45 protein-coding genes and 1 pseudogene (1 of these 46 cut by a window edge) are annotated in these 57,671 nt (G+C 41.4%); 38 read left to right on the top strand and 8 right to left on the bottom strand.

Features of this window, described 5'->3' with window-relative positions; translation table 11 throughout:
- Positions 1-300 precede the first annotated feature (300 nt).
- The 6 genes and pseudogenes from rsxC to I7804_RS14370 all read left to right on the top strand — a co-directional run bounded on the left by rsxC (position 301) and on the right by I7804_RS14370 (position 5,473).
- Positions 301-1,620: pseudogene (rsxC, locus tag I7804_RS14395) on the top strand (electron transport complex subunit RsxC).
- Positions 1,621-1,632: 12 nt separating this feature from the next.
- Entirely contained in the window at positions 1,633-2,583 is a 951-nt protein-coding gene (locus I7804_RS14390; protein ID WP_022757191.1) for an RnfABCDGE type electron transport complex subunit D, read from the top strand.
- Entirely contained in the window at positions 2,580-3,248 is a 669-nt protein-coding gene (locus tag I7804_RS14385) for an FMN-binding protein (RefSeq protein WP_022757192.1), read from the top strand. The genes I7804_RS14390 and I7804_RS14385 overlap by 4 nt, the downstream gene beginning before the upstream one ends.
- Position 3,249: 1 nt before the next feature.
- The gene (gene rsxE / locus I7804_RS14380; protein ID WP_022757193.1) at positions 3,250-4,074 is read left to right on the top strand and encodes an electron transport complex subunit RsxE; all 825 of its coding nucleotides are present in this window, start codon (positions 3,250-3,252) and stop codon (positions 4,072-4,074) included.
- On the top strand, positions 4,071-4,655 hold the full coding sequence (locus tag I7804_RS14375) for an electron transport complex protein RnfA (protein ID WP_022752613.1): 585 nt from the start codon (positions 4,071-4,073) through the stop codon (positions 4,653-4,655). Before rsxE ends, I7804_RS14375 begins: the two co-directional genes overlap by 4 nt.
- A gap of 20 nt (positions 4,656-4,675) precedes the next feature.
- A complete protein-coding gene (locus I7804_RS14370; protein WP_027216206.1) occupies positions 4,676-5,473 on the top strand; it encodes an RnfABCDGE type electron transport complex subunit B in 798 nt (265 codons plus the stop codon).
- Between the two features lie 175 nt (positions 5,474-5,648).
- On the opposite strand, the gene I7804_RS14365 is transcribed toward I7804_RS14370, so the two are convergent.
- The 4 genes from I7804_RS14365 to I7804_RS19140 form a co-directional block, all read right to left on the bottom strand.
- Positions 5,649-6,764, bottom strand: a complete 1,116-nt coding sequence (locus tag I7804_RS14365; RefSeq protein ID WP_248403973.1) for an HD domain-containing protein — start codon at positions 6,762-6,764, stop codon at positions 5,649-5,651.
- A 100-nt stretch (positions 6,765-6,864) separates the two neighbouring features.
- Positions 6,865-7,926, bottom strand: a complete 1,062-nt coding sequence (locus tag I7804_RS14360) for an FAD:protein FMN transferase (protein WP_248403972.1) — start codon at positions 7,924-7,926, stop codon at positions 6,865-6,867.
- Position 7,927: 1 nt separating this feature from the next.
- The gene (locus I7804_RS19145) at positions 7,928-8,365 is read right to left on the bottom strand and encodes a hypothetical protein (protein WP_331477817.1); all 438 of its coding nucleotides are present in this window, start codon (positions 8,363-8,365) and stop codon (positions 7,928-7,930) included.
- Positions 8,366-8,409: 44 nt separating this feature from the next.
- Positions 8,410-8,757 carry a hypothetical protein gene (locus tag I7804_RS19140; protein WP_331477816.1) on the bottom strand — a complete coding sequence of 116 codons (348 nt, stop codon included), beginning with the start codon at positions 8,755-8,757 and terminating at the stop codon, positions 8,410-8,412.
- A 329-nt stretch (positions 8,758-9,086) separates the two neighbouring features.
- Here I7804_RS19140 and thrC point away from each other — a divergent pair, with 329 nt between their 5' ends.
- A complete protein-coding gene (gene thrC, locus I7804_RS14350; protein ID WP_248403971.1) occupies positions 9,087-10,574 on the top strand; it encodes a threonine synthase in 1,488 nt (495 codons plus the stop codon).
- A gap of 255 nt (positions 10,575-10,829) precedes the next feature.
- Here the strand turns inward: thrC and I7804_RS14345 are convergent, their stop codons facing one another.
- Complete coding sequence (locus I7804_RS14345; RefSeq protein WP_022752607.1) at positions 10,830-12,203, bottom strand: citrate/2-methylcitrate synthase; 1,374 nt, start codon at positions 12,201-12,203, stop codon at positions 10,830-10,832.
- 541 nt (positions 12,204-12,744) lie between these two features.
- Here I7804_RS14345 and deoC point away from each other — a divergent pair.
- From deoC to I7804_RS14325, 4 genes are all read left to right on the top strand, one after another.
- On the top strand, positions 12,745-13,404 hold the full coding sequence (gene deoC, locus I7804_RS14340; RefSeq protein ID WP_022752606.1) for a deoxyribose-phosphate aldolase: 660 nt from the start codon (positions 12,745-12,747) through the stop codon (positions 13,402-13,404).
- 85 nt (positions 13,405-13,489) lie between these two features.
- On the top strand, positions 13,490-15,307 hold the full coding sequence (locus tag I7804_RS14335; RefSeq protein ID WP_248403970.1) for an aminopeptidase P family protein: 1,818 nt from the start codon (positions 13,490-13,492) through the stop codon (positions 15,305-15,307).
- Between the two features lie 187 nt (positions 15,308-15,494).
- A complete protein-coding gene (locus I7804_RS14330; RefSeq protein WP_248403969.1) occupies positions 15,495-17,255 on the top strand; it encodes a zinc-ribbon domain-containing protein in 1,761 nt (586 codons plus the stop codon).
- Positions 17,256-17,783: 528 nt separating this feature from the next.
- Positions 17,784-19,460, top strand: coding sequence for a DUF5722 domain-containing protein (locus I7804_RS14325; protein ID WP_248403968.1), 1,677 nt, complete (start codon positions 17,784-17,786; stop codon positions 19,458-19,460).
- Positions 19,461-19,649: 189 nt separating this feature from the next.
- Here I7804_RS14325 and I7804_RS14320 read toward each other — a convergent pair whose 3' ends face one another.
- Positions 19,650-21,464, bottom strand: coding sequence for a carboxylesterase/lipase family protein (locus I7804_RS14320; protein WP_248403967.1), 1,815 nt, complete (start codon positions 21,462-21,464; stop codon positions 19,650-19,652).
- Positions 21,465-21,616: 152 nt separating this feature from the next.
- Positions 21,617-21,901 (bottom strand): HU family DNA-binding protein, encoded by a 285-nt coding sequence (locus I7804_RS14315; protein WP_022752599.1) that lies wholly within the window; start codon positions 21,899-21,901, stop codon positions 21,617-21,619.
- 366 nt (positions 21,902-22,267) lie between these two features.
- Between I7804_RS14315 and I7804_RS14310 the strand changes: the two genes are divergently transcribed.
- From I7804_RS14310 to I7804_RS14300, 3 genes are all read left to right on the top strand, one after another.
- A complete protein-coding gene (locus tag I7804_RS14310) occupies positions 22,268-23,197 on the top strand; it encodes a hypothetical protein (protein ID WP_248403966.1) in 930 nt (309 codons plus the stop codon).
- Positions 23,198-23,412: 215 nt separating this feature from the next.
- Entirely contained in the window at positions 23,413-24,453 is a 1,041-nt protein-coding gene (locus tag I7804_RS14305; RefSeq protein WP_248403965.1) for an SPL family radical SAM protein, read from the top strand.
- Positions 24,454-24,539: 86 nt separating this feature from the next.
- Entirely contained in the window at positions 24,540-25,367 is an 828-nt protein-coding gene (locus I7804_RS14300; RefSeq protein ID WP_282570423.1) for an SDR family NAD(P)-dependent oxidoreductase, read from the top strand.
- Positions 25,368-25,970: 603 nt separating this feature from the next.
- Here I7804_RS14300 and I7804_RS14295 read toward each other — a convergent pair.
- The gene (locus I7804_RS14295) at positions 25,971-27,131 is read right to left on the bottom strand and encodes a DUF3048 domain-containing protein (RefSeq protein WP_022752593.1); all 1,161 of its coding nucleotides are present in this window, start codon (positions 27,129-27,131) and stop codon (positions 25,971-25,973) included.
- Between the two features lie 292 nt (positions 27,132-27,423).
- Here I7804_RS14295 and I7804_RS14290 point away from each other — a divergent pair, with 292 nt between their 5' ends.
- The 24 genes from I7804_RS14290 to carB form a co-directional block, all read left to right on the top strand.
- Complete coding sequence (locus I7804_RS14290) at positions 27,424-28,122, top strand: YggS family pyridoxal phosphate-dependent enzyme (protein WP_022752592.1); 699 nt, start codon at positions 27,424-27,426, stop codon at positions 28,120-28,122.
- A 105-nt stretch (positions 28,123-28,227) separates the two neighbouring features.
- Positions 28,228-31,158 carry a right-handed parallel beta-helix repeat-containing protein gene (locus I7804_RS14285; protein WP_331477815.1) on the top strand — a complete coding sequence of 977 codons (2,931 nt, stop codon included), beginning with the start codon at positions 28,228-28,230 and terminating at the stop codon, positions 31,156-31,158.
- A gap of 32 nt (positions 31,159-31,190) precedes the next feature.
- A complete protein-coding gene (locus I7804_RS14280; protein ID WP_022752591.1) occupies positions 31,191-31,826 on the top strand; it encodes a histidine phosphatase family protein in 636 nt (211 codons plus the stop codon).
- 80 nt (positions 31,827-31,906) lie between these two features.
- Positions 31,907-33,274, top strand: a complete 1,368-nt coding sequence (locus I7804_RS14275) for a hypothetical protein (protein WP_022752590.1) — start codon at positions 31,907-31,909, stop codon at positions 33,272-33,274.
- Entirely contained in the window at positions 33,274-33,945 is a 672-nt protein-coding gene (locus I7804_RS14270) for a DUF6320 domain-containing protein (protein WP_022752589.1), read from the top strand. The genes I7804_RS14275 and I7804_RS14270 overlap by 1 nt, the downstream gene beginning before the upstream one ends.
- 140 nt (positions 33,946-34,085) lie before the next feature.
- On the top strand, positions 34,086-34,445 hold the full coding sequence (locus I7804_RS14265) for a hypothetical protein (protein WP_248403964.1): 360 nt from the start codon (positions 34,086-34,088) through the stop codon (positions 34,443-34,445).
- A 17-nt stretch (positions 34,446-34,462) separates the two neighbouring features.
- Positions 34,463-35,287: a pectinacetylesterase family protein gene (locus I7804_RS14260; protein ID WP_248403963.1), complete on the top strand. Its 825-nt coding sequence runs from the start codon at positions 34,463-34,465 to the stop codon at positions 35,285-35,287.
- A gap of 108 nt (positions 35,288-35,395) precedes the next feature.
- A complete protein-coding gene (gene truA, locus I7804_RS14255) occupies positions 35,396-36,235 on the top strand; it encodes a tRNA pseudouridine(38-40) synthase TruA (protein ID WP_248403962.1) in 840 nt (279 codons plus the stop codon).
- A gap of 472 nt (positions 36,236-36,707) precedes the next feature.
- Complete coding sequence (gene rho, locus I7804_RS14250) at positions 36,708-38,363, top strand: transcription termination factor Rho (protein ID WP_248403961.1); 1,656 nt, start codon at positions 36,708-36,710, stop codon at positions 38,361-38,363.
- 229 nt (positions 38,364-38,592) lie between these two features.
- Complete coding sequence (locus tag I7804_RS14245; protein WP_092040961.1) at positions 38,593-39,150, top strand: DUF3793 family protein; 558 nt, start codon at positions 38,593-38,595, stop codon at positions 39,148-39,150.
- A gap of 89 nt (positions 39,151-39,239) precedes the next feature.
- Positions 39,240-39,662, top strand: a complete 423-nt coding sequence (locus tag I7804_RS14240) for a flavodoxin (protein ID WP_092040958.1) — start codon at positions 39,240-39,242, stop codon at positions 39,660-39,662.
- A gap of 783 nt (positions 39,663-40,445) precedes the next feature.
- Positions 40,446-41,891, top strand: a complete 1,446-nt coding sequence (gene glgA, locus I7804_RS14235) for a glycogen synthase GlgA (protein ID WP_022752583.1) — start codon at positions 40,446-40,448, stop codon at positions 41,889-41,891.
- A 413-nt stretch (positions 41,892-42,304) separates the two neighbouring features.
- Positions 42,305-43,963 (top strand): putative polysaccharide biosynthesis protein, encoded by a 1,659-nt coding sequence (locus I7804_RS14230; protein WP_248403960.1) that lies wholly within the window; start codon positions 42,305-42,307, stop codon positions 43,961-43,963.
- A gap of 298 nt (positions 43,964-44,261) precedes the next feature.
- A complete protein-coding gene (trpS, locus tag I7804_RS14225; RefSeq protein ID WP_022752580.1) occupies positions 44,262-45,290 on the top strand; it encodes a tryptophan--tRNA ligase in 1,029 nt (342 codons plus the stop codon).
- Between the two features lie 200 nt (positions 45,291-45,490).
- Positions 45,491-47,257, top strand: a complete 1,767-nt coding sequence (locus I7804_RS14220; RefSeq protein ID WP_248403959.1) for an Rqc2 family fibronectin-binding protein — start codon at positions 45,491-45,493, stop codon at positions 47,255-47,257.
- A 154-nt stretch (positions 47,258-47,411) separates the two neighbouring features.
- A complete protein-coding gene (locus I7804_RS14215; RefSeq protein ID WP_022752578.1) occupies positions 47,412-48,299 on the top strand; it encodes a YicC/YloC family endoribonuclease in 888 nt (295 codons plus the stop codon).
- Between the two features lie 73 nt (positions 48,300-48,372).
- On the top strand, positions 48,373-48,633 hold the full coding sequence (locus I7804_RS14210; RefSeq protein ID WP_022752577.1) for a DUF370 domain-containing protein: 261 nt from the start codon (positions 48,373-48,375) through the stop codon (positions 48,631-48,633).
- On the top strand, positions 48,623-49,246 hold the full coding sequence (gene gmk / locus I7804_RS14205) for a guanylate kinase (protein ID WP_027216220.1): 624 nt from the start codon (positions 48,623-48,625) through the stop codon (positions 49,244-49,246). Before I7804_RS14210 ends, gmk begins: the two co-directional genes overlap by 11 nt.
- Before the next feature lie 147 nt (positions 49,247-49,393).
- Positions 49,394-49,741: a DNA-directed RNA polymerase subunit omega gene (gene rpoZ, locus I7804_RS14200; protein WP_248403958.1), complete on the top strand. Its 348-nt coding sequence runs from the start codon at positions 49,394-49,396 to the stop codon at positions 49,739-49,741.
- A 25-nt stretch (positions 49,742-49,766) separates the two neighbouring features.
- A complete protein-coding gene (gene rimO / locus I7804_RS14195) occupies positions 49,767-51,125 on the top strand; it encodes a 30S ribosomal protein S12 methylthiotransferase RimO (RefSeq protein WP_022752574.1) in 1,359 nt (452 codons plus the stop codon).
- Positions 51,126-51,219: 94 nt separating this feature from the next.
- The gene (gene pgsA, locus I7804_RS14190) at positions 51,220-51,774 is read left to right on the top strand and encodes a CDP-diacylglycerol--glycerol-3-phosphate 3-phosphatidyltransferase (protein WP_022752573.1); all 555 of its coding nucleotides are present in this window, start codon (positions 51,220-51,222) and stop codon (positions 51,772-51,774) included.
- Positions 51,775-51,950: 176 nt separating this feature from the next.
- A complete protein-coding gene (locus I7804_RS14185) occupies positions 51,951-52,418 on the top strand; it encodes a CinA family protein (RefSeq protein ID WP_022758466.1) in 468 nt (155 codons plus the stop codon).
- A gap of 170 nt (positions 52,419-52,588) precedes the next feature.
- On the top strand, positions 52,589-54,787 hold the full coding sequence (locus I7804_RS14180) for a DEAD/DEAH box helicase (protein WP_248403957.1): 2,199 nt from the start codon (positions 52,589-52,591) through the stop codon (positions 54,785-54,787).
- A 200-nt stretch (positions 54,788-54,987) separates the two neighbouring features.
- Positions 54,988-57,671: the 5' portion of a carbamoyl-phosphate synthase large subunit gene (gene carB, locus I7804_RS14175; RefSeq protein ID WP_248403956.1), read on the top strand. Its footprint extends 541 nt past the window's final position; 2,684 of the gene's 3,225 nt are visible here — the first part of the coding sequence; it begins with the start codon at positions 54,988-54,990; its stop codon lies beyond the right edge, outside the window.

Genomic DNA, 57,671 nt, shown 5'->3' with positions numbered 1-57,671 from the left:
GCATTAGCAGTTGCTAACAATTCTTCTAAAATGTTTTTAAATATATATACAAACGATATAAAAAATGCCGATTATTCATCAAAATATAGATTGTAGTATATGGAATTTTTATAATTTAAGTCGTAAAATATTATTGTGATATTGGGAGTAAATACAATTATGTAAACCTTATCTAAATGGGAGACATTAAAGACTTCAAATATTATCACAGGTCTTGGAATGGTCTTAGTGCGAGGTTTACTATTTGTATATTTTCCGTATCATAGGCACTGATAAAATCATCAGAAAGAAGGGTAGGAAATGGCGCGACTAACGTTCGTAGGGGGAGTCCATCCATATGAAGGCAAAGAGCTGACTATGGACAAACCCATCAAAAGTGTTCTGCCTAAGGGTGATCTTGTATATCCGTTATCATAGCATATCGGAGCACCTGCATCCCCAATAGTGGCAGTAGGTGACCATGTTCTGACCGGGCAAAAAATTGCTGAGGCTTCAGGTTTTGTATCTGCTCCAATCTATGCGACAGTATCCGGAACCGTTAAGGCGATTGAGCCTAGAAGACTTGCGACCGGCGGAATGTGCAACAGTATCATCGTTGAGAACGATGGACTCTATGAAGAAGTTGAATGGCCTGAAGTAAAACCGTGGGAGGAGATGACCAGCGAAGAGATAGTAGCTGCTGTCAGAGAGGCCGGGGTTGTCGGAATGGGCGGTGCGGGATTCCCAACCGCTGTCAAATTATCCCCTAAAGAACCCGATAAAATCGAATACGTAATAGCTAACTGCTCAGAGTGTGAGCCTTATCTTACCTCAGATTATCGTCGTATGATCGAAGAACCTGAGCTTATTATTGGTGGTCTTAAGATTGCTGTATCTCTTTTCCCTAATGCAAGAGGTATCCTTGCGGTTGAAGATAATAAGCCTGAGGCTATCAAGAAGCTCCGTGAGCTTACTAAAGATGAACCCAAGATTGAGGTTAAGCAGCTCCAGACCAAGTATCCTCAGGGCGCTGAGCGTATGCTGATATATGCATGTACAGGCAGAAGTATCAACTCATCTATGCTTCCTGCAGATGCGGGATGTATCGTTGATAATACTGATACACTCTGTGCTATATATCGAGCTGTAACAGAAGGAAGACCTCTGATGGAGAGGATCGTAACCATTACAGGTGATGCGATCAAGGATCCTTGTAACTATAAAGTCAGGATCGGTACAAGCTATCAGGAACTTTTGGATGATGCAGGTGGATTCTATAAGACACCTCAGAAGATCATCTCAGGCGGACCTATGATGGGCTTTGCTGTATGGGATACCGAAGTTCCTACAACCAAGACTGCATCAGCTCTTACATGTCTTACAGAAGATGCTGTTTCTGCTATGGAGCCTACAGCATGCATTAACTGTGCTCGCTGTGTAGAGGCTTGTCCTGAACAGCTTATTCCCAAGAATCTTGCTGATGCTGTAGAGCATGGACAGACAGAGAGATTCCTTAAGGAATACGGCATGGAATGCTGCGAATGTGGATGCTGCTCATTTATCTGTCCGGCACATCGTCACTTGACACAGCTTATCAAAGGCATGCGTAAAATACAGCTTGCTAATCGCAAGAAGAAATAAGGGGAGGACAATATGAGCGAATTTAGAAATGTGTCGTCCAATCCGCATGTCAGGAGTGGCTCTACGACCACCAATATTATGCTTTGGGTGATCATAGGACTATGTATTCCGGCTGCGTTTGGCGTATTTAACTTTGGCCTGTATGCACTTGTTCTCATATTATTATCTATAGCTACAACAGTTATCACTGAGTATGTATATGAGAAACTTATGCACAAGCCTAACACTATAGGAGACCTTTCTGCAGTTGTAACCGGTCTTCTTATAGGTCTTAACATTCCAAGTACAGCTCCTTTCTGGCTTCCTATAATCGGCGGTATCTTCGCCATTGTAGTAGTCAAAGAGCTCTTTGGAGGACTTGGACAGAACTTTATGAACCCGGCTCTGGGTGCAAGATGTTTTCTCGTAATATCTTTTCCCAGACTTATGACAGATTTCGTTACAGATACTTATACAGGTGCAACACCTCTTGCAGCTCTTAAGGCAGGCGAGGAAGTTGACGTAATGAAGATGATCGAAGGTTTCACAGGCGGTGTTATCGGTGAGACTTCTATGATCGCAATCGTAATAGGTGCTTGTGTACTTATCATGGCAGGCGTCATCGATCTTAGAATTCCCGGATCATACATCGTTTCTTTTGCTATCTTCGTAATGATCTTCGGCGGACGTGGATGGAATCCTGCATACCTTTCTGCACAGCTTGCAGGTGGCGGACTTATGCTTGGAGCTTTCTTCATGGCTACCGACTATGTAACGAGTCCTATCACTAATGTGGGAAAATATATTTATGGTATAGTTCTGGGACTTCTTACCGGAATATTCCGTATCTTTGGATCAGGTGCAGAGGGCGTATCCTATGCTATCATCATTGGAAATCTCTTGGTTCCGCTTATCGAGAGATGGACACTTCCAAGAGCTTTCGGTATTCCGAAAAAATCACGCAAGAAGGAGGCAAAAGCATGAGTAATGAACAGACAGCCGATCTTAAGAAAAATGAGACCGGTGAAATGATCAAAAATGCCCTTATCCTCTTCGTGATCACACTCATTGCAGGAGTCTTATTAGGGCTTGTATATCAGATCACCAAGGAACCTATCGCTTACCAGAATGCTCTTAAGGTTGAGAAGGCCAATAAGGCAGTATTTGCAAGCGCAAGTTCTTTTGGACAGGACAATATCGTTGATAGCTCAAAGGCTAGTGAAGTCTTAGGTACATCAGCAGATTATTCAGGTGTTACGATTGAATCCGTCATAGAGGCTTATGATGGAAGCGGCAATGTTATTGGATATATCGTTCAGATAACATCCAAGGGATATAACGATGATATCGAGTTCTCTATGGGTATTACAACAGATGGAGTACTCAATGGAATCTCTCTTATATCCATCAGCGAGACTCCTGGTCTTGGTATGAATGCTGAGAAGGTATTGGTTCCTCAGTATTCTGTTGACGGCGGAATCGATGCAACAGTAACATATTCGGTTGTTAAGGACGGAACAGGCAAGTCAAGTCTTAATGACACCTCCATCGAAGCTATATCAGGTGCCACTATCACTTCCAAAGCAGTTACCAATGGTGTAAATGCCGGCCTTCTGTACTATACAAACGTTCTGGAAGGAGGTCAGTAAGATGAGTGAAAAAAGAAAAGGCGCTCTCGGGCTTCCTGCAGACACACCGCTTGAGAGATTTTTAAATGGTATAGTTGTAGAAAATCCTACGACAGTTCTTGTACTTGGTATGTGTCCTACACTTGCCGTTACAACATCTGCCATCAATGGTCTGTCAATGGGTCTTGCAACTACTTTCGTTCTGGCTCTTTCTAATCTGGTAATATCACTGCTTAGAAAAGTCATTCCGGATACAGTTAGAATTCCATCATTTATTGTAGTCATCGCTTCGTTTGTTACACTGGTAGACCTTTTGATGCAGGCATATCTTCCTGCTCTCAACGAAGCACTTGGCGTATATATCCCGCTTATCGTTGTTAACTGTATCATCTTCGGACGTGCAGAGTCATATGCCAGCAAACACGGCGCTGTACCGGCTCTTTTTGACGGACTTGGAATGGGACTTGGTTTCACATGTTCTATCACCATCATAGGTCTTGTACGTGAGCTTATCGGCGCAGGAACAGCTTTTGGTATTCAGCTCCTTGGCGAAGGAACAGTTGTTCCCGGACCTGTTGGTACATTCTTTGGAATGTATACTCCGATCAGTATCTTCGTACTTCAGGCAGGCGCATTCCTGGTACTTGGAACTCTTATGGCTACCATGAACAGGATCAACAGAAAGCGTGCCGAGAAGGGCAAGGATGTGTCCAAGTATAAAAGCGGCGGATGCATGAATGTAGATATGGAGATTCCTTCCAAGAAGGATGACAAGAAAGAAGCTTCTAAAGAAGAGTCTAAAGCAGAAGACAATAAAGAAGATAAAAAGGAGGAAGATGACAAATGAATGTAGTAAGTCAGCTTATAGGCATACTGATCATGTCCTCCCTGATCAATAACGTAGTATTATCACAGTTCCTTGGACTGTGTCCTTTCCTTGGCGTATCCAAGAAGGTTTCAAGTGCTGCCGGAATGGGCGGAGCTATCATATTTGTAATAACACTTGCATCTGCAGTGTGCGGACTTTTGTATAAGTTCATACTGGTTCCTCTGGATCTGGTATATCTTAATACTATAGTTTTCATACTTATAATAGCGATGCTGGTTCAGTTTGTTGAGATGTTCCTTAAGAAATTCGTTAAGCCTTTGTATGAGGCACTTGGCGTATATCTTCCACTTATCACAACTAACTGTGCTGTTCTTGGTGTTGCACTTCTTAACGTAACTAATGAGTACAATATCATCGAGGGTATAGTGAATGGATTTGCAACAGCAGTCGGCTTTACTATTTCCATTACGATTCTGGCAGGACTTCGTGAGAAGATGGAATACAATGATATTCCTGAATCATGGAAGGGAACACCGATTGTAGTTATTACGGCAGGACTTATGGCAATTGCATTCACAGGATTCTCAGTGCTTCGCTGAGCGACTTGGAAGGAGAAACTATGTTAAATGGAATATTGATCGCGGTGGCTGTTGTTGCGGGCTGCGGAATCCTGATAGGTCTGATTCTCGGCTATGCCAACATCAAGCTTCACGTAGATGTAGATGAAAAAGAAGCAGCTGTCCTTGACGTTCTACCAGGCAACAACTGCGGCGGCTGCGGATATCCCGGATGTTCGGGATGTGCTGCTGCTATAGCTAAGGGCGAAGCTCCGGTTAATCAGTGTCCGGTAGGTGGCGCTCCTGTAGCAGCTCTTATATCCGAAATCATGGGAGTAGATGCAGGCGAGACAGAAAGGGAAGTTGCTTACGTACACTGCGGAGGCGACTGCGAGCTATCTACAAGGCAGTATGAATATTCAGGTGCCATGGATTGCCGCGTTATCAACCAGCTTCCCGGAAGCGGTCCTAAGACATGTACTTTTGGCTGTCTTGGCGGCGGCTCCTGCGTATCTGTATGTCAGTTTGATGCTATACATATAGTCAATGGAGTGGCAGTAGTAGACAAGGATAGCTGTAAAGCATGCGGCAAGTGCATAGAAATATGTCCAAGAGGCCTTATAGATCTGATTCCTTACAGCGCTACAGAATCTGTAAGATGTAAGTCTCAGGATCCGGGTCAGAAAGTCAATAAATATTGTAAGGTTGGATGTATCTCATGTCATATATGTGAAAAGAACTGTCCGGTAGGCGCTATCACAGTTGAAAATAACCTTGCTCGTATAGATCAGTCCAAGTGTACTCATTGCGGACTTTGCGCATCCAAGTGTCCGAAGAAAGCAATCGAGAAGATCGGATAAAAAAGTAATATAAATCTGATTAAAAAACCTCGTTTCCGTTATGGTAGTGGAAACGAGGTTTTTGTGTTAATGTTATGAATTTAAAATGATTATCAAAGTAGCAAAGATTTATGGTCTGTCTTCCTTGACGAGATTTCCATGATATGGCACCGACTAGGTTTGAAGCCTTAGTATATCACTCCAAAATATGAGGTGCCTCTACAAAGTCCGGGATCTCTACTTCGAAGTCTGTGCTTAGACCGCAACTTGTTATAGCAGCAACATCGAATACGTATCTGTTGTCCATAGTCTTCTGGACATCTGTTATCTCTATATCCCTGTTATGCCAGTCGGCAAGATCCAGAATGGTGTTATCCTTAAAAGTCAGAATTGTTGGTCTGAATATATCATCTTTATTTTCTGCAAGAACCAATGCTTTCTCATGGTTATTAAGTTCAACTGTTATACCACAGGAGAGAATGTTGACACTGTCTATAAGGGCATCAACGATCTTTTTGTCATATACATTCTCATGAAGAAGTGTGCGGATGGCTGTTACTTCTGAAGCAGGTTCGCCTGCATTTTGCATAGCTGTCATCCTGTCGTAGGCGTTGGCTACAAGCAGAATCTTTGCACCAAGGACTGCATTTGGATTGGGTTTTTGTTTACTTCCATGAGCCTGAACGCATATACGCTTGATATCGGGACTATCTGTGTATAGAGATTCGATAAGATTAAATCCCTTGGTCATATAATCTTCCGGGATATCAGAACTTTCACCGGAAAAAGAAGGATTGTCCGAAATGAACAGGATCTTGCCAAGCTCGTGTATGACAGCAGCTGTTACAACTTTCATCTGGTCTATGGGAGAGGTGTTTAGCTTATTGGCTATCATGGCACACAGCATAGCAACGCTAAGAGTATGCCTGAATATATGATCTTCTTTGGTTCTAAGATCCTGACTGAAATTAATCTTGCTATCAAGATGACCGTAATTCTGGATTATATCTGCAACTATGAACTGAGTTTTGGACAAAGTCTCTTTAGATACTATAAGTTCAAGCTCCTGCTTAATGGCATAAACATTCATAGTCTGGAATCTTTCGAAGTCTATATCAGCTTGAGTCATGGGAGGAACTGGTTCGGCAGGCTCTAGAATAAACATGCCCATAAGACCGAAATTTTTAATGCTGGCAATCCCGGATTCATTGATTTTGGAATTACGATCGTATAGAAGTATTCCGTTTTTGGAGTATACAGGCCTCGCCAGACGCATGCCTGCTTTCATATTATCTATTTTTACAAAACGCATCGTAATCCTCCGGCGGAGAATAGTCGTTGTAACGAGCATATATTAACGCTTATATAAACATATTATCACTATATTGAAAGCTATGCAATTTCGCTTGATTTCATTTAGTTAATCCGGAGCTGTAGGTTATAGAATAGTCGCTGTATACAAAGGCTGCTTCTACGCTGTCTAACGATTCTATTAGTTCCATGCCCTTTGAAGGGCCCAGTACGAAGCAGGCTGTAGAGAGAGCGTCACCGTCTACCGAATTGCTTGATAGTATTGTGACGCTGTAAAGGCCATTATTAACAGGATAGCCGGTTTTGGGGTCTAATATATGGTGATAGATAGTATCGTCTATTTTGAAGTAGCGTTCATAGACGCCTGAAGTAACAACAGATTTATCTACAGTAGATACTGTAGTCACGTAGTCGCCTGCATTACCAAAAGGCTTTTCTACTCCTACTGTAAAAGAGGTGTTATCGGGCTTTGAACCAACAAGAAGAGCATTGCCACCTAGATTTATAATGGCAGATCGCACTCCTTGTTGAACCAGATATTCTTTTAACTTATCAGCTATAAAGCCTTTGGCAATAGCGCCTAGTTCTATCTTAACATCAGGATCTGTAAGCGTTACGATAGAGTTATCCTTATCGACAACGATAGTATTATAATCAGTGTGTTCTAAAGCTTTCTGAATGTCTGCATCGCCTGGTACTACGTGATCTTTTTCATCATCAGATGTAAAATCCCACAATGAGATAACACTATAAAGAGCCGGGTTAAAAGCCCCATCTGTAAGTTTGGCATAATATAAAGCTGTATCAAGAAGGGAGATGGTTTCGGGACTGACCTTGACAGGTGCGCCCGCAGAATTATTGATCTTCCATATATCAGAATCTTCTTTTGATGCCGAAAGAAGGTTGTCATAGTATGCTGCAAGTTCCATGCATCCGTCGAGAATGCTTTCGTCCTGCTTATCATAGATGCGTACATTTATGACTGTATCAAAATAAAACGAAGTCCTATCGACATAGTCCGAAGAGGACGCGGCTTGATAGCCGCATCCTGTCAGACCTGCAAGAAGGAGAGAAGCAAGCATTGCTACTATGATGATCATTGCGATAATAGCAAAGAAACGCTGCTTGCGGTCCCTCTTAGAAGTGTTTGTGTTATTTGACATATTACCTGACTTCCATTTCGTTATAATTTTGTATACGCTTTGATATTTTAACACGCGTATAGATATCAGCATAGTCCTTGGAACTTAAATCTTCAATATAGTTTAGTTCATATTTTTTCTTAACACCTTTTTTAAGAAGGATATCAGCGGCTTTATTATAGGCAATCGCTGCTTCGTATTCCGTGTTGTAATGGCCTATAACGTAGGAACTTCTGATATGGATCACAGCTTTGTAACGCTGAAAACCCTTCTCAGTGTACATACGTACGCCCCGGTATCTGTTGATGATCTCTATATTCTGGTATCTAAGATCTGTGGAATCTGAGTTGATGAATCTATAGTCGCGCCCTGCCACTGCGTATGGAGGGATACCATACCTTGAATATATGCTGATCTGGCTGCCGTAGTCAGCTACGAACAGATGTGATCCTCTTCGCATTATAGAGTGCGAAGAATAGTAGAACAGATCATCAATATCGAATGTCAGAATGTCATTATATGACAGATAGTATAGGAAAAAATCTTTTTTAATAATATAGGTGTTCCTATATATACTCCCTGATCTCTGAAATTGACAAGTATTACGCATTTCTGGAAAGAAAGCGCATAATCTTTTTTCCAGTCTTTGAGCTCCCAGGCAGAGTTCTCGATAATGCCCCTTGCTTCAAGATATGCTGCGTGTGCCATCATGGGATTGTCATAAGAACCAAGGGCAATGTGCTTGCCCTTGTGAGTGATTGAAGCTCTGTAATAGGTGGATCCGTCCTTGTAAACGGCGGTTTGTACGCCGGATAGAGTGGTCAGATTCTCCATACTCAACTTTAACCTCATGTCGCGAGCAAAGCGAGTGGCTAATGGTTCAAATTGGTGGAGCTCGCGGCACCAATTTGGGTTTGAAAGTGAAACACTTTCAAACTTAACCTCATGTCGCGAGTGAAACGAGTGACTAATGGTTCAAATTGGTGGAGCTCGCGACATCAATTTGGGTTTGAAAGTGAAACACTTTCAAACGTTGCTCTCTTAGTGAAAAATAATGAATATTGATGTATAAATATACATTATTTGTTTGAATTGCTTGTTCCCTAACTTGAGTAATGTATGGTACAATGTGCATTAAAGTTTAGTTATCTATATTTTACCATGTACAGGAGGCAATATCCATGGCAGATGTAATTTATTCAAGTACAAGAGGGGCGGATCTTAAAGTAAAGGCATCAGAAGCTGTGCTTCGCGGCCTTGCACCGGATGGGGGACTTTTTGTTCCGGATCATATTCCGCATCTTGATAAGACACTTAAAGAAATCTCACAGATGAATTATCAGCAGACTGCTTATGAAGTTATGAAGCTGATGCTCACTGACTATACCGAAGAAGAACTTAAGTATTGCATTGAACATGCTTATGATTCCAAATTTGATACTAAAGAGATTGCACCTTTGACACAGGCAGGCGGAGCATATTACCTCGAGCTCTACCATGGACGTACTATTGCATTTAAGGATATGGCTCTTTCCATCCTTCCATACCTTATGACAACGGCTGCCAAGAAGAACAATGTTAAGAATGAGATCGTAATCCTGACTGCTACAAGTGGTGATACAGGTAAGGCGGCACTTGCAGGCTTTGCAGATGTTCCGGGTACCAGGATCATCGTATTCTATCCCAAGCATGGAGTATCCCCTATCCAGGAGAAGCAGATGGTGACTCAGGAAGGTGCTAATACATGCGTAGTTGGTATTGAAGGTAACTTCGACGATGCTCAGACGGGAGTTAAGAAGCTCTTTACTGATAATGAGCTTGCAGCTAAGATGGATGAAGCCGGATACCAGTTCTCATCAGCTAACTCTATCAACATCGGACGTCTTGTTCCTCAGATCGTATACTATGTATATGCATATACAAGACTTCTTAAAGATGGCAGTATCAAAGACGGCGATCCTATCAATGTAGTAGTTCCTACTGGCAACTTTGGTAATATCCTTGCTGCATATTATGCTAAGAAGATGGGACTTCCGATTGCCAAGCTTATCTGCGCTAGTAACTCTAACAAGGTATTGTATGATTTCTTCCAGACAGGAAGCTATGATAGAAACAGAGACTTCGTACTTACAAGCTCACCTTCAATGGATATCCTCATCTCTTCAAACCTTGAGAGACTTATCTACCATATCGCAGGTAATGACTCAGGCGCTGATGCAGCATATATGAACAATCTTGCTACTACAGGCAAGTATGAGATCACAGACGAAATGAAAGCAAAGCTCTCAGATTTTTACGGCGGATTTGCTACAGAGGATGAGACCAAAGATGCTATATCAAGCCTTTATAATGCTACAGGCTATGTGATCGATACACATACAGCAGTTGCAAGCCATGTATATGATCAGTATAAAAAAGAAACAAATGATAACACAGTCACAGTTATAGCTTCTACTGCAAGTCCTTTCAAGTTTACAAGAGCTGTCCTTGGAGCTATCGATAAGGCAGAAGATGATGACGATTTCAAACTTGCTGATCAGCTTGCAGCAAAAGCAGGACTTGAGATTCCTGAAGCAGTATCTTCTATCAGAAACGCACCTGTTCGTCACAATACAGTTGTAGAAGTTCCTGATATGGAAAAGGCAGTAAAGAACTTCCTTAATATGTGATAACTGTATAAGGCCCAAAACATAAGTTTTATTGGGCAATAATCCATAAATTCAATAATCTTTTGATATTTGCATAATTAAAAAAGCCGGTCTCTTATTTGAATATAAAAGAACGGCTTTTTTATTTGTCTTAAGTTTCATATCTAGTGTACTGACTCGTTCATATTTGATCAAATATGAATGAGCCAGCACACTAGCGTGATAGCTCATAAAAAATGTAGAGTTCACCGCGCGGCTGTGTAAAGCTGTATATTTTTATACGCGCTTATTTATAGGTATATATGGCATATCAGGACCGATTGCCTTATATGCGGGACGGATGATCTTGCCGTTATTGGCGAGCTCTTCCATACGGTGTGCGCTCCAGCCGACGATACGAGCCATTGCAAAGATAGGAGTGTACAGTTCAAGAGGCAGACCCAGCATCTTATATACAAATCCTGAATAGAAATCGACATTGACGCTGACACCCTTATACATCTTTCTCTTTTCAGCAATGATCTTAGGAGCAAGAGTTGCAACCTTGTCGTAAAGTGCATACTCTTTATCGAATCCCTTTTCATGGGCCATCTGTTCTACGAATCCCTTGAATATCTGAGCTCTTGGATCAGACTTTGAATAGACAGCATGGCCTACACCATAGATAAGACCTGCTTTGTCAAAGGCTTCACCGGCAAGGAGTTTCTCGAGATATTCTCGTACCTGATCATCATCTGTCCAGTCACTAAGACTGTTTTCCATATCTTCAAACATCCTAACTACCTTGATGTTGGCACCGCCGTGTCTGGGACCTTTTAAAGAACCGATGGCAGCAGCCATGACGGAATAGGTATCTGTAAGTGAAGATGAGAGTAGGTGCGTAGTAAAACTTGAGTTGTTACCTCCGCCGTGCTCCATGTGAAGTATGAGGCAGATATCCAGAATCTTTGCTTCAAGCTCTGTGTACTGACTGTCAGGGCGCAGCAGATACAGGATATTCTCTGCTGTAGACAGATCAGTCCTTGGCGGATGTATGAACAGAGAATTGCCTTCATGATAATGGTTGTAAGCCTGATATCCGTATATTGCAAGCTCAGGAAAAAGAGCTATAAGAGACATGCATTGTCTTAGTACATTCGGAAGAGAGGTGTCATCCGGATTATCATCATACGAATACAGAGTAAGGACAGATCTTGAGAGTGTGTTCATCATGTCTTTACTGGGAGCTTTCATGATAATATCGCGCACGAAACCGGTAGGAAGACTTCTGTAGAAAAAGAGCGCTTCCTTGAATTCTTCAAGTTCCTTTTTGTTGGGCAATTGTCCGAACAAAAGAAGATATGCAACTTCTTCAAATGCAAAGCGGTTTTCTGTAGTGCTGCCTTTGATGAGCTCTTTAACATTTATTCCGCGATAATACAGCTCACCGTCTTCAGGAAGTGTCTGACCGTTGACCTCTTTGGTAGCGGTGATCTTGGAGATGTGGGTGAGACCTGTAAGTACACCTTTACCGTTAAGATCACGAAGACCTCTTTTTACATCAAAACGAGTATAAAGCTCGGAATCGATAATGTCGGATTTATGGCATAGTTGTGCCAGTTGTTCGATCTGTGGGGTTACAATTGAATATACGTTTCTTTCTTCAGTCAATAAGCCGTCCTCCTTGCCTTTTGAATATTCTCTCGAATATGATGATGTATAGATCAAAATTATCTTCTGAGCTATGCATCAGTTGATGGAAAAATTTGAAAATAATTGATGCAGATGTGGTTGTATTCAATTCTAAAATCGCACACATTTTTGAATCAAAGATTCAAAAATGCAGCAATAGAGCAGGTTGAGTTCACCTTCGGTGAAGGCTCTATTGCCAACAGATTCATTGAATCACGAAACACGCAGTAAATGCGTGTTTCTGTAATTTACGTTCAAGAAGTCATACATCTGTAAAAAATGAATTGCATAACAAGAAAAAGCAATTCATATAAAATAGAACACTTATATTTTACCACAAAAATACGTATTTTTATGCAAGTTTAGGAACTTTTTAGAAAAAATATCCAAAAACTTGTTTCGATATAAAATAGCAAAGTGATGCTATTATTTAGCCTATGTGATATAATCTTATGGTTAATGGAGATAATTTTTTTGTGAAAGATTTTATCTTACTTATTTATTTTTGGAGGTATTGAACATGGAAGATAAGGAGATACTTGGATACATTGATCACACTCTTTTAAAGGCTTTTGCAACCTGGGATGATATCGTAGCACTTTGCGATGAAGCTGTAAAATACGGAACAGCTTCTGTATGTATTCCACAGTCATTTATTAAGAGAGTCCATGAGAAGTATGGAGATAAGCTTACAGTATGTACTGTTATAGGCTTCCCTCTTGGATACAATACAACACATTCTAAGGTTGTTGAGGCACTTGATTCTATCGAGGCTGGTGCAACAGAGATAGATACAGTTGTTAATATCGGTGATGTTAAGGATGGCCGTTTTGATGAAGTCAAGAAGGAACTCATGGAGATCCGTAAGGCTACAGAAGGTCACTGCCTTAAGGTTATCATCGAGACATGCTATCTCACAGACGAAGAGAAGAAGAAACTCTGCCAGATCGTAACAGAGGTTAAGGCTGATTTCATCAAGACTTCTACAGGCTTTGGTACAGCCGGCGCAACAGTAGAGGATGTTAAGCTCTTTGCACAGAACATCGGACCTGATGTTAAGATCAAGGCAGCAGGCGGAATCAGAACTATCGAGGATGCTAAGGCTATGATAGATGCAGGCGCATCTCGTCTTGGCTCATCAGCAGTAGCACCACTTATCGGTGCTAAGTACAATATGTAATATATTGTTTAATAAAAAGATCAGTGTCATAAGTTCCTATGGTACTTATGACATTTGAAATTATAGTGAAAGAAGGATCCAAAAAATGGAAAATGTGGCAGTGAAGAATCGTCTGTCCCTTCTTCGTGCAAAAATGCAGGAGTATGGAATAGACTACTACATGATGCCAACTTCGGATTTTCATAACTCCGAATATGCAGCAGATTTTTTTAAGGCAAGAGAGTATTTTACAGGCTTTACAGGCTCTAACGGAACAGTCCTTGTAAGCAGTGACTGGGCAGGTCTTTGGACTGACGGCCGTTATTTTATACAGGCAGAGAAGGAGATTGAAGGAACCGGTGTAACTCTTTATCGTATGGGCAATGAAGGAGTACCTACACTTTCCGAGTATCTCAAAGACAATATTAAGAAGGGTCAGGTACTTGGCTTTGATGGACGTGTTATCTCTACAGCTATAGGACTTTCTCTTGAAAAGAGTCTTGAGGATCTGGATATAACATTTTCCTATGAAAGAGACCTTGCTGATGAAGTATGGACAGATCGTCCGGCTCTTCCATGTCATGAGATCTATAAACTTAGGGAAGAGCTTTTTGGCAAGAGCTTTAAAGAAAAGCTTGCAGATGTTCGTGCCAAGATGTCTTCATACAAGTGCGACAGTCATTTCCTTAGTAAGCTTGATGATATTACATGGCTCACAAACCTTCGCGGCAATGATGTTGAGTGCAATCCTGTAGCTTTATCATATGCTTTTATCACAATGGATGAGTTCCATCTGTTCGTGCAGGAAGAAGAGCTTACTGATGATGTAAGAAAATATCTTAGCGATAATGATGTTACTGTTCATGGCTATCATGAAGTAATAGATTTCCTTAAGAATAGAAATTATACAGGCAATATACTTGTTGATAAGAATAATATCAACTATTCTACTTACAGAACTCTTATTAAGGCAGCAGGCAAGGACAAGCTTGTATACAATGACAATCCTACTGAGCTCATGAAGGCTATCAAGAATGATACAGAGATCAGAAATATCCGTGAAGTATACCTTCGCGATAGTGCTAAGCTCTGCGAGTTCATGTACTGGGTTAAGACCAATGTTGGCAAGATTCCGATGACAGAGTACAGTGCTGCTATGAAGCTTGATTCTATGCGTGCTGAACTTCCGGGATTTATAGAGCTTTCATTCCCGACAATAAGTGCTTATGGCGCTAATGCAGCAATGATGCATTATGAAGCAACTGAGACTGATTATGCAGAAGTCAAACCTGAAGGAATGCTTCTTGTAGATTCAGGCGGAACATACGAAGGCGGTACAACAGATGTTACAAGAACTATGGTTCTTGGACCTATATCTGATGAGATCAAGAAGCACTATACAGGCTCTTGTATATCTATGCTTCATCTTGCAGATGCCAAGTTCCTTAAGGGATGCACAGGCAGAAACCTTGATATCCTTGCAAGAGAACCCCTTTGGGCTATGGATATAGACTACAAGTGCGGTACAGGACATGGAATCGGATATATGCTCAATGTTCATGAGGGTCCTCATAACATCCGCTGGCAGTATCGTGAAGGAATGAAGGAATATGAGCTTGTTCCGGGTATGATAGTATCTGATGAGCCTGGTGTTTATAAGGAAGGAAGCCACGGAATCCGTCTTGAGAACATAATTGAAGTTGTAGAAGGTACTAAGAATAGTGACGGTCAGTTCCTTAAGTTTAATTTCCTTACATATGCACCTATAGATCTGGAGGCAATAGATACTCAGTATATGCAGCAGTATGATATAGATCTTCTTAATGCATATCACAAGGCTGTATTTGAAAAGGTATCACCTCTTATCAAGGATCAGGCTATAGTTGACTGGCTCAAGGAGCAGACAAGACCTATCAGCAAATAATAAAGGGATTCTTGTTTTAATGTACATACTTTAAAGAATGTATAATAGCTGAAAACTTCGTATTTTATGTAGGACATAAATACAGTACATCAGCATATTAAAAGGGTATTAAAATGGTATATGTTTCCACTTTTAGAAACATATACCATTTGCATAAAAAGCGAAAAAAGTTCGGAGGGAGCTAAATATGATTTGTAATGTGTGTGGAAAAGAGTATCAGGATGGTAATGCGTTCTGCCCTTATTGCGGGTCAAAAACAGCAGCGCCTGGAAGTCAGCCCCAGATGACATATGGAGCTAGTCAAGGCGGTCAGCAGTATGGATCGATGCAGCAAGGACAGGGACAACAGTACACAGGTCAGGTTCAGGGCCAGCAGTTTGGGGGACCGGGACAGGGTCAACAGTATGGAGGACCGGCTAATGGCCAGCAGTATGGAAGCCAAGGTCAGCCACAGCAGTTTGGAGGAGCAGGTCAGCCTTATGGCCAGCCTCAATTTTATAACGGACCTATGCAGCAAGAGCCGCCCAAGAAAAAGAAAAGCCATAAAGGTGCGATAATAGCAATACTTCTTGTTATTGTACTTATTGGATGCGGTGTTGGCGGATTTTTTGGCTACAAATGGTATCGTAACAATTGTTTAGAGAATGCACTTGCCGATGGTGAAGAGCAGTATGCTGACGGCAATTATGATAAAGCTATATCTTTTTATAAAGAAGCACTTAAATATGATGAAGAAAACAAGCAGGCTCTTGATGGAATCAAGAAGTCAGAGCTTGGTAATGCACTTGCAGATGCAAAGGCACTTTGTGATAAGGGATCTTATGATGAAGCAATAGCAGCATATGATAAGATCCTTGAAGATTATCCTGATAATGAGGATGCAACCAAGGGTAAATCCGATACTAAGAAGGCTAAACTTCAGGCACAGATAGCAGCTGATCTGGAAGTTGCTAATGGGTATCTTGATTCCAAAGATTATGAAAATGCCATAACAGCCTACGAGACAGTTCTCAAAGAAGACAGCGGCAATGAAGAAGCTAAAAGCGGTATTGTAACAGCATATAATGCGATTATTGATGCAGATATTGCAGCATCAGACTATGAGACAGCAATGGAAGATGCACAGAAAGCTCTTAAGGCAACAGGAGATGACAGCTTCCAGACAAGAATGGATGATGAGATCTCTCCTAATCTTATACCTGATGTAGATGATGCTTTAGAAGCAGCTGATGATTATCTGATGGATACAACCGGTCTTAGCGCTTCTATCAACAATACCATAGAGTTTTCTATGACTATGAGTTCAGGAACCTATGATTTTGATGGAGAGATAAATGCTTCATTCAAGGGTACTTATGATGATGACACCATAGATCAGGCATATACAAGTTTGGAATATTATATTGATGATAACGAAGGCGATAGTCTTGTAGGACATCATTCAGAAGAGATATTCTGTGATGGCAAGACATTTTCATCCAATTATGATGGTGGCGGATGGGAAGCTGATACAGATGATAACCAGTATTCATATTATGGTATCATGCTCTCTGATAGTATTCTGTTCGATGTAGATCTGATCTCTGATTGCACGATAGATGATACTACTACCGAAATTGATGGAAGACAATGCTTTGTGATCCGTGGTACATTTGGTGCAGGAGATGCAGATACACTTGCAATGTATGCAGAGTTTTTCTATGGTCTTGGTATTGGAGACGATGTAGATTCAGTTACAGCTGAAGTCGTATTGTATCTTGATGCAGAGACATTTGCACCTGTCCGTCAGGAGATAGTGCTTGACAGTCTTGATATGTCACATTTTGCTTCAGATATTTCAGATGCAATGGGAGAAGATGGTATTAAGGTATCAGATGCAACATGTAAGTTTACAATCACTTATGATTCATATGAAGAAGTTGGCGATTTAACACCATCTGATTATTAAATTATCATAATAACGAACGAAAATATAAATTTTCAGTTTATTTATGAAAATGTAGTTGCAATTTGTAGAAGCTGTTATATAATGATGGTAGAAGAACTCGAAAGAGTTCACCTGAGATGTTCGACAATCCTGTCAGTTTTTGAACCTACAGTTACTTTAAACGGGAATCCTATATCTCCTCATTTTCAATGTCACGCCTCCGGCCCTGCGCGTGCGCAGATCAAGCTAAGGGAGAGGAAGACAGCGACTGAGGCTGCGGTAACCCACCTGGCGTTCGCTAGGAGTCAAAAAGCAGGAAACGACATCACCGGGTACAACATGATGACAATGCCGGCGACAACATAGTTTGTCGTCGGCAACTTTTTTATTAATGATTCAAACTTTCCACTTTGATGATACTGTACCGCTTAAGTGGGAGTTAATGACTGACAAGCGTATTCAGTGAGTACCTATATTTATTTGAAATAGGCCCCACTGCATGATATAGTAAAAAGAGTGGATTAAATATATTTATTCTGGAGGATATTGATGAATAAGAAGAGCAGGAATACAATCATCGGATCTATTGTAGTAGCCATGCTTGCAGTTATTGCAGCAGTTGTAGTATCCGGAATCTCTTTCTGGAACAGTTCAGTAGATTCAGAGGCAGCAGGAAGACCTGTAAAGATCGATTCTGTTACCATTGTGGGAAGTGACGTTGTAGCACAGATCTCATGTAGTTCTATTCCGTCAAGTGATGATGGAGTCTTCTATCTCTATGGAAATGAAGTATATGAAGATGGTGCAACCGGCAAGGTAGTTGCGACTACCAAGACAGCTAAGAGTGCGACATTAACATTCCCTCTTAATCTTAATTCAGAAGATTCAAATCTTAGCCGTAAATTCCTTGTAGTAGTCAAGCAGGGTGGTAACCTTGTTCAGGTAAGTGATGAGCACTATATTACAAATCCTGAAGCTGTAGCAACTTATACATCTATTCGTAATGACCATGGTATCAAGGGCCTTCTTGCAGATCTTGAGATGGAAGATGTATATGAGCTTTCAGAGCTTGGCCTTCAGCAGGTTATCTACAACTTCGATCTTGGTACAGTATGCGGACTTACAGATGATCCTGCATATCCTACTATCGAGTATACATATGACGGAACAACATATTATTTTAACGGTCATACAGTAACAAGCTATGACACACTTATATCTCAGTGGAACAACATGGGACTTCAGGTTACTATGGTAATCCTTAACTCTGATGATGTTCAGTCACCTTATACAGCTGACCTTATGCATCCTGATTCAAGAGACGGACATGAGTGCCCTGGATATGCTTTTAACACAGCAGAAGAGGGCGGTACTAAGCACCTTAAGGCTATCGCAGCATTCCTTGGTGAGAGATATTCCGGAATGACTGGTCATGGCCAGGTTGATAACTGGTGTATAGGTAACGAAGTTAATGCAAGAACTGAGTGGTATTACCTTCAGTCAGATGATCTTGATACCAATGTTAATGCTTATGTAAAGGCATTCCGTATCTTCTATAACGGTATCAAGTCAATGAACGGCAGTGCTAATATCTACAATTCGATCGATCAGGAGTGGAACCGTAAGTCTAATCCCGGATGTTTCCTTAGTAAGGCATATCTTGATACATTCAATTACTACATGAACAGAGAAGGTAACATTAACTGGGGACTTTCATTCCATCCTTATAACTCACCACTTTTTGATCCATATGCGTGGAAGGGACAGTCACAGTATGTAAGCAGAAACATTAAGACACCTTACATCACAATGCAGAATATTGATGTTCTTATCGATTATATGCACCAGGCTGATTTCCTTGCACCTGACGGAAGCGTACGTAGTATCTCACTTGCAGAGCAGGGCTACACTTCAAGCTTTGGCGAAGACTATCAGAGTGCTTCACTTGTGTATAGCTACCTGATGGCAGCATCTTATCCTGATATTGATGCATTCCTTCTGTTCAGACAGACAGATAATGCTCATGAGATGGAATCCAATCTTGCTCTTGGTCTTAACAACCTTGACGGAACCCATAAGCCTGCATACTACTTCTATCAGGCAATGGGAGCTGCTAATCAGCAGGAGTACATTGATAAGGCTTCCAATATCATCGGAATGGATGTACAGTATCTTGTAGATAACAGAATCCTTCTGACAAGAAGCGGCTGGTCATTAAACGACTGATGCATATATTGTTTTGAATAATATCATATAAATACTAAAGGCTATCTAAACCGTACGAATGGAATAGATAGCCTTTTTTGAATTCAAGGAGACTTAGCAGATGGAAAGAAAAAAATTTATAAGAGTTCCTATAAACAAAAAAGCAAAGCGGCGATTCAAGATCGTCGCTTTTGCTATCTTAAACGTAGTTTATGAAATTGTTGACTGCTGGTACAAGTCGATGATCTTGTATAGTTCTGTATTAGGATCGTCGATCATCTTGATCTGTGTATCCAGCTGAAGGAGTTGATCCTGGTCAGCTGATCTCATCTTCCATTCAGGAAGGCCTTCGCCATTTGGATTGCCGGTCTTTGCAAAGTTGACCCAGTACTGCTGCATTATTTCTGAGAGCGCGTAATCTTCTTCATCGTAGAGCCTAGGGTGTCTCCAGAGATTACCATAGGCATAAGGAAGTTCGCCTGCGTGATAGTTGGATAGTATATTATTTGTTTTAGTAAAATAGTATTCGTAGCATGGGACATTCTGCGCTATCAGATAATTGTTCCATACATAATGTGAGTAGCTAAACCATAGAGCTGAGTAGCTTATATTAAGAGCTCCCTTGGCATCTCCCATTGCATCTACTATGAAGTGCTGATCTCTTTGAGGAGAGTCTGCCGGAACAACTTTGGCCATATCATCTGCATATGGTCCAAGGGCATCTGACAAAAGATCTACATAATTATCACTTGTTGCCTTAGTTCCTAAAAGGAATGCATCAGCTTCTTTTGCATTAAAGCCGTTTAGAAGAGCTTTCTCATGGTTTTGACCCTTTTCATAGGTTAGATATGGCTGCTCAACTATCGCATAGCCATCTATAGTCATAGCTGACTGGACAGAAGAGGATGTAAGAAGCTTATCAGCAGGAATATCTCTAAGCTCTTTGGACGAAGATACTCCAAACTCATCTCTTACTATATCGCCCTGCTCTAAAGCTTCATCATAGCTTCTGAAAGTATGATAGGGCTTATAAGCTACTATTCCACTAGACTCTGCAATTGCATATCTAAATAGTCCTTCTGTCAGAGGAGATACGCACAAGGCATTAACACTTGAAGCTCCGGCTGACTCCCCGGCGATGGTTATCTTCTCGGGATCACCGCCAAAGGCTTCTATATTGTCATATACCCACTGGAGCGCAGCTATCTGGTCGAGGAGTCCGTAGTTACCTGTGGTGCCATTCTCAGATTCTGCTTTAAGGTCATCGGCAGTATAGTAGCCGAATACTCCAAGGCGGTAAGCAAAATCTACGAATATAACACCTCTTTTAGCCAGATCTTCACCTCTGTACTCTGTATATGAAGGATGGCCTGTAGTAAGGCTTCCTCCATGGATGTAGAAGATAACAGGAAGTGGCTCATCACCGGCATCTTCCGGTGCGAATATATTAAGATACAGGCAGTCTTCACTCATCTCTTCAATATACTCATCTCCGAATTTGATCTGATAATCATGCCAGCCAAGGATGTGTGAGAGACTATCATACAATGGATTTGACCTTGACTGCATAGCCATAGGACCGAATTCATCACATTCTCTTACACCTTCCCAGCTATCAGGAGATTGAGGCTCTTTGAATCTAAGATCACCAATAGGAGCTTTGGCATAAGGAATGCCGGCATATACTTTTACTGAGTGATCTTTATTATAAACACCTGTAAGATCGCCTTGAGAGATACTGACTACCTCTGTAACATCGGGATTCTTGTTGTCTACAGCAGGAACTCTCTTGTAAGGCGGCGTGGTAGATATATAATTTATTCCAAATACTGCAAAAAGGATTATCCATAAGAGTAGTGAAGTCTTAAAGGATGAATTTCCTGATCTTTTGAAAAATAAATGTGCGATAATCACGCCACATGATGCCATTATTCCGATAACCCAGCTGATAAGTATATTTTTGGACAATTCCAAAACAGCTATATATAGTACAGTTATCAGAATGATTCCAATATAAAAAAGCATTACTGGTTCTCCTTGAGTAAATAAATTGCACGCAATCGAACATGCAAGAGTTATTCTATACTATATTCGGCAAAATGTCACAGATAATAAAATTATTTTTTTATAAACTAAAAAAGGAGCTGTCAGAAGACAGCCCCGGTGATACTATTTCATTATTTCTTCTTGCCGTTAACAGCGTCCTTAAGAGCCTTACCAGGTTTAAACTTAGGAGCGATAGCTGCAGGAATCTTGATTGTAGCGCCAGTCTGAGGGTTCTTACCATTTCTTGCAGCTCTCTTAGCTGTCTCGAATGTACCGAAACCAACAAGCTGTACTTTGCCTTTCTTCTTCAGAGTCTTTGTTACAGCATCAACAAATGCCGTAACTGCCTTTTCAGAATCTTTCTTTGAAAGACCTGTCTGCTTTGCGATTGCATCAACGAGTTCTGCTTTGTTCATCTGTTTTTTCCTCCGTTTAAGTATTGAAATTAACTAACTAAGCACATTCTAGCACTGTGAGTGCAAAAAAACAAGCATAAATAGACGGTTTAAGATAAAATAATCAAAATTTTTCGCTTTATACCTTGATTTGTGTGATAATTAAGCCTAAAAATGCACTTATTCACTCTGATTTTCTACATCGTACGCAAAGAGAATGCTAATTTTATGCCATTTTCTTTAATCACAGTACAGGGTTAATTATGTACAATGACCTACCGACTGGTAGTATAATAGTTCGTATTAGACTACTCAAACTTTATGCTTGAATGGAGCAGTATCATTAAAGCTTAAAGTATGAGTTAAAATACTTAAAAGGATAATGATATGATTATTGTTTTGTGTGCGCTGTATCCTGAAGCGGAGCCTGTCATAAAGAAGCTGTCCTTGAAGCAGGACAAGGCAGATAGATTTTATAAAAAGTATTGTAATAATGATAATAGTATATGCCTTTATATTACGGGCCCGGGGCCTATAAATGCTGCAACTGCAGCTTCCTACGCTCTAGCTGAAAATAAGACTGATATTGATGACATACAAATAGTTAACTTCGGAAGTTGTGCTTTTCTTGATGGTAATGTAAAGCCGTCCGGGATCTGCCTGTGCAGCAAGATTGTTAATATTGATAGTGGCAGGACCTTCTATCCTGATATGCTCCTTAAGTCAAGCCTTGATGAAGCGACGATAGTAACAGGCAGCAGGATCTATGAAAAGAAGTTTGAAAATGGCAAAGGCGAATCCCTCGTTTCTAACAATGAGGGGCGAACTTTGCAGGAATCTTTTTTAGAAAAAACAGTTCCCTTTTTATATGACATGGAGGCAGCTGCTATATATGAGGCCGCTTCTCATTTTGTAGGACCTCATCAGATGCATTTCCTAAAATATATCACAGATGAAGGTGATGGTAGGATCACTCCAGAGATTGTGAGAACAAGAGCACAGGAGTCACTGGATGACGTAGTAGAATATCTGAAGGCTCTTGAACTTCTTGCAGATAATCTGGCAGTATCAGATCTAAGCGATGGGCTTCTTTCTATACAAGATCGTCTCATAGAAGACCTCCATGCCTCTTTTACCATGCAGCATCAGATACACCAGCTGCTTAGATATGCTGATATTGCCGGCATAGACTGTGAAAAGATTCTTACGAAGCTCTATGACGATGGCAAGCTTCCATGCAGAGATAAGCGCCAGGGTCTTAAAGTGTTAGAAGAAGTGAGATCTTATATAGATGGGAGTACTGAAGCTACGGAGTGATGTTTCGGCGCCAGACCGTATATGCAGTCAATGAGCTGATGAGCTTTTCGACATGGCTGAGGAGATCATCGCTGTAAGATAGTCAAAACCAGACTCATCAGATCGCATAAACACTGATATTATAAGGAGCTTCAAACCTTGTGCTTGGAGCTCTTTTTTCGTACAATAAAGGAACATATTGATTATGAGTTTTTGGATTTGTGGAGACCGGGGATATGGACGGAGAAGATATTTTTCAAAATGCTTTTAAGCATATATATGTAGAAAAAGAATTATTAGGTAATGGCAAAGCAGATAATATCCTGAGTCACTTTCCTGATTCACGCGTAATTGTAATAGATCATTACAAAGATGTATTCAACAGGAAAAGACAGGATTTTAGTGCTCAGCGCCTTGCAAGGAATCTGATACTGGCATCCAAGAAAGGGCGCCTTGTATATGACGGAGCTCCTGTGTGTCAGGATTTTGGCAACAGCCATTTTTATTATACGTCATGTATCATGAACTGCCTGTACGACTGCGAATATTGCTACCTAAAAGGAATGTATCCTTCTGCCAATCTTGTTGTATTCGTGAACATAGAAGACATCTTCAAAGAAGTAGAAGAGCTCCTTGCAAAGTTCCCGGTATATCTATGCGTATCCTATGATACAGACCTTATGGCACTTGAGAGCCTTACGGGATTTGTATCAAAATGGGTAGAGTTTACTAAAAGTCATGAAAATCTTACAATTGAAATACGTACCAAATGCGGAAGAGGTGACCTGGATATAGAGCCATGTGACAGAGTTATATTCGCATGGACTATTTCGCCAGACCCTGTCATTAAACAGTATGAGCACGGCTCTGCAAGACTTTCAGCAAGGCTTGAAGCTGCCGCTTATTATCTGGAAGCCGGATGGCCTGTAAGACTATGCTTTGATCCCATGATCTATATTCCGGGTGGTCATGAAAACCCTATGCCTGGAAAAAACTGGAAACAAGTTTACAGCGATATGCTGGAAGAAGTAAGTACAGCTATAGATATGACTAAGGTAAGAGACTTCAGCGTAGGAAGTTTTAGAATATCAGAAGCTTATCTTAAGAAGATGAGAAAAGTAATGCCGGTATCTTCTGCGGTGCAGTATCCATATATTCTGGATGAAGGATACTATCACTACCCAAAGAAACTGACAGAAGAGATGGAGTCTTTTCTTACAAGTAAGATCTTAAAAATCTGCCCTGATGCTAAGATATTCAGGTGGGAAGAGACGTAAGTTTGAAAATGTTCCATTATTAAAAAACAAATTGATGCCGCGAGCTCCATCAATTTGAACCATCAGTAATTCGTTTTGCTCGCGGCATGAGGTTAAGCATGAATAATGTAAATGCAAACATCAATAATAGAGAAGAATGCAGAAATGATAAAGATGAATACATAAATAATAGAGAAGATAACATAAATACTAAAGATGAAAATCTAAACAATAAAGTCGTCCTCCTTACAGGCGCATCCTCAGGCATAGGAGAACAGATAGCTCTCATGCTATGCAGCGAAGGCTATATAGTATACGGAATAGGCAGAGACTTTACAAAGACAGATGATACACTTATAAGTAACCCAAACTTCAGAAAGATAGCCTGCGATATCACAGATACAGATGCCCTTGTGAGGGAAGTAAAGGCTATAAGGAAAGAAAATGATATAAACATCCTTATCAATAATGCCGCCTGCGCTTACTACGGCCTCCACGAAGAGATAAGCCCTGATAAGATCAGAAAGATGGTCAGAACCAATCTTGAAACACCAATGATCCTGACACAGATCCTTCTAAGAGACCTTAAGAAGAATGAAGGAACCATAATAGATATAGCATCTGTAACAGCCATATCATCCTCCAATCCCCACGGAGCTGCTTATGGCGCGTTAAAAGCAGGACTCCTTAGCTTTGGCAACAGCATATTCGATGAAGCCAGAAAGTACGGCGTAAAAGTCACTACCATCATGCCCGATATGACAAGAAGTAACCTATACAGAAACGCCGACTTTGAAGCGGATGATGCAGCCAAGGCGAGCCTTGATCCAAAAGAAGTAGCAGAAGCTGTAAAATACATACTAGAAAGACCTGATGGCGTAGTAATACCACAGATTGTTCTCAGACCTCAGCTTCATAGAATCAAGAAAAAATAAGGTATTGATAATATAGACTACAACGTTACAAATATATCCCGACCAGAACTATAAATGATCTATGTGTGGTTTTTGTATTACGATGTTAAAGATATCGTTCGCATTATTCCTGTATCAGAAGACAAATAGCTTCAATCAGTTTAATACTGATATGAGGCTATTTGCTTATATCTTCATCTATGATCTACCTGGAAGCGGCTTCTTTTTCTCATCTATGCAGCTATACAAGCGATAGCTTAAGGTGCAGTATCTCCAAAGACTTTACAGGGTGTACGAAGGCACAAGGCGGGCGGTGTATAGATCATTTGTAAGCTTTTTAATTGTTTTATAAAATTCATGAGCGTGATAGATGGAGTTTTTATTCTGCCCGGGGTCCACATGTTTGAGCGAAGCGAGTTTGGACCCCAGAATAAAAAACTACAGATATCATGCCATGAATTTATAAAACAATTAAAGATTACAAATGATCTATACACTGCCCGCCTTGTGCCTTCGTACACCCTGTAAAGCCTTTGGAGATACTGCACTGATTTGGCGCAATGTTTCCGTTATAGCAAAAAAATCCACACCGCTTCTTGGAAGAAGCAGGTGTGGATTTTTGAATTACTTGTTCAGTTCAACTTCGTCCCATGTATCACGAGGAACAAGTGCAACATAAGTCTTACCTGTGTTGATCTGAAGCTCCTGTGAGTAGGAAGAATCTGTGAAGTAGTATGTGAGAGCTTCCTGTGAACCCTTGATCCACCAGATCGGGATGCACTGACCCTTTGTAAGGTAGTAACCTGTGCACTGATCACCGTTATCAAGATAGTTGTAAACAAGGTATCCGTTCTCATCAAGCTGTGAATGGCTTGTGTTCTGAAGGATTACATTGTCGAATGCAAGAGGCTCATTGTCTTCTGCATCAAGGTGAGCATCACCATACTCATAGTACTCATACATCTCTGTATCAGGGTTGTACTTAAGAGTTGAGCTGTTGTGATAGAAAGGAAGAACAACTTCTGTTACGTCAGAAACCTCTGTTCCCTCTGCAGCAAGATCAACTGTTGTACCATAATCTGTGAAATAGAACTTTTCGCCATCTTCAAAACGGTTTTCGTTGTAAGTAGTAGAGATGCTTGAGTTAGAGAAAGCCTTGTCAAGATCTCCAGATACGATATACTCTGTGAACTCACGGGACTTACCGTTGTTTACACGAGAGAAGATACCTGAGAAGTGATCTGCGAACAGGTCCTGCTTGAAGTAGCTGTCATTGTAGTAAGGACCACCATCGTGGCACAGTACTGCGTTGAACTCAGCAGCAAGTACGATGTTAGTAGGTCTTGTACTTCTGATACTTCCGAGCTGTTCGATAGACTCCCAGTCCTTAAAGATGCACATAAGACGTGTGATACGATTGTTCTTAGTGCTGTTCATAAGTTCGTAAACGATATCTGCTTCAGCTGTTCCGTAGTGAGGAAGTGCTGTAAGCTCGTTATCAACCATAACAGCGATAGGACGCTGATCCTTTAGAGATTCGTCGATAGGCTCGCCTGTAAGTTCGCTAAGGTACATTCCTTCAGGAACTTCAGTTGTTGTAGTAACTTCCTGACTTACATCTTCTGTGGTAGCATCTGTTGTTGTAGTATCAGAAGGTGTTGTCTCAACTGCTGTAGCTGATGAACCGATTGTAGATGGCTGTGTGCCTGCATCATTAGAGCTACATCCAACGACCATAGCGGCACAAAGACCTGTTACAAAAAGAGAAGCAAATCTTTTTTTCATATTCATGACTCTTTCTGACTGCCCTTGTATTTAATGGGGTTAGACAGTCTGTTTAGTTTAGTGGCAGGTAAAAACCTGCCCATCTATTTTATCAAAAACAAGTTTATGGTACAACCTTTATCTGAAATTAAACTGAAAAATGACAATTTTTGGGTAACCTGTCAAAAGAAATGAACATTTTTTCAAATAAAAAAATAGTATCTGCCGCGCAGCTGCCTTATGTGAAGGGTGCAAGCATTCTGGCAGTGTGGTAGAATATAAAAAGTAAAAATCTAAAAATGAAAGGCATATCATGAGTAATATCACAGAGAACTTAGATGAAGTTGAAAAGAAGATCCAGGCTGCCTGTGACAGGGCTAAAAGGCCAAGAGAGTCAGTTACACTTATAGCTGTAAGTAAGACCAAGCCTGTATCTGATATCAGAGAAGCTATGTCGCATGGAGCTACTGTCTTTGGAGAAAACAAAGTTCAGGAGCTTCGTGACAAGACTTCCCAGATTACGGAAGATGTTCACTGGCATATGATAGGACACCTTCAGAACAATAAAGTCAAATATCTGCCCGGAATGGTAGATATGATCCATTCGGTAGATAACTTAAAGCTGGCTCAGGAGATTGAAAAGCAGGCAGCTAAGCACGATATTGTCATGGACATATTATGTGAAGTCAACATGGCAGGAGAGGATACCAAGTTCGGACTTGCTCCTTCTGAGTGCATTCCTTTTATAGAGAGCATCAAGGATTTTGAACATCTGCGTATCCGCGGCCTTATGACTATCGCTCCTTATACTGAGGACCCTGAGTCTAACAGACAGTATTTCAGGGGGCTTAAAGAGCTTCTGAATAAGGCCAATGAGATGAAACTTACCAAAGAGCCTATGGATACTCTGTCTATGGGCATGACAGGAGACTATGAAGTTGCCATAGAAGAGGGTGCTACATTTGTTCGTGTCGGCACAGGAATCTTTGGAGAGCGTAACTACGCTATATAAAAATGTAATTTTGATTTTATATCCAGGAATTAACAGATGAATAGCGAAGAAGCCAGCGAGTAAGATGACGGTCTTGTCTGATCCTATACGGGAGGAAGTGGACTTATGTATTATTATGTAGCACAGAACAACTTTGCAGGTGGTGACGGATCAAGAGAACATCCTTTTAAAACTATACAGGAAGCTGCTAATGTGGCACTTCCCGGTGATGAAATCATAGTTTCTCCCGGCATATACAGGGAGAGAGTTGATCCGCCTTTAGGCGGCGAAGAAGGTATGCCCATAGTGTACAGAAGCTCAAGTCATCTTGGCGCAGTGATAACAGGAGCAGAGAAGATCGGCCCTTGGAAAAGAGAATCTGAGAGCGTATGGTCATGCGAAGTTCCTAATTCTGTCTTCCCGGAGCGAAATCCCTTTACTGAGTTTGTAAGAGGAGACTGGTTTGATGTAAGGAAGAAGGCTCATCTTGGGGACGTGTTCCTGAACGGAAGGTCCATGTACGAGGTCTTTTCATATCAGGAAGTTGAAAAGCCTGTGACCATGAAGTCTTCCTGGAATCCGGGTGATACGCTCTTTGTCTGGTATTGCGAGCAGTCGAGGGATGGACTTTATACTGTATTTAAGGCCAATTTCAGAGGCTATGATCCTAATATAGAAAATGTTGAGATCAGTGTTCGCAGTACCTGCTTTTATCCAAGCAAAGAAGGCATAGGATATATTACGCTCTCTGGTTTCAAAATCTGTCAGGCAGCTACCAACTGGGCACCTCCTACTGCGCATCAGGAAGGAATGGTGGGACCCCACTGGTCCAAGGGCTGGATCATCGAAGACTGCGAGATAACTGAATCCAAGTGCAGCGGTATCTCGCTAGGCAAGTATCTGCAGCCTGCTAATGAGAATAAATGGACTACTACCTATCTCAAAGACGGCACACAGACCCAGAGGGATGCTGTATGTCAGGCCTTGAATGAAGGCTGGGACAAGGAGACAGTAGGTTCTCATATCATCAGAAGATGTAACATCCATGACTGTGGCCAGGCAGGTATCGTAGGCCACATGGGCGGCATCTTTTCTACAATTGAAGACAATCATATCCATCATATAGGATGTAAAAATAACCTTGCAGGTGCTGAAATTGGCGGTATCAAGCTTCATGCGGCTATAGATACTCTTATAAGACGTAATCGCATAGATCACTGCATACGGGGACTGTGGCTTGACTGGCAGGCACAGGGTACCAGAGTTACCGGTAACCTTTTTCATGATAATGTCCCGCCTGTGGGAACACAGATAGATAGCGGACTATCTCTTGGCGAAGATATATTTGTCGAGGTATCTCATGGGCCGACTCTTATAGACAATAACCTCTTGTTATCAGATATTGCCTGCAGGCTGTCAACACAGGGGATCGCCCTTGTCCATAACTTTATCGCAGGTTCTTTTACCTATGTAGGTAAAGGGACTGATAATGGCGGGCATATATTTGCTACAGACAGGTATACTCCTTATCACGTGCCGCACTCTACTATGATAGCCGGATTTATGACTATCCTTCATGGTGATGCAAGATTTTGTAATAATGTATTCGTTCAAAAAACTGTCCGTGATGATCTTCAAGTGTATCTTGAATCAAAGAGTGCTACAATAGGTAAGTTGACAGCTCTGTCCTGTGGCACTATCGCATACAAAGATTATCCGTCTATGGAAGAGTATCTGTCAGGTTTTAAGACAAGACCTTCCAATAAGGATGCTTACTATGATCATCTGCCGGTATATTTTGAAGGCAATTATTATTTTAACGGTGCTCTTCCATCTCCCAAGGAGAAGGATGCATATGTTGACAACAAGCACAAGGTCACCTTCAGGATATCAGATGAAGGTAATGAGTGTGCATTTATGACCAATCTCTTTGCTTTTATGCCAAGGGGAGAAAAAAGACTACTTACTTCCAAAGAGCTTGGGACTGCCTTTGAGCCAGAGCAGAGATTTGAAAACCCGGACGGCTCTGTTATAGTCTTTGATACTGATTTTATCGGTAATCACAGACCTTTGATGCCTTCGGCCGGGCCTTTTGAGTATCCGTCTGAAAGGTATGTCCTTTTCAGGTCAGGAAGCTTTAGGAATCCTGTACTTATAGAGGGAGTGCGTCCGGGACTATCACAAAAGAATATTACTTCGCCTTCTAAAGCTGAGGCGGCATATGATAATCAGGATATTGAAGATGCTTTGAAGGCAGATGCTGCAGTTACAGGCAGTCAAGGCTCAGATAGAGGCCTGCAGTTACAGACAGGTAAGTTTGTGATTGAAGAGATAGAAGGCAATATAGATTATAAAGATGGCAAAGATATTAAAAGTAGTAATAATATAAACAATAGTAAAGATAGTAATGCTATTAAAAACATTAAAGAAAGTATAAGCGCATCCGAAGCTTCTATAGAAGAGAGTGCTGATTATACAGCTGTGGATGATAATGATTCATCCGGCACTGCTTCCAAAGATGCAGAGCATGAATCCAATGTTTTTGACAGTACAGATATATCATCACGTGACAGGAAGAAAAATCTCCACTGTCAGATAGCCCTTGTGGATTGCGAAAATATATCCGTTACCTGCAGGGAACAGATAAGGCATGTGTCAGAGATATTCATCGAAGACAATATAGCCTGGGTTCATTTTGAAGGCGATAGTGGGATCACAGAAATTGACTGTGCTTACGGAATATGTCATTATATTCCTTCCTGGAGTATGGAAGCGGAAGATACCGTAAGTGTTCAAAGAAGTGACGGTACCATGGCTCTTGGAAGGTGCATTGCTGCGCTTCTTCGCATATATATTGATAAGGATCTTCAGGATCCCGATATCATGGAAGAGCGTGTTAGCATGCAGGAAGGCCCTGTCCTTAACCATTATGGCATCCAGCTTCGCTTTGCCAACAGGCAGCTCAAACTTGTAAGAAACAAGAAGTTCCTTAGCCTTGTGCAGGCAGCAGAAGCTGTAAGGCGTGCATCAGGAGATGTTATAGTAGAAGAGATCTGATAAGTAAATAATAGATAGGAAAACGTTAGGTTATGTATTGGTATTTTGTAAGACACGGTGAGACCAGGTGGAATAAAGAAAGGCTCTTTCAGGGAGCTACCGATATTCCCCTTGATGATACCGGAAGAGATCAGGCTCGTGAAGCAGGGCTTAGACTTAAAAATGAGGGGATAAGTATCAAAAAGGTATACTCAAGTCCTCTTGACAGAGCCATAGAGACGGCAGAACTTATAACAGGGATTGACAGATCACAGTTTGTAGTTGATGAGCGCATCAAGGAGATGTATTTCGGAGAGCTTGAAGGCACAGACTATGACATTGTCAAGGCCAGGGAAAAAGAGCTTTTTGAAAACCCGCAGGAATACGTTAACTGCGAACCTAAAAAAGGCGTTGAGACTTATGACAGTATAGTTGGAAGAGCAGGAGATTTTATTTCTTATCTTAAAGATATGGAAAAAGAATATGAGCCTTCTGATTGTATACTGATACAGACGCATGGTGCATGCATGAGAGCGCTTCTTACTAATCTAAGAGGCAGTGATCTATCTGATTTTTGGAATATCAAAGTCGGTAACTGTCAGTTCTTTTGCTTTGAATGTAAGGATGGCAATATATCTGAAATTGATATACAAAGGCTAAATGAAGGCACCACAGGGGGCAAGGTATAGAGATTAGCCCCTGGTCTAAAACAAGACCAGACCCAAATGATAAATAATAACGGCAGTTATTGCCGATGTACGAGGCACACATGGCACAGACAAATAGAAAATGGTATCAGCTGGACAATGCGGCCAAGATCATCCCGTCAACAGTTCAGGGAGCCAACACAAGAGTATTCAGAATAAGCTGCGAACTTAAGGACTTGGTCAATCCTGCTATCCTGCAGGAAGCCCTTGACGAAGTAATAGAGGAGTTCCCATATTTTAACAGTGTTTTGAGAAAAGGACTATTCTGGTATTATCTCGAACACCGTGATAATCTGCATCCTTTTGTTGAGGAAGAGAACCTTCCACCATGTTCACAGATCTATTTCCCCGGTAGAAAGACACTTCTTTACAGAGTATTTTATTACAGGAATCGTATCAATCTTGAGATGTTCCATGTCCTTGCGGATGGAACAGGAGCGCTTATTTTCTTTAGAAAACTGGTTACAGTATATGTATCCAAAAGGTATAATCTTAACCTTTCAGACTGGAATGAAGAGACATCTTCCAAGGAAGAGAAGGATGATGATGCCTTCCGTCACTTCTATCAAAGGTCAGTAGGACTTAAGCAGCTCAAATCCCTTTCAAGTAAGAGAGCATATTCTCTTAAGGGTGATCCGGACCCTGACAGACAGCCCCATCTCATAGAAGGCTGCGTATCTGTATCACAGTTCAAGAAGCTTGCAAAAGAGTACAATACCTCAGTAGGTATCATGGCTACATCTGTTTATATAGCAGCTGTTATTGATGAGATGAGTGTACGCGACAGGAAAAAGCCCATAGTTGTAAGCGTACCTGTTAACCTAAGGCAGTATTTCCCGTCAGAGACAACCCGTAATTTCTACGGTACTATCACAATAGTATACGATCTGTATAAGCAGGGTGAGGAACTTCCTGAGATCATAGAATATGTCAAGCAGTCATTTGCAGATCAGCTGTCCAAAGACAAGATCACAATGACCATGAACTCATATGCAGCTTTAGAGCACAATATAGCTGTTAAAGTTGTCCCTCTTTTTATTAAGAATTTTACTGTTCAGGGTATCAACAGAGTTGCCAAGAAGGGCGTGACAAGTACCATGTCCAATCTTGGTAACATTGACATGCCGCCGGAAGTTGGGGTCTACATTGACAGATTCTCATGCTTCATGACTGCTATATCAGAACAGATATGCGTATCCAGCTTCAAGGACAAGATGGTCTTTGGTGAAGTCAGCGCATATACAACCCATGAGATCATGCTCCATTTCTTCAGAAGACTTGTAAAAATGGGAATAGACGTAGAAGTCACAAGCTCTGATCACAATGTGGATATTGATACAGTCCTGATCTGGGAGAAGAATCAGGAGAGAGAAGTAAAGTTTGAAAAACCGGAAGAAGAAAACGGTGATATGGAAGGAGAACCTGTCTGATGCAATACTGTCCTAAATGTAAAGTCAAAGTTAGAGGATATAAGACAGAGTGCCCCTTATGCCAGGGACGCCTTACAGGAACACCTGAGGCACCTGCATATCCTGTTCTTAAGAAAAGAGTTTCAAGAGTATCACTTCTTAAAATACTGACATTTATTCTGGCAGTAGTCGTTATCATAATGCTGTCTGCAAGATTCATCCTGGTTCATCAGATCGGCAATACTGATTCTTCATGGCCGGGAGTAGTCATAACTGCTAGTTTTGTAGTATGGGTTGATATGGTAGTAGCTATCATGCTCAGGGGCAATATACTAAAGCTTGTAACTTTCGAAGCCTATGCGGTGATGCTTATATCCTATTGTACGGACCGCGTTTTTGGAAACCGCGGCTGGGATATAGCATGGACGATACCTATGACTCTTATAGCACTTTTGTGTTTTACTATACTGATAGGAATTGTGACAAGAGCCCATCTGGAAGACTATGTCAATTATCTTATTTTTGACTTTGTTGTAGCTATGATCCAGCTCATACCGATAATCCGTGAGACCAATATATTCATGTGGCCTGCGGTAATATGTGTTGCACTATATCTGATACTTGCTGCAGCAATCATTCTGTTCAGGTTCAGAGACCTTAAGAATGCGTCTGCCAAATTCTGGAATATGTAAGGAAACCATTAGCCGCTCGTTTTACTCGCGACATGAGGTTAGGCCTGAAAGTGTTCCACTTTAAAACCCAAATTGATGTAGCGAGCTCCATCAATTTGAACCATTAGTCGCTCGCTTCGCTCACGACATGAGGTTAGAAAATGCCACAAAAACAACAGACTAACAGTGATAATCTAAAACGCGGACTGGCTTTTGCCTACCGCGTTGGTGACTATTTTGAGAATAGTGTAAGTGATATGATCGCCAATACTCATCTGGGAGTAGCAAAACTTGGCGACAATGAAGAGCCGTCTATAAACACCTGGTACAGGGTCGATATCCCCATGGGACTTACAGGAGATGGTTCGGAATATTATATTTATATCAAAAAAGGTAGTCCCAAAAACCTTCTTATTTTCCTGTCAGGAGGGGAGTTGCATGGAATTCCTATACAGCTGCAAGACCCTCTTCAGGAGGAACTATTACTGCCGGAATACCCAATTTTTACTGGAGCAATCTAAGACCTTTTACACAGATCATGAATATCCGTTCCGGCATCACAGAAGATATAAATCCCAGAAACAAGTTCAAGAATTTCTCACAGGTCATCATAACTTATGCTACAGGAGATCTACATGTCGGCAACAACGATTATGAGTTCAAGAATAGTGAAGGCGTTGATGATGTGATCCATTTTCATGGGTATACTAATTTTAGAAGTGCTATGGAAATGGTAAAAAAATACTTCAAGACTCCCAAAAAGCTCCTGATAGCAGGAGACAGTGCAGGTGCCTTTGCAGTTCCTGCTCTTGCGGGTGAGATCGTGGACGACTATTATCCAAAGTGTGAGGATATCACGGTTCTTTCGGATAGTGGACAGTTTCTGTATGATGGATGGCGGGATACTGCCAGAGACATCTGGAAGGCTCCGGATGAGCTATGGCAGGCTATTACTTCTGATAATATAACAGTTGACTGGTATAGAAGACTTTATAACAAATACGGAGACAGATTTAGATATCTGTATTCGTCGTCAACTCATGATTATCTTCTGAGCGCTTATTACAATGATGTAGCCAATAAGATCTTTGCTTCTGACAAGGATATACAGGCAGAGTTCTATGAACAGTTGAAAGTGATGCTGACGCAGCTTAGGCAGATCAATCCTGAATTTCATTTTTATATTAATAACTTTAAGAACAAAATGGTCATGAAGAGCGGGATGAAAGGCGGAACGATCCATACTAACATCAGAAACCTTAACTTCCATCTTCCAAATGCTGAGGGCGTATCCATGGAGAAGTGGCTCTACGATGCATTGCATGACAGATGCTATGATAGCGGCATGAGCCTTGTGGAATGAGTTTGTTGCTAAGGATGATGGATTCATATGATCAGATTCCGAAATAGACTTAAGAATACCTAATACAATTAAGAATGCCAAATACAAAATAGAACAGGGAAGAACTATATGAAAAGAAATTTTAAAATGAAAATAAGATACGACGGTACGAGATTTCAGGGATGGGAATCTCAGCCCGGTGTAGAGATGACTATTGAAGGTAAGATAGAGACTGTCCTTAGAAGGATGCTTGAAGATGAGATGGGTAAAGGTGCTTTAACGAGCGAAAAAACTTCTCTCAAAACTCTTGGCAAGATCTCAGGTGAAGATGCCGCGGATAATAACGATAATAGCATGCCTGTTAAAGTCATAGCTTCCGGTCGTACAGATGCAGGTGTTCATGCCATAGGCCAGGTTGCCAATGTTCATCTTGATACGGATATGACATCAGCAGATATTCAGAGCTATCTTAATAGATATCTTCCGGATGATATTGCTATTGAAGATTTAAAAGATGCATCTGAAAGGTTTCATGCAAGATACAATGCTCTTGGTAAGACTTACAGATATACCTGTTACTACGGGGACAGTAAACCTGTTTTTGATCGTAAATATGTGAATGTTCTGGATCAGGAGCCTGATGTAAGGGCTATGAGACAGGCAGCAGAATATCTTATAGGAACTCATGATTTTAAGAGCTTTTGTGCTAATCCTCGTATGAGGAAATCTACTGTAAGATGTGTCGATTCTATTGAGATAGAGAAGGAAGGACCATATATCAGGATGTATTTTCATGGTAACGGATTCCTTCAGAATATGGTGAGGATCTTGTCAGGAACTCTTCTTGAAGTTGGTTTTGGAAGGATGACTCCAGAGAGGGTCGGAGAAGTTCTTGAAGCCAAGGACAGAAAGCTTGCCGGTCCTACTGCCAAGGCGCAGGGATTGTGCCTTATGGAAGTTGATTATTAAATATAGTTTTTGAACTTCCCACTTGGATAGGGCTACATCTCCAAAGTCTTTGCAGGGATGGTGGCCCGTTAAAGTGAGGGTGAACCTAAAAAATTAATATTCTATATCCACATTGTGAACGCATTGTGATATCATAATAAATGTAATAACGTCAACATCTTGGGCTGATCATTGATCCTTGTGATGATGAAGCGCTATATATGCGCTTAGACGGTATTTTATTCTGTGTTTATTCCCAAAGAGAAAAAACTAATGAATCCTGCTTATATTCCGATAATAAATTTGGATAAATGTGTGTTTTTTGTTAAAAACAATCGATTTTAGCCGTAAAGTCAAGGTATATCGAGCTTTTCTAGAATCATTTACTTTAGAATTCCACAGATCATTAGCATGAGAAGACTTTTTTTCATATAAATATTTCATGAATTAAATCCAGACTAATAATCTTAATCAAAAACGGAAAAGGAGATTTATGAGAGAGCGATATGAAACTCTGAAATTGTCAGATTTGCGCGCACTGGCCAAGATACGCGGGATCAAGTCTGTAACTACGCTTAAGAAATCTGAGATCATCGATGCTATGGTAGAGCTTGATGAGAAGGAACTTAAGACTGGGAACAAGGCTGTATCTGGCGCATCTGTGGCTCGGGATGTTTCAGATAAGAAGGTATCAGATAATACGTTGTCTGATAATGGGGATGCTGTCAAGCCATCTTCGGATAAGGGAGCATCAGATAATGCCTCTTCTGATAGCGGGGCAGCGCCTGCAAAGCCTCAGGGAGCTTCTGCAGGGCATGCACACGGCGATGGTCGTGACAGAAGACATGATAATAAACATGATATAAGGCATGATAATAAGAAGACATTTATTAAGGATGCAAGGCAGGAATCAAGACCTGAATCCAAAACAGATAGAAAAGATAATACAGTAGATAAAACTTCTGATAAGCCTATAGATAAGCCTGTAGATAAGCCTTCTGAAGAGCTGGCTACGCAGCAGGAAGTAAGCGGCGTTCCTGCATCAGGTATACTTGAAGTAATGCCTGACGGATTCGGATTTATCAGATGTGAGAATTACCTCCCCGGTGAAAATGATGTATATGTAGCACCGGCTATCATTAGAAAACTTGGACTTCGTACAGGTGATATCCTTGAAGGAATCGCAAGAGAGAAGTCCGGCAATGATAAGTTTGGAGCCTTGATCAAACTAAGCCTTGTTAACGGATATCTTCCGGAGATGGCAGCTACCAGGACCAGCTTCCAAAAGATGACACCTATTTTCCCTAATGAGAAGCTTAATCTTGAGCGTGAAGGCGGTAGTATCGCCATGCGTATCATGGATCTTATATGTCCTATCGGTAAGGGTCAGCGTGGTATGATAGTATCTCCTCCTAAAGCCGGTAAGACAACTTTGTTAAAAGACGTAGCCAAGTCTATCCAGAAAAACTATCCTAAAATCCATCTTATTATTCTTTTGATAGATGAGCGTCCTGAGGAAGTTACAGATATCAAGGAATCTATAACGGGTGAAAACGCAGAAGTTATCTATTCTACATTTGATGAGCTTCCTGAGCATCATACAAGGGTTGCTGAGATGACAATAGAGCGTGCAAGAAGGCTTGTAGAGCACAAGAAAGATGTTATGATCTTAATAGACTCCATAACAAGACTTACAAGAGCCTACAATCAGGTAGTGCCGCCGTCAGGTCGTACTCTGTCAGGTGGTCTTGATCCGGCAGCTCTTCATATGCCAAAGAGATTCTTTGGCGCAGCCAGAAATATGAGAGAGGGCGGAAGCCTTACTATCCTTGCAACAGCTCTTATAGAGACCGGATCCAAGATGGATGATGTAGTATATGAAGAGTTCAAGGGAACAGGTAACATGGAGATGATCCTTGACAGGAAACTTCAGGAAAGAAGGATATTCCCTGCTATCAATATTCCGAAATCTTCTACAAGAAGAGAAGACCTTCTGCTTATGCCTGATGAACTTGAAGCAGTTAATCATATGCGTAAGGGCTTCAATGGACTTAAGGCGGATAATGCTGTAGATCAGGTCATCAACCTCTTCTCACATACGCGTAATAATCACGAGTTTGTCAGGATGATCCAGAGGCAGATGCTGTAATAAGATCTGGGATTCATGAGATTTTATATATTTACAGTTTTAAAACCTAAATGAACTTGACAATCATTCTCAAAATGATGTATTGTAAAGACGGTCGGAATATTATCATTCCGGCCGTCATTTTACGCCATATGTTAGCAAATGCTAATTAGCAGTCGCTAACGCAGAAAAAGGGGATAGGACCCAATATACTAAAAGTATAGGCTGGCGTATGACATAAGGAGGAGAGATGTCTGAAGAAGAAGTTGTCTACTATGGGGCACCTACGCTTGCGGGGCTTAAGACTGGGAATCTTATGTCCTGTCCATATGAGTCCAGACAAAAGACCATGGATGAACTACGAGTACTAAATGATGAGCTGGTTCCCAAGGGAATATGCCTGTACCCTCTTAGATTTCACAAGGGAAGAGTTCTTGTATATATGTTCAGACCTTCTTTTCTTCAAAGAGATCTAAGTGACAAAAGGGCCTGGGAGATCCTGGACGCAGCGGGGTACTCAAGATGCGACTATTCATCTTGCATGATGGAACTGATCAGAAGGCTTCGAAGCTGCAAGTCCAGCGAATTTTTTCCTCATGAGATAGGTCTTTTTCTAAGTTATCCTCCGGAAGATGTTAAGGGATTCATGGAAGATCCTGATGGCTGCAAATGTGTCGGAACCTGGAAGGTTTATGGCGACGAGCAGGCTGCCAGGAAGATGTTTGACTCTTTTAACAAATGTACAGATATCTATTGCAGAGAATGGAAGAGGGGGACTAAGCTCTCCAAACTCGCAGTTAAGATATAAAAATTTCTCTTGAAATTCACATAATGGGCGTGAATTTCTAAAGATAAGTCAAATCAAATTTACCTAATAATGAAAGGAGACATAGGGTTATGTCAAAAGTAGCAGTAGTTTATTGGAGCGGAACAGGTAATACAGCAGCTATGGCACAGGCTGTTTCAGATGGTGCCACAGGCAGCGGAGCAGAGGTTAATATCATCCCTGCAGGTCAGTTTACTAAGGATGATGTTTCAGCATATGATGCAATAGCATTTGGCTGTCCTGCAATGGGCGCAGAGCAGCTTGAAGAGAGCGAATTTGAGCCTATGTATGAAAGCGTTAAGAGTGCTCTTTCAGGCAAAAAGATCGGCCTGTTCGGATCATACGGATGGGGAGACGGCGAGTGGATGCGCCTCTGGGAAGCAGATGTTAAGGCTACAGGTGCTAACCTTGTAACAGACAGCGTTCTTGCAAACAATGCTCCTGACGATGAAGCTATCTCATCTTGCAAGAACCTTGGAGCTTTACTTGCATAATTGTTATGTTCGTTCGAAGAAGCCCCTTCCTTTTAGCGAAGCGCGACTTCATGTAACTTGTTTTTAACCAACACGAAAGGCCGTGTAGGAGAGTATCCTGCGCGGTCTTTTGCGTACATAGGACAGTGCGCACTTGTTTGTGCTGCCTGGCTTTAGTGATGACGAATACCCTTTGTATGATTTTGGGGCAAAAAAAAGAGAGCCTTTCGGCTCCGGAATCTATTAAGCAAAAAATAAAAGCCTTTCGGCTGTTCTTTTGGGAGGAGGGGCCGCTCGGCGGGGAACCGAACGACCCGGTATGAAAAAAGTTTTATTGGGGGAGTCAGAAGTATTTTATTAACACTTCCGATACTTTTATGATATATGAAAGATGTGAACAAAATGTGAACAAAAAGAAAATAAAAAATGAAATCGAACGTAATTATATTTTCGAAACAAACGTAATATTGATAATTGTATAGAAAATATATAATGAACGATGGTCAGTGGTAGTACAATTCGTTTGCAAAACTAGCAATATGCGCTAATTCCAAAGACAAATAATAGTTAAAAGTTTACTGCGTTAATGCGAATATTGGCGCTTATGCTGAATGTTTCGCCTTGATTTTCGGTATAAATAAGTACTTTTTACAAAAAAATCCAGGATACTTGTATATCAATTGTATGACTATTGGTCATATCTGTCTATAAGTAGAAGAATCTTTTTGTGGCCTGTAGTGGTGTGTGATATAATATTATAGATAAAAGAAAAGAGATATCATCGGAAAGGAAGAACATAAAATCATGAAGAATATTCTTTTTGTTGCATCTGAAGGAGTTCCTTTCATCAAAACAGGCGGTCTTGCCGACGTTGTAGGCTCTCTCCCTCGCAATATCGATCACAGATATTTCGATGTTAGGATTGTAATGCCTAAGTATGCTTGTATGGCCAAGGAGATGGCAGACAAGCTCGAGTATGTAACAAACTTCTATATGGATTTTCACTGGAAAAGAGAATATGTAGGAATTTTTAAAGCTGAAGTTAATGGTATCATCTATTACTTCATCGATAATGAGTATTATTTCAATGGTTTCAAACCTTACGGAGATGATGTTAAGTTCGAAATTGAGAAGTTCGCATTTTTCTCCAAGGCAGCTCTTTCTATTTTACCTGTTGTAGAGTTCCATCCTGATATCGTTCACTGTCATGACTGGCAGACAGGCCTTGTTCCTGTATATCTTAAAGAACGTTTTCAGGCCAATGAATTCTATCGCAGCATGAAGACTATCATGACTATCCATAATCTTAAGTTCCAGGGAAGATGGGACAAGAAGGTAGTCAAGGATCTGACTGGACTTCCGGATTATTTCTTCACACCGGACAAGCTTGAGATGTTCGGAGATGCCGATCTTCTTAAGGGCGGTATCGTATATGCTGATGCCATCACAACTGTATCAGAGACATACGCAGAAGAGATCAAGTCTGAATTCTATGGTGAGGGCCTTAACGGACTTCTTAAGTCCAGAGAGAATGATCTTCGCGGTATCGTCAACGGTATCGATTATGATGAGTTCAATCCATCAACTGACAAGTATATCGATTATAAGTATGATGCTATCAACTTCCGTAAAGAGAAGGTTCGCAATAAGCGTGCTCTGCAAAAAGAGCTTGGTCTTGCGCAGGATGATAAGATCATGATGATCGGTATCGTATCAAGACTTACTGATCAGAAGGGATTCGATCTTATCAGCTGTGTTATGGATGAGATGTGTCAGGATGCTGTTCAGTTCGTGATCCTTGGTACAGGTACAGAGCAGTATGAGAATATGTTCCGTCATTATGCATGGAAGTATGGAGATAAGGTTTCTGCCAATATCTATTATTCAGAAGCCCTGTCACACAAGATCTATGCAGCAAGCGATGCGTTCCTGATGCCATCACTCTTTGAGCCTTGCGGATTGTCTCAGCTTATGTCTCTTAGATATGGAACACTTCCTATAGTACGTGAGACAGGTGGTCTTAAGGACACGGTTCAGCCGTATAACAAGTTTGAAAGCACAGGTACAGGTTTCTCCTTCACCAATTATAATGCGCATGAGATGATGCAGACTGTAAGATCTGCTGAGGCTCTGTATTATGATAACAAGCGTGAATGGAACAAGATGATCGACAGAGCTATGGCTGTAGACTTTAGCTGGAAGGTATCTGCTAACAAGTATCAGGAGATGTACGACTGGCTCAGACCTTGATGCTGTATTGAATCAGCTTGCCCGCTCCATCCTAGTGACAGCATCCTCGAAGGAGTGTCCGGGACAGATAGATAATAAAAATACCACGCATTAACTCTTTTATAAATTCATGGCATGATATCTGGAGTCTTTTATTCTGGGGTCCAAACTCGCTTTGCTCAGACAGGTGGACCCCGGGCAGAATAAAAAACTCCATCTATCACGCTCATGAATTTTATAAAACAGTTAAAAGCGTGGTATTTTTATTATCTATCTGTCCCGGACACTCCTTCGAGGATGCTGTCACTAGGATGGAGCGGGCAAGCCTGTAAGTGGTGGGGCTGATTTGAATATGTGCTGGTAAAAACTTGTCTAAAGGGCGGATTGATTATATACTACGTGGGGAAGATTTTTATGAAAGAAGATTTAATATCATGGCAGAAAATGGTAGTAACGGAATATTAAAACAGGCAGGTATACTGGCTGCGGCAGGTATTGTTGTAAGGATCATAGGTCTTTTATATAAGAGCCCTCTTACTTCAATTATAGGAGATGAGGGCAATGGATATTATAATGCTGCATACAACTGGTATATAACTGCTCTTATGATTGCATCTTATAGCATACCTTCGGCTATATCCAAGGTTATGTCTCAGAAGTATGCACTTGGGCAGTACAAGAGCGCGCAGAAGCTTTTTCGCTGTGCCCTTGTCTTTGTAGGAATATCAGGTACTATATGCGGAATCCTTCTTATGGCTTTATCAAGATTTCTTGTTGGAGAAGGGGGAGCTTATGTACTTAGAGTATTCGGGCCTACAGTTCTTCTGTATGGACCTCTTGGCGTTTTAAGGGGATATTTCCAGGCGAACAGGACTATGGTTCCTACATCTATATCCCAGATAGCGGAGCAGATCATTAATGCTGTGGTCAGCATACTTGCAGCTTTTGTTCTTACTAATATTGCTATTTCGAAGATGGCTACAGATCCTTCGGTTAATCCTGCGATCTATGGCGCTGCAGGAAGCGCTCTTGGTACAGGTGCAGGTGTTCTTACAGCTCTTTTATTTATGCTTTTTGTTTATTATGTAAACAGGGCTAATGTTAGAAAGAGGATTGCTAGTGATAAGGGGCAGGTGGAGAGTACCAGGATGATAATCTTCCAGATAGTGATGGTCGTACTTCCGTTTCTTTTTAGTACTGTTCTTTATAACATCACACCTAACATTAATCAGAAGATCTTCTACGCTTTCATGATGGGTGTCAGGGGATTAAGTGAGTCTGATACGGCATCCATGTATGGAATATATGCAGGTAAGGCACTTACTATTACAACTATACCGATCGCTATGGCTTCTGCTATGGCATCTGCTATGATACCAAGCATTTCAGCTAAATTCATTAAGGGAGAAAAAGAGCAGTCTAAGGAGATAGCAACTAAAGTTATCCGTGTTTCAATGCTTGTTGCTATTCCATCAGCTATAGGGCTTATAGCACTTGCAAGACCTGTTACGATGATCCTTTTCCCTCAAAGAGGATCTCTTGATCAGGCGGCTATGCTTCTTTCTGTTCTATCGCTTACAGTAATCTTTTATTCGCAGTCAACCATAACTAACTCCGTACTGCAGGGAACCGGCAGACTTTTTGTGCCGGTTATAAACGCATTGATAGCACTTGTGGCTCAGACAGTTATACTTATAGTTATTCTATTAGTAACACCACTTGATAATATGAGCCTTGTAATTACGAGGGTTATATATGCCTTTATCCTTTTTGTACTAAATGATATTTCCTGCAGAAAGAGACTTGGTCTTAACCTTGATACAAAGTCAATCTACATTATGCCTGCTGTAGCAGCCGTGGTGATGGGTGCTGCGGCATTTGCGGTTTACTTTGTACTGACTATTCCTTTTGGCGGAATGGCAGAAGTTGGATATTTTGTGAACCTTATTGCTACAGCTATAGCGATAGGAATCGGCGCACTGACTTATGCGGCAGTACTTATAAAGAGCGGTACTATCACAGAAGAAGTTCTCAGAAGCCTTCCAAAGGGATACAAACTAATACCTATACTAAAAAAAGTGAAGCTTTTATGAAAATATATACTGCATTGTCTAAGAGGAATAGACATAAAAAAGACCACAAATGTGGTCTTTTTTAAATAGGTACTTAAAAAAGCATTCCTTTGATGGTATACTAGTTTGAAAGTCACATTGTAAGGGAATTCAAAATATATGAACACAATGGTTATTAACAAGAACCTTCGTCTTGTGCTTCGATGGCGTAGCCTATAACGACATCTGAAACCATAATATGTCCGGAAGACAGCCGATATCAGGCTGATCTTCATAATAGACGACAAATACCCTAAAAAGAAAAGACGAGGATTTTAAAATGGAAGAGAATAAATCATTAGAAACAACACAGGAAAAGAAGAAAGTACTTCTTTCAGGAATACAGCCGAGTGGTGATCTTCACCTTGGCAACTACCTTGGAGCCATCAAGAACTGGAAAGTAAGAGAAGATGAGTATGACTGCTTTTATTTCATGGCAGACCTTCATACTATCACTGTAAGACAGGATCCAGCAGCACTTCGTAAGAGAACTATTAATCAGCTTGCACAGTATATCGCATGCGGTCTTGATCCTGAGAAGAACACTCTTTTCATTCAGTCACATGTACCGCAGCATTCACAGCTTGGATGGGTTCTGCAGTGCTATACCATGTTTGGTGAGCTGTCTCGTATGACTCAGTTCAAGGATAAGTCTGCTAAGCACAAGGACAATATCAATGCAGGTCTTTTTGCATATCCTTCACTTATGGCTGCTGACATCCTTCTGTATCAGCCTGATTTCGTCCCTGTTGGAGAAGATCAGAAGCAGCATGTTGAGATAACACGTGATATTGCTACAAGATTCAATAATATATATGGCGATGTATTCAAGATCCCTGAACCTCTTATCGCTAAGACAGGAGCCAGGATCTATGGTCTGTCTACACCTGAAGACAAGATGAGTAAGTCAGTTCCTGACGGATGCGTATTTCTTATGGATGAGCCTGATGTTATCGCTCGTAAGTTTAAGCGTGCAGTTACAGACTCAGATAGAGAGAACTGTGTACGTTATGATAGAGAGAACAAGCCTGGTGTAGCCAACCTTATGAACATCTACTCAACCTTCACAGGTAAGAGTTTTGAAGAAATCGAGAAGGAGTTCGAAGGTCAGGGATACGGTGTGTTCAAGCCTGCAGTAGGTGAGGTCGTTATAGATGCTCTTAAACCTATTCAGGATGAGACTAAGAGAATCCTTGCAGACAAGGCATATCTTGAATCTGTCTACAGAGAAGGCGCTCAGAAGGCTTCTTATGTTGCCAACAAGACTCTTCGTAAGGTATACAAGAAGATCGGCTTCGTACAGCCATAATTGCAGTGATGACCTTATGCCTGGACATTTATAGTACAGATATGGCACAGGGTATATGAATGTACATATATCAGTAGATGATAATGGTTTGAGGCAGGCCTTGATTGGGCTTGCCTCTTTTACAAGATTGTATTTGCTTTGGAAAAAGAATAACAGAATGATCAGTATATCTTTTTTCAATGCGTGAAAGGAAAGCTTAAATGGCATTCGATGGTATCACAGTTGCGGCGATAACAAGAGAATTGTCAGACAGATGTACTGACGGCCGCATTTACAAGATAGCGCAGACGGAGAAGGATGAGATCCTTCTTACGATCAAGCCTCAGGCTGAGCGTGGAGGAGGACAAGTCAGAGTATATCTGTCTGCAGATGCGTCTCTTCCGCTTGTATATATGTCTGATGAGAATAAGCCCAGTCCCCAGCAGGCACCTACTTTCTGCATGGTGCTAAGGAAACATCTTCTAAATGGGCGTATCAGATCTATAGAGCAGCCTTCCATGGAGCGTATCATTAGGTTCAATGTAGAGCACATGGATGAGATGGGAGATATGAAGACCAAAACTCTTCTTATAGAGCTTATGGGCAAGTATTCCAATATCATCTTTGTAGATGATGACAATACTATAATAGATTCTATTAAGCATGTACCTGCGTCAGTATCATCAGTTCGTGAGGTACTGCCGGGAAGAGAGTACTTCATCCCTGATCAGCAGAACAAGCTCAACCCCAAAGAGGCTACAAGAGAGTCTTTTGACAAGGCTCTTTTGGAAAAAGCGGGTCCTGTGTTTAAGGCTATATATGGTTCATATACAGGATTTGCTTCAACTATAGCTCAGGAGATATGTTTCAGAGCTGATGTTGACTCACAGCTTCCTGCATCTGCACTTTCAAGCGGCCAGATGGAGAGACTTTATAATGTATTCGACCTTTTTATGACAAGGATAAAAGATGGCGAGTATAAACCTGCCATATGCTATGAGAATGGTCAGCCCAAAGAGTATGCACCTTTTCATCTTATGACCTATGAGAAGATGCCGGGATGTATGCTCAAGGATTATGACAATATGTCATCCCTTTTGGAGAGCTATTATGCTGAGAAAAATGCTATAACAAGGATACGTCAGAAGTCTGCAGACTTAAGGCATATCGTTGCTACAGCTCTTGAAAGGACTGTAAGAAAGTATGACCTTCAGCTTCAGCAGCTCAAGGATACTGAGAAAAGGGATAAATACCGCGTATACGGAGAGCTTCTTAATGTGTATGGATATAGCGCAGAGCCTTCTGCCAAGTCTATAACTGTCAATGATTATAATACAGGAAATGATCTTACGATCCCGCTTGATCCTACGCTTACAGCCAGTCAGAACGCCAAGAGGTATTTTGAAAGGTACAATAAGCTCAAGCGTACTGCTGAGAACCTCGAAACGCTTACTAAGGAAGTAGAAGCAGAAAAAGACCATCTTGAGTCCATTCAGAATGCACTTGATATAGCACAGGGCGAAGAAGATCTTGTTCCTATAAGAGATGAGCTTGTAGAAGCAGGCTATATCCATAAAAGGGGTGAAAAGAAGAAATCTTCAAGGCTTCAGACAAAGAGTAAGCCGCTTCATTATAAGAGCTCAGATGGTTTTGATATATATGTTGGCAAGAACAATTATCAGAATGACCAGCTGACTTTTAAGGTAGCTAATGGCGGAGACTGGTGGTTCCATGCCAAGGGTATGCCCGGATCACATGTAATACTTCAAACAGGTGGCAAGGAAGTTCCGGACAAGGCTTTTGAAGAGGCAGCAGCACTTGCGGCTTTTTATTCTAAAGCCAAGGAGCAGGAGAAAGTAGAGATCGACTATCTCCAGCGCAAGAATGTCAAGAAGCCCGGCGGTGCCAAACCGGGATTTGTAGTGTATTATACTAATTACTCGATGGCTATAAAACCGGATATATCAGCCCTTACACAGACTGACTGATATGGCGGCTATGGGGCGTAATGAAGATGCGCCCCTAATTTTATGGGACTTTATGCGTCGCGTAGCTTGTTGACGCTAATATTGACTTCGTCCTATAATGTTTATATCTATGTATTTTCTTGATTGAAATCAAAATCTAATTCGGAGGCTTTTTATGGTCAGCAGTATGACAGGATTCGGCAGAAGCGAAGTCAGCTTCGACAATCGCCGTATCAGTGTAGAACTTAAATCAGTAAACAACAGATATCTGGACCTTGGAATCAAGATGCCCAAGATGTTCAATTCACTTGAAGCAGACATCCGCAAGGAACTTAAGTTATATATGAAAAGAGGTAAGGTTGATGTTTTTATAAACTATGAAGACCTTACGGAGGCTGATACCAAAGTTCAGTACAATCATGATATCGCTGCTGAATATATGGACTGCCTGAAACAGATGTCAGAAGATTTTGGATTACAGAATGACGTAAGACTTTCAGTTCTTGCAAGATTCCCTGATGTTCTTACTATGGAAGCTATGGAGATAGATGAAAAGACTCTCTGGGAGCCACTTAAAAAGGCTCTTGATGAGGCGTGTGAGCAGTTTGCGGCTGCAAGATCAAGAGAGGGTGAGTTCCTCAAGGAAGATCTTAACAAGAAACTTGATATCATGCAGCAGGATGTAGAATTCATCACGCTAAGGTCTCCGCAGATCATCGAGGAATACAAGACTTCTCTTCGTGAGAAGATCGCAGCTCTTCTTGAAGATACTCAGATAGACGAGAACAGGCTTGCTATGGAAGTTACCATTTTTGCAGATAAGATCTGTGTAGATGAAGAGCTTGTAAGACTCAGAAGCCACATTGAAGCTGTTCGAAGCGCTTTGGAAGAAGGCGATGATGAGAACGGAATCGGCAGAAAGCTTGACTTCCTTGCTCAGGAGATGAACAGAGAAGCCAACACCACTCTTTCCAAGTCTACAGATATAGCTGTTTCTGACAAGGCTATCGAGCTCAAGACTACGATAGAGAAGATAAGAGAGCAGATTCAGAATATCGAGTAAAAATAGCGCATTAGTCGAGGAGCTGATGAGCGGTAGCTATCATAGCTTTGGACATAGCTATTAAGAGGTGTATATGTTTACTCATATAGGTTTTGGTAATATTGTTAATGTTGATAAGGTCATCAGTATAGTTGTTCCTGATGCAGCGCCTGTTAAGCGCCTTGTCCAGAAAGCCAGGGATGAGGGCCGTATCATAGATGCCAGCGCAGGCAGGAAGACCAAAGCTGTCCTTATTATGGAGAATAATACAGTCGTTCTCTCGGCTCTTTTGCCGGAGACGATTGCATCAAGAATACAAACAGGAAGTATAGGAAAAGATACAGATGAAACGTAAAGGATTTTTAGTAGTTGTGTCAGGTTTTTCCGGCACAGGCAAAGGTACACTTATGAAGGAACTGGTCAAGAAGTATGACGGTTATGCACTGTCTGTTTCTGCTACGACCAGAGATCCAAGACCGGGCGAAGAGAACGGAAGAGAGTACTTCTTCATTACAGATAATGAGTTCGAGAAGCTCATAGAAGAAGACGGACTTATAGAACATGCAGGATACTGCGGACACTATTACGGAACACCCAGAAGCTTTGTAGAAAAGCAGATGGAAGAAGGCAAGGACGTGATCCTTGAGATCGAGATCCAGGGCGCAAGACAGATAAGGAAGCAGTACCCGGATGCACTTTTATTATTCGTAATGCCTCCGTCTGCTGCTGAACTTGAAAAAAGACTCAGAGGACGTGGTACAGAATCTGATGAAGTTATAAGAGGCCGCCTTAAGAGAGCAGTTGAAGAGTCAGAGGGCATCGAAGAGTATGACTACATCCTTGTCAATGATGACCTTCAGGAGTGCGTAGACAAGATGCATCAGGTAATTGACAGCGCACACAATACTCCTTCAAGGAATCAGGAATTCATCGACAAGATTCGTGATGAGGTTCAGAAATTCGCTTAAAATTGTGTTAAGATAAGGTTATAAGGAATTATTTATAAACTCGACATAATATTTTTGTTGAAATTGCTTGGTTTTGCTGTTAAAATTTGACAGCATGGTATAAAATTAATTATTAGGTTAATATGCATTTACGAAAGGAAAAAGAATATGATTCATCCGTCTTATGTAGATCTCATGAATGTAGTTAATAAAGGAGTAGAGGAAGGTGAAGAGCCTGTAATCAGCAGCCGTTATTCAATCGTTATGGCTACTGCTAAGCGTGCAAGACAGCTTGTAGCTGGCGATGAAGCGATGATCAATGTTGATCCTAAGGACAAGCCATTAAGCACAGCTGTTAAGGAACTTTATGCTGATAAGCTTGCAATCCTTACAGATGAAGAGAAGGAAGCTATGGCTCAGCTTATAGAGCAGAAGAATGCTGAAGAAGGTAGCCAGAAGGCTGCAGCATCTCTTGATGAAGCTGTTAATGAAACAGAAGAGTCAGAAGAAGAGTAATTTATAAGGCAATAATTTCCATATTATGAAGATATTATTTATTTCTCTAGGTTGCGAGAAAAACCGTGTAGAAACCGAGTATATGCTCGGTATACTTGCTGAGCATGGTTATGAATTTACAGATGATGCACAAAGTGCAGAAGCAGCAGTAATCAACACCTGCTGCTTTATTAATGATGCTAAACAGGAAAGCATCGATACTATCTTAGAGCTTGCTGAACTTAGAAAGAGCGGCAAGCTTCGTGCACTGATAGTTGCAGGATGCCTTGGTCAGCGTTACAAGGAAGAGATCCAGAAGGAGATTCCTGAAGTTGACAGTATCCTCGGAACTACAGCTTTTGACAAGATAGTAGAAGCTCTGGATGAAGTATTAAAAGGACAGGTACAGAACTATTTCGAGAGCATCGATAGAAAGCCTGTTACGTATAACAGAATACTTTCCACAGGAACAGCCTATAGTTATCTCAAGATCGCTGAGGGCTGTAACAAGAATTGTACATACTGTATCATTCCTAAGGTTCGTGGACATTACAGAAGCGTTCCTATGGAAGATCTTATTAAGGAAGCTGAGGAGCTTGCCTATAACGGTATCAAGGAGCTTATCATAGTAGCTCAGGAGACTACTGTATATGGCGTAGATCTGTATGGCAAAAAGATGCTTCCTGAGCTTTTGACAAAGCTTTGCAGGATAGAGGGATTCGAATGGATCCGTATCATGTACTGCTATCCTGAAGAGATAACAGATGAGCTTATCGAAGTTATGAAGAAAGAGCCTAAGATCTGCCATTATCTTGATCTGCCTATACAGTCAGGCAGTGATGCAATCCTTCGTAAGATGGGTAGACGTACTGATAATGCAGATATCAGAAGGATTGTTGAGAAGCTTCGCTCAGAGATTCCGGATATCTGCCTTCGTACAACTCTTATTTCAGGTTTCCCCGGTGAGACAGCAGATGATCACAATCAGACCATGAAACTTATCTCTGATCTTAGATTTGACAGACTTGGTGTTTTCACATATTCACCTGAAGAGGATACTGTCGCTGCAGCTATGGAAGATCAGGTGCCTGAGAGAACCAAGAAGACTCGTCGTACCAAACTTATGAAGATGCAGCAGGAGTTTGCATTTGAAGGCGCCAGGAAGATGGTTGGAAGGAAACTTAAAGCCATCATAGAAGGCAGGATTGGTGATGAAGATCCGGATACAGATGATCAGGGAAGACCGCTGTACACATATGTTGCAAGAACCTATAAGGACAGTCCTGATATAGACGGTTTCCTCTTTATAGAAAATGTTCCTTATGATCTTATGAGTGGCAAATTTGTTGATGTAATGATCACAGGTTCTGATGAGTATGATCTTATTGGTGAATTAGCAGAATGAGGGTTATTTTACTGTTTTGCTTTGGGAGATTTACAGACAGTAAAAGATGATGAAGAAGATTATTTTTTGCCGTAACAGGCGGAAAGAGGACAAGATGAATTTACCTAACAAACTTACGTTGCTTCGAGTTATCATGATTCCTTTTTTTGTAGCATTCATGCTTACAGGATTTAAATGGATCGCACTTATATTATTTGTAATAGCAAGTCTTACAGATATGGCTGATGGCAAGATTGCCCGTAAATATAACCTTATAACTGATTTTGGAAAGTTTATGGACCCCCTTGCAGATAAGATGCTTGTAATATCCGCACTTATATGCCTTGTGGGTATGAATCGTATCTGGACTTGGATCGTAATAGTGATTGTTGCCAGAGAGTTCATCATAAGTGGTTTCAGACTCATTGCTGCTGAGAAGGGCAAAGTCATAGCTGCAAGTATGTGGGGCAAGTTCAAGACAACATTCCAGATGATCATGGTCATTATGATGATCATAGATGTGGATTATGCCTGGAGTGAGGCTGGCGTCTTCGGACAGATCTATGGCGTATTGACATGGATCATTACGGTGATAGCAGTAGCTCTTACTATTATCTCACTTGTAGATTATCTGCTTAAGAACTGGAACGTGATGGATGGCCAGATGTAAAAGTTTGAAAATGTTCCATTTTCAAAGGTTGATTAGAAATTAACTTCTCAAATTGGTGCCTTTAGCTACACCAATTTGAGCCATTAGCTATTTTCATTGCTTGCAACATAAGTTTATTTACGATAATACCTTGACGTTTTCGCGAATATCTATATAATAGTTGAAAGGCACACTCTTTGAACGAAAATGAATTATTAGTGCACCTACTGGCACAAAAAAAGCTTACTATATCATGCGCCGAGTCCTGTACAGGCGGCATGGTAGCTGCGGCGATCACTGATGTCGCCGGTTCATCAGAAGTTTTTAAAAGAAGCTTTGTTACATATTGTGACGAGGCCAAGCATGAAATGCTTGGAGTTGATCAGGATATTCTTGATAATTTTACTGCGGTCAGTCCACAATGCGCAGAGGCCATGGCGCGTGGATGTGCACAAATTGCGGATGCGGATGTAGCCGTCTCTGTAACAGGAATCGCAGGACCGGGTGGTGGAACAGAACTTGCACCGGTTGGATGTGTATACATAGGATTCTATGTAAAAGGAATGGTCGTAACAGAGAAGCACCTGTTTGAAGGAGACAGAAGACAGGTACGCAGACTGGCAGCACAGCGTGCGATTCATGGTATGCTGCAGATGCTGCAGTAATTAGTATTATATGTGGTTTAAGTGATGCTTAAAGAATAAAAGCACTAAGCTTTATTACTTTTTTGAAACAGCAGGCCTTAAAGATCTTGCCTGCTGTTTTTGTTTTGTAATTGATTTTGAAGGGCGTCCAGGAACCGCATAAGGCACATAAGTGCCGGAAAGGTTTAGGAATGAGCGATATTTTAGAAGATCTCGAGATATTCGGTCTCGGCGATGAGAAGTTCAAGCACAGAGAGGAAGACGTTTACAGTCAGATCAGCAAGAAGAGAGGAATTTTTGGTTCCAAGAAAAAGAGCCATGACATTCTTGCACAGTCAGATCGTCCATCTGAAGAGTCTGAAAGAAAAGACAAGTTCAAGAAGGATAAGTTTAAGAAAGACAAGTTTAAAAAAGATTTTTTTGATAAAGATTCAGAAAAGAAAGATAAGGTAACAACAATAGATACAACAATTTTTGAAACAAAGAACTACGAAACATCAGCACTTGAAACATCGGCATCAGAAGTTATACTTGAATCTGACACAGTAACATATGCAGAGGATTCAGCCAAAACAACATCATATTCAGATATAAATGAAGATGCATCAATGGTAGATAATGCATCAACATTAGAAGAGTCAGCTTCAAATGAAGAAGTTGGCGAAGACAAAGAAGATAACCGCGTCCGTTATGATGAGTCAGAACTTGACGAACGTATCATCAGAGCGGTATCAGAGATGGGATTTGAATATATGTCTCCTATTCAGGCAGCTGCAATCCCTGTAATGCTCAAGGGCAAGGATATCATCGGACAGGCTCAGACAGGTACAGGTAAGACTGCTGCATTCGGTATCCCGGTTCTTTCTAATGTTAATCCTGATGACAAGCGTCTTCAGGCAGTAATCCTCTGCCCTACAAGAGAGCTTGCTATGCAGGCTGCAGATGATCTTAGAGATTTTGCCAAGTATATGCATGGTATCAAGACTCTTGCAGTATATGGTGGACAGGATATAGTACGTCAGATCAAGGCTCTGTCTCAGGGCGTTCAGATCGTAGTAGGAACACCCGGACGTGTTATGGATCACATGAGACGTCATACCATGAAGATGGATGCGGTTAAGACTCTGGTACTTGATGAAGCTGATGAGATGCTTGACATGGGCTTTAGAGAAGATATCGAGACAGTCCTTAAGGGAATGCCTGAGGATCGCCAGACAGCTCTTTTCTCAGCTACCATGCCAAAGCCTATCCTTGAGATCACAAGACAGTATCAGAAGGCTGATGCTGAGTATATCCGTATGACTCCCAAGGAGATCACTGTTAAGTCTATCGAGCAGTCATACTTTGTAATACCAAGAGAGATGAAGTTTGAGGTTCTTACAAGACTTCTTGATTACTATCAGCCACAGAGATCTCTGATATTCGCTAATACTAAGAGAATGGTAGATCAGCTTGCAAGTATGCTCAAAGACAGAGGATATCAGGCTGACGGACTTCATGGTGACCTGTCTCAGAACCAGCGTGACATGGTCATGAATATCTTTAGAAACGGCCGCATCAACATCCTTATCGCAACTGATGTTGCAGCAAGAGGTATCGATGTAAGCGGAGTTGATTGTGTATTCAACTTCGATATTCCGGAAGATATTGAATACTATGTTCACCGTATCGGACGTACAGGAAGAGCCGGCAAGAGCGGTAAGAGCTTTACACTGTGTTCAGGTCGTGAGACATACAAGATCCGTGACATCGAGAAGATCTGCCACACCAAGATCGAAGAGCGCAAGGTTCCTTCTGCCAAGGATATCACTAAGGCTAAGTCCCAGAAGGTATTTGCAGAAGTTATAGATGTAATTGAAAACGGCGATGTAGATTCTGTTATGGCATTTATCCAGCAGAAGGTTGAAGAGGGCGAGTATACCGCTGAACAGCTTGCTGCAGGTTTCATGAGACTCAAGATGGGCAAGGATGTAGAAGATCTTAAGATCCCTGAGAGAAGAAGAGGCGGTCGTGATGGAAGATCAAGAGGCCGCGACGGCGCACGTTCCGGATACGGAAGAGGAAGCCGTGATGGTGCTCGTTCCGGTTATGGTAAAGATGGCAGATCAGGAAGAAGTCGTGATGGCAAAGGCGCAAGATTTGGCCGTGATGGCAAGCCTTCCAAGAGCTACAGCCGCGATGGCAGAAGCGCAAGAGATGTAAGAGGCAAGGGATCTCGTGATTCCAAGTCCTTTGATAAGAGCGCAAGGACCTTTAGAAACGCAGACAAGTCAGGTAAAAAGGGATCCGGTCGTAAGGATTCCATGAAAGTAGAAAGAAGCCAGGAGCGTTTCTTTGGAAGAGTTGCTATTAAGACCAAGGGTGCTGATGGCAAGTTCTATAATGACTAAATGAATAGATCATTATTAATCACATACAGGACTAAAATTAATCTTTTGATCAGATTAATTTTAGTCCTGTTTTTTTGAATTTATTTTGCTATAATGTCTCTCAGTATGCTATCGTATGTATAGTTGAAAAGAGTATATTGACTTGTCCATATCCGGTCACTGTACGTATCATAATGAAATTTGGGAGGCAGATCAAAGACATGAAACGTGAAGATATCCACCGCATTCTAATCATCGGTTCCGGCCCGATCATCATAGGTCAGGCGTGCGAATTCGATTATTCCGGCACTCAGGCCTGTAAAGCTCTTCGAAAGCTGGGCTATGAGATCATCCTTGTTAATTCTAACCCCGCAACTATCATGACAGATCCAGAGACGGCTGATGTTACCTATATCGAGCCTCTTAATGTCAAAAGACTTACTCAGATTATCGAAAAAGAGCGCCCTGATGCCCTTCTTCCTAATCTCGGCGGCCAGTCAGGTCTTAATCTTGCTTCTGAACTTTCAAAGGCAGGCGTACTTGAGAAGTATGGCGTCAAAGTAATAGGTGTACAGATCGATGCCATCGAGCGCGGTGAAGACAGGATCGAGTTCAAGAATACAATGGACGAACTTGGAATTGAAATGGCACGAAGCCAGGTTGCATATTCTGTTGATGAAGCTGTTGAGATAGCTTCAAGACTTGGATATCCAGTAGTACTTCGTCCGGCGTATACTATGGGCGGCTCAGGCGGCGGCCTTGTTTACAATGTAGAAGAGTTAAAGACAGTATGTGCACGTGGTCTTCAGGCTTCTATGGTACATCAGGTGCTTGTAGAAGAGTCTGTTATAGGCTGGGAAGAGCTCGAACTTGAAGTAGTAAGAGACTCCAAAGGCCAGATGATAACAGTATGCTTTATAGAGAATATAGATCCGATGGGTGTTCACACTGGCGATTCTTTTTGCTCTGCCCCCATGCTTACAATATCCCAGGAAGTCCAGGACAGACTTCAGGAACAGGCATACAAGATCGTTGATAAGGTTCAGGTTATCGGCGGCTGTAACTGCCAGTTTGCACATGATCCCAAGACAGATCGTATCATAGTTATCGAGATCAATCCCCGTACATCACGTTCATCAGCACTTGCATCCAAGGCAACAGGATTCCCTATTGCTCTTGTTTCTGCTATGCTTGCCTGCGGACTTGACCTTGATGACATCGAGTGTGGCAAGTACGGAACCCTTGATAAATATAAGCCGGACGGAGATTATATTGTTATCAAGTTTGCAAGATGGGCATTCGAGAAGTTCAAAGGCGTAGAAGACCATCTTGGAACGCAGATGAGAGCCGTTGGTGAAGTAATGTCTATCGGTAAGACATATAAAGAGGCTTTCCAGAAGGCTATCCGTTCACTTGAAAAGAGCCGCTATGGCCTTGGATTTGTCAAAGACTTTAATACAAAAACACTTGACGAGCTTTACAAAATGCTTGTCATCCCTACAAGTGAGCGCCAGTTCATCATGTACGAAGCTCTCAGAAAGGGCGCTGATATAGACAGACTCTATGAACTTACTAAGATCAAGAGATATTTTATAGAGCAGATGAAAGAACTTGTTGAGGAAGAAGAGGAGATTATTAAGACTTCTTATGGTAAGGTTCCGGAGATTACAGTTCTTGAAAAAGCCAAGAAAGATGGCTTTTCTGATAAGTATCTGGCACAGATATGTCACGTATCTGAAGATGATATCAGAAGTACGCGTGAAAGCGCCGGCATTACAGAAGGCTGGGAAGGCGTACATGTAAGCGGAACTAAGGACAGTGCATACTATTTCTCAAGTTATAATATAAAAGATAATAGTCCTGTAAGTACAGATAAGCCTAAAGTTATGATCCTTGGAGGCGGACCTAACAGGATAGGTCAGGGTATTGAATTTGACTATTGCTGTGTACATGCAGCTTTTGCTCTTAAGAAGCTTGGATTTGAAACAGTTATTGTCAACTGTAATCCTGAGACTGTATCAACGGATTATGATACATCAGATAAGCTCTACTTCGAGCCTCTTACACTTGAAGATGTACTTAGTATCTACAAGAAGGAGAAGCCTATTGGAGTTATAGCCCAGTTCGGCGGACAGACACCTCTTAATCTGGCATCAGACCTTAAGAAAAATGGTGTCAACATCCTTGGAACAAGTCCTGAAACCATAGATATGGCTGAAGACAGAGATCTCTTCAGAGATATGATGGAAAGACTTGGAATCCCTATGGCAGAGTCAGGAATGGCTTCAAATGTAGAAGAAGCCAAGGAGATAGCAGGTAGGATCGGATATCCTGTTATGGTACGTCCTTCGTACGTACTCGGCGGTCGTGGTATGGAAGTCGTTCACAGCGATGAACAGATGGATATATACATGGCTCAGGCGGTAGGCGTTACACCGGATAGGCCTATTCTTATCGACAGGTTCCTTAATCATGCAATAGAATGTGAAGCAGATGCAATAAGTGATGGTGAAGATGTATTCGTACCGGCTGTTATGGAACATATCGAGCTTGCAGGTATTCACTCCGGCGACTCTGCTTGTGTACTTCCTTCTAAGCATCTAAGTGATGAGACCGTTGCTACGATCAAAGACTATACAAGACGTATAGCCAAAGAAATGCATGTAGTAGGCCTTATGAACATGCAGTATGCCATAGAGGACGGCGTGGTATATGTTCTTGAAGCTAATCCAAGAGCATCCCGTACAGTACCGCTTGTATCCAAAGTATGCGATATCAATATGGTTAGAGAAGCTACGAATATCATGACGCTTCCTATAACTGGCTGCGAGTCACCTGTAGGCAAGCTCCGCGACAGGAAGATTCCTTATTATGGAGTCAAAGAGGCAGTATTCCCATTCAACAT

The organism is Butyrivibrio fibrisolvens, assembly GCF_023206215.1.
In the GTDB taxonomy this organism is placed as follows: Bacteria; Bacillota; Clostridia; order Lachnospirales; family Lachnospiraceae; genus Butyrivibrio; species Butyrivibrio fibrisolvens_C.
This window is presented reverse-complemented; position numbering and strand designations above follow the sequence as displayed.

Excerpts from the sequence above, each read along its gene's own strand:
- I7804_RS14390 (WP_022757191.1), top strand. The coding sequence starts at position 1,633 with ATGAGCGAATTTAGAAATGTGTCGTCCAATCCGCATGTCAGGAGTGGC.
- I7804_RS14385 (WP_022757192.1), top strand. The coding sequence starts at position 2,580 with ATGAGTAATGAACAGACAGCCGATCTTAAGAAAAATGAGACCGGTGAA.
- rsxE (WP_022757193.1), top strand. The coding sequence starts at position 3,250 with ATGAGTGAAAAAAGAAAAGGCGCTCTCGGGCTTCCTGCAGACACACCG.
- I7804_RS14375 (WP_022752613.1), top strand. The coding sequence starts at position 4,071 with ATGAATGTAGTAAGTCAGCTTATAGGCATACTGATCATGTCCTCCCTG.
- I7804_RS14370 (WP_027216206.1), top strand. The coding sequence starts at position 4,676 with ATGTTAAATGGAATATTGATCGCGGTGGCTGTTGTTGCGGGCTGCGGA.
- I7804_RS14365 (WP_248403973.1), bottom strand. The coding sequence starts at position 6,764 with ATGCGTTTTGTAAAAATAGATAATATGAAAGCAGGCATGCGTCTGGCG.
- I7804_RS14360 (WP_248403972.1), bottom strand. The coding sequence starts at position 7,926 with ATGTCAAATAACACAAACACTTCTAAGAGGGACCGCAAGCAGCGTTTC.
- I7804_RS19145 (WP_331477817.1), bottom strand. The coding sequence starts at position 8,365 with ATGCGAAGAGGATCACATCTGTTCGTAGCTGACTACGGCAGCCAGATC.
- I7804_RS19140 (WP_331477816.1), bottom strand. The coding sequence starts at position 8,757 with ATGAGGTTAAAGTTGAGTATGGAGAATCTGACCACTCTATCCGGCGTA.
- thrC (WP_248403971.1), top strand. The coding sequence starts at position 9,087 with ATGGCAGATGTAATTTATTCAAGTACAAGAGGGGCGGATCTTAAAGTA.
- deoC (WP_022752606.1), top strand. The coding sequence starts at position 12,745 with ATGGAAGATAAGGAGATACTTGGATACATTGATCACACTCTTTTAAAG.
- I7804_RS14335 (WP_248403970.1), top strand. The coding sequence starts at position 13,490 with ATGGAAAATGTGGCAGTGAAGAATCGTCTGTCCCTTCTTCGTGCAAAA.
- I7804_RS14330 (WP_248403969.1), top strand. The coding sequence starts at position 15,495 with ATGATTTGTAATGTGTGTGGAAAAGAGTATCAGGATGGTAATGCGTTC.
- I7804_RS14325 (WP_248403968.1), top strand. The coding sequence starts at position 17,784 with ATGAATAAGAAGAGCAGGAATACAATCATCGGATCTATTGTAGTAGCC.
- I7804_RS14320 (WP_248403967.1), bottom strand. The coding sequence starts at position 21,464 with ATGCTTTTTTATATTGGAATCATTCTGATAACTGTACTATATATAGCT.
- I7804_RS14315 (WP_022752599.1), bottom strand. The coding sequence starts at position 21,901 with ATGAACAAAGCAGAACTCGTTGATGCAATCGCAAAGCAGACAGGTCTT.
- I7804_RS14310 (WP_248403966.1), top strand. The coding sequence starts at position 22,268 with ATGATTATTGTTTTGTGTGCGCTGTATCCTGAAGCGGAGCCTGTCATA.
- I7804_RS14305 (WP_248403965.1), top strand. The coding sequence starts at position 23,413 with ATGGACGGAGAAGATATTTTTCAAAATGCTTTTAAGCATATATATGTA.
- I7804_RS14300 (WP_282570423.1), top strand. The coding sequence starts at position 24,540 with ATGAGGTTAAGCATGAATAATGTAAATGCAAACATCAATAATAGAGAA.
- I7804_RS14295 (WP_022752593.1), bottom strand. The coding sequence starts at position 27,131 with ATGAAAAAAAGATTTGCTTCTCTTTTTGTAACAGGTCTTTGTGCCGCT.
- I7804_RS14290 (WP_022752592.1), top strand. The coding sequence starts at position 27,424 with ATGAGTAATATCACAGAGAACTTAGATGAAGTTGAAAAGAAGATCCAG.
- I7804_RS14285 (WP_331477815.1), top strand. The coding sequence starts at position 28,228 with ATGTATTATTATGTAGCACAGAACAACTTTGCAGGTGGTGACGGATCA.
- I7804_RS14280 (WP_022752591.1), top strand. The coding sequence starts at position 31,191 with ATGTATTGGTATTTTGTAAGACACGGTGAGACCAGGTGGAATAAAGAA.
- I7804_RS14275 (WP_022752590.1), top strand. The coding sequence starts at position 31,907 with ATGGCACAGACAAATAGAAAATGGTATCAGCTGGACAATGCGGCCAAG.
- I7804_RS14270 (WP_022752589.1), top strand. The coding sequence starts at position 33,274 with ATGCAATACTGTCCTAAATGTAAAGTCAAAGTTAGAGGATATAAGACA.
- I7804_RS14265 (WP_248403964.1), top strand. The coding sequence starts at position 34,086 with ATGCCACAAAAACAACAGACTAACAGTGATAATCTAAAACGCGGACTG.
- I7804_RS14260 (WP_248403963.1), top strand. The coding sequence starts at position 34,463 with ATGAATATCCGTTCCGGCATCACAGAAGATATAAATCCCAGAAACAAG.
- truA (WP_248403962.1), top strand. The coding sequence starts at position 35,396 with ATGAAAAGAAATTTTAAAATGAAAATAAGATACGACGGTACGAGATTT.
- rho (WP_248403961.1), top strand. The coding sequence starts at position 36,708 with ATGAGAGAGCGATATGAAACTCTGAAATTGTCAGATTTGCGCGCACTG.
- I7804_RS14245 (WP_092040961.1), top strand. The coding sequence starts at position 38,593 with ATGTCTGAAGAAGAAGTTGTCTACTATGGGGCACCTACGCTTGCGGGG.
- I7804_RS14240 (WP_092040958.1), top strand. The coding sequence starts at position 39,240 with ATGTCAAAAGTAGCAGTAGTTTATTGGAGCGGAACAGGTAATACAGCA.
- glgA (WP_022752583.1), top strand. The coding sequence starts at position 40,446 with ATGAAGAATATTCTTTTTGTTGCATCTGAAGGAGTTCCTTTCATCAAA.
- I7804_RS14230 (WP_248403960.1), top strand. The coding sequence starts at position 42,305 with ATGGCAGAAAATGGTAGTAACGGAATATTAAAACAGGCAGGTATACTG.
- trpS (WP_022752580.1), top strand. The coding sequence starts at position 44,262 with ATGGAAGAGAATAAATCATTAGAAACAACACAGGAAAAGAAGAAAGTA.
- I7804_RS14220 (WP_248403959.1), top strand. The coding sequence starts at position 45,491 with ATGGCATTCGATGGTATCACAGTTGCGGCGATAACAAGAGAATTGTCA.
- I7804_RS14215 (WP_022752578.1), top strand. The coding sequence starts at position 47,412 with ATGGTCAGCAGTATGACAGGATTCGGCAGAAGCGAAGTCAGCTTCGAC.
- I7804_RS14210 (WP_022752577.1), top strand. The coding sequence starts at position 48,373 with ATGTTTACTCATATAGGTTTTGGTAATATTGTTAATGTTGATAAGGTC.
- gmk (WP_027216220.1), top strand. The coding sequence starts at position 48,623 with ATGAAACGTAAAGGATTTTTAGTAGTTGTGTCAGGTTTTTCCGGCACA.
- rpoZ (WP_248403958.1), top strand. The coding sequence starts at position 49,394 with ATGATTCATCCGTCTTATGTAGATCTCATGAATGTAGTTAATAAAGGA.
- rimO (WP_022752574.1), top strand. The coding sequence starts at position 49,767 with ATGAAGATATTATTTATTTCTCTAGGTTGCGAGAAAAACCGTGTAGAA.
- pgsA (WP_022752573.1), top strand. The coding sequence starts at position 51,220 with ATGAATTTACCTAACAAACTTACGTTGCTTCGAGTTATCATGATTCCT.
- I7804_RS14180 (WP_248403957.1), top strand. The coding sequence starts at position 52,589 with ATGAGCGATATTTTAGAAGATCTCGAGATATTCGGTCTCGGCGATGAG.